The sequence below is a fragment of the Bradyrhizobium sp. AUGA SZCCT0169 genome, from assembly GCF_018130085.1.
Lineage (GTDB): Bacteria > Pseudomonadota > Alphaproteobacteria > Rhizobiales > Xanthobacteraceae > Bradyrhizobium.
In genome coordinates, this window is sequence record NZ_JAFCMC010000014.1 from 1 (window position 1) to 56,087 (window position 56,087).

Genomic DNA, 56,087 nt, shown 5'->3' on the forward strand with positions numbered 1-56,087 from the left:
GCCGTTCAGCTCTCGCCTACCCGACAGCTTGACACCTGCAACGGGTGCCAGGACCACACGGTTTTGCCGTACGCTTAATCCACGCCGTCGTCTCAGCGTAAACCAGCGTCCACCGCAACCCGCCCAACGTCCGTGACGACGGCCGACGCCCTTCTGAGTATGACGGGATGGCCAAACATATGCACCTGATTGCCCTTCCGGTAAACAGAAATATTTTTTATTTTGGGGCTTGACACTATTTCCGCAAATCAGAACTGATTTGCCCGTCGGGTTGATTTGTCACATGCGGGACGCAAGATTGCGCTTGCGTGGGGGCGACCGCAGTTGGCGTTTAGCGATACCTGCTTCGAGCAATCAAGGTGGGAGTTTCGCGACAAGGAAGCGTGATCCACGACGCTCGGCAAAGCTCGTTCAAGGGGCTGAAGGAGGGGTAAGCGTCGGTCTACCGAATGCGCTTCGACTGCTCCAGCAGGGTCGCATAGCATTCACAAGATAGACGCTCCAAAACATGGCGATCGAGAATCTGTATTTCTCCGCGAGAGTAATGAATTGCGCCGCTATCCTGGATCTTTTTCGCGACTTCGGTTACCGAAGTGCGCCGCACGCCCAGCATTTCCGCCAAGTATTGCTGTGTCAGATTGATGGTATTGCTTCCAGCCGTATCAGCCGTTTGCAGGAGCCACCGGCAAAAGCGGGCCTCGATGAGGTGAACGGCGTTGCAAGCTGCGTTAATTCGAGCCTGGGACAGCAGGATTTCGTTGTAGCCCACGCAGAGGTTTCGAAGGGGGATGCTATCTCCCGTCGCCTTCCGAAATCGGCTTGCCGGGATTCTTGTAACCTCGGCTTGAAGCTGCACAACCACCCTGACATGCGAAATGTGCACGCCAAGCCCAGCCATCGCGCCAACAACGCCTTCGCGTCCAACGGTGGCGGTTTCGATGGCCCTGCCGTCCTTCAACACAGCCAGCAGTGACAGCATACCCCGGTGTGGGAAGTAGACGTTTTCGGTCTCTTCGCCGGCCTCGGTCAGAACGGCACCCTGCGCCAATTGCTCAACGGCCATGTAAGGCGAAAGCAAGCTGAACTGGGCGTGAGGCAAAGACGCGAGGAGATTGTTGGCTTGTTCCGCCGAAGCGTTGCGTTCTGGCACTGCGGTCCCCGCCCGGTCGGTCGGGCCGCATCTCCGCGGGAAGGGGTGCGCTCCGAGAGCACGCACCAAAGCGGGAATAGCTTATATGGAACTTATAGGTGGGCCTGTCGCTCCGGTTTCCGTCACAACCGCGCCAAAGCCGGTGCAGACCAAGTCGGGCTTCCGATGGAAAAGCCCCTCACATAAGCCAAAATCTGCGGACCGATTACGTTCCCGGGAAAAACTAATATTTTCTGCTGGCATTTCTTTGTCCGGTATCGGACACTCAACCATCACAGCGCGGTTCGTGGCCTATATCTGTGATGAGAACGCCGGTTGCGCTCCCGCCCCATTCAAAACAGGGAGCAGCGCCATGCAGCAGCAGCGACGCCGTTTCGAGCAAACACTCTCCCTAGAAGAACGTCTCGCGCAAGAGGCGAAGCGCCTCCGCAAGGAAGCCGCACTGCTTCCGCCCGGCAAGGTGCGCGACGAAACCATTCGCAGGGCACGTCAGGCGGAGACAGGCGCTCACATGAGCGACTGGCTGCGGTCTCCAGGTCTCCGTGCGCCGACGTGAAAGACTACCGCGCCTTCACCATCGGTCAGGACGGGCACATATCCGGTGCCGAAGGCTTCAACGCCGCTGATGATGAAGAGGCTCTCCAGAAGGCGAGGCGGCTCGTCGACGGCCATGATGTAGAGGTCTGGCAGTTGGAGAGGAAAGTCGGACTGATCAAGGCGGCAGAATAACTAGCGGCTATTTTACTGGCGGTCGCTCTCGGCCTTGTTGGCCTCTCTGAGCTTGTCCCTGATGTACTCGGCAACGTCGCCAATCTCGGCCTCCATATCGGCATCCGAGATGCCTTGGGCTTTCGCATTCTCGATGCAGCGCGCAGCCAGTTCGCTGACGTTCTGCGCCGCTCCGGGGGTCCGGAATTGCTCTACCGCATGAACGCTGTGTTCTCAATCCAGAAATCTATGAACTCTCGTGCCTTGTTCACGGCCCACCCTGCAAAATACGATCCCTGCCGGGTCGCGTGCTAATGTCGGAGACCGGACAGATCAAGCCAAGCCGGAATCTTTGGAGGTTTCAAACGTCAATCTCGTGCAACATTAGTGAGATACGGCGGTTAGACTTGATGTCTCATCCGAACGAGCGCGTAGAACTCGCAATGCAAATTCTGGAATTGCGACGCAAGTTGCGACAGGCGGCTTCGGACGACGATACCATCAAGGAAATTCAGGCAGAGTTGAAGCTGGTCGAGCGGAAGCTGCAGGAGATAGACGAGTAGGAACGGGTAACGGCGGACAACGCCTTCTACCTTCGAGCTACGGCGGACAGGTCGCTCTTTGAGCCACGGCGGACGAGTTGGCCGCCGACGAAGACCCGCGTATTCGTTGATACTGCAGGCGCGTCGATCAGGGCGGGATGGGGGGCGCGGTTAGTGGTTACGGGATCACACCCTGAAGACCAGGCTACGGGAAGTTTAGTTATTGCGGCCCGGATGGACGGCGGATAGGCTGATTGACGAGGGTCGAGAGTGAGGGCGTTCGCCTATACGGCTACTTGCCGGGAAACCATTTGAGCGCTTCGGCTTCGACTGTTTCGATCCATCGGCCTTTGCAGTCGCCGTAAGCGTGGGAATCATCAGGATGCCGTGCCTGGCATCGGATCTTCTCGCGATCGTATTTACGCGCGACCTCAGGGTGCCCTCGTAGATACTCCCGGAATGCAAGGTGCCGCGTGATCTCCGGCGAACCCCGGGCATAACAATGAAGCTGCACGAGCCTGCGCCCTGTATCAGGATCGGATTTCGTATAGTAGCGCCGGCCGGGAAGGCCAAACTCTCCCCACCATTCATAACCAGCGTCTCGATGTGCGGCTTGCGCTCGTCCAGCTCCGCCAGGCTCGTCACAACCGGCATGAGGTCGAGGATGGGCTTAGCATGAATGTCGGGGATGGCGGTTGAGCCGATATGATGAACGTTCAGCAGGCATGCCCCCATCCTGGCTGCAAGCGCCTGACCTTCATCTTCAGCTTTGCTGGCCCACTTGGGATCGTGAGATTTCAACTCGACCTTGAACGGAGGAGGCATCGATACTCCTTTTCGAAAGCCCTTTTCCCGGCTTCAAAATGCAATCCGCCCAGGTGACCTCTGGAGGGCAGAATTTTCCGTCCCATGTCGGTGAGCAATATCATATCAGCGCCTAGCGTGTAGGGCGAATTGGAGCCGAAGGCGTAATCCGCTATTTCGGCTACGTCGCGAACGAGGGTTTGTGCAATCCGGCGCCACATGTCGAATTGTGTAGCTCGCGCACCTGTGTGGCGATTGAGCGATGATCCGGTGCGATTGGCTCAAATGGCGGATTACGCCTTCGGCTCCAATCCGCCCTACGGGCTACGGGCTTCGCGTTAAAAAAAGCGAGGCCGGTTGTCGGGAGCCGCGTTGGTCGTTCGTCCTACGGATGCAAATCTTGACGGCGTCATGCAATCAACCGGAGCTTCCCGATGATCCCCACCATCACGGCCTTTGAGAATTCGCCCGATCGCGGCGAGGGACAGGCACGTGACATGCGCGTTCGCTGGGCGCTCGAAGAAGTGGGCCAACCTTACGACGTTCGTCTGGTGTCGTTCCGCGCGATGAAGGAACCCGCGCATTGTGCGCTTCATCCGTTCGGGCAGATTCCGACTTATGAAGAAGGCGATCTTGCCCTGTTCGAGACGGGGGCGATCGTGTTCCATATCGCGCAGCGCCATGCTGGACTGCTGCCGGAGAATGCGAATGCCCGGGCGCGCGCGATCACATGGATGTTCGCCGCGCTGAACACGATGGAGCCGCCAATCGTTGATCTGGAAATTGCTTTTCTCCTGGAGCGCGACAAAGCCTGGTACGAGCAGCGCCTGCCGATGGTCGAGGCTCCCGTCCGCGATCGGCTGGGCCAGCTTTCCCGGCGCCTTGGCAATGCCGACTGGCTCGATGGCGCGTTCAGCGCCGGTGACCTGATGATGGTCACCGTGCTGCGCCGGTTGGATGGATCGGATATGCTGGACGAATATCCAAACCTCTCCGCCTATGTAGCCCGCGGCGAAGCGCGGCCGGCGTTCAGGCGCGCCTTCGATGCTCAATTGGCGGTTTTTACGGCATCGAAAGGTTGAGCCGTATCCCGTAGGATGGGTGGAGCGCAGCGATACCCATCGATTTTTGTCATTGAAGGAAGGTGATGGGTTTCGCTGCGCTCTACCCATCCTACAGGCTATCCGCTACGCCGGCACCCGCCCGCCGAAAAACGGCATCAAGGCCTGGCTCAGCGTGTGCGGTCGCTTCGACGTGAAAACCATCTCGGCGCCGGCGGTGTCGGATTCTTGCCCGGGTCCACCAAGCAGATCGGAGACGCGCCGCGCGATGGCGGGGGCGGGGTCGATCCAGTCGACCGGCCATGGCGCCAACTTCACCAGACGATCCAGCAACAGCGGATAGTGGGTGCAGGCCAGCACGACGGTGTCGGTGCGGGCGTTGCCGCGATCGACGAAGCAGGGCGCGAGTTCGGCCGAGATGTCCTTGTCGCTGACGTAAAAGCCGTTGAGCGCGCGTTCGGCCATCGAGGCCAGTTCACCCGAGCCGACCAGCGTCACCTCGCAGCCCTGCGCGAAATCGTCGATCAGTTTTCGCGTGTATTCGCGCTTCACCGTGCCCTTGGTGCCGAGCACCGACACGCGTTTTGTTCTGGAACTGGCGCAGGCCGGCTTGATCGCGGGCACGGTGCCGACGAACGGCACGGAATAGGCGCCGCGCAGATGCGACATAACCAGCGTGGAGGCGGTATTGCAGGCGATCACCACCAGATCGGGGGCGTGGGCCGCGATCAGTTCGCCGACCAGCGGCACCACGCGGGCGATGATCTGCTCTTCGGTATGGTGGCCATAGGGGAAGAACGCGTCGTCGGCGACATAGACGTAGTGGGCGTCGGGCCGCGCGCCCACGATCTCGCGCAGGACCGTGAGACCGCCAAGGCCGGAATCGAAGACGAGAATCGTTGGAGGACCTGCCACGCTGCGACTTTAGCCGATCCGCGGTTAGCGTTGGGTTGACGTGAGGGCCGCGGCAGCCCGTCCATCGGGCCATCGCCAGCTGAGGGCAATTTGGAGTGATTCAAATCGCTTTGGCAAGGGCGGAGAGCCCTCAGAGCGCGCCGTCTCAGCTGCCGCCAGAACCGCTGCAGACTGATCCTTTTTCCCCCCGAACGCCGTGGCGCGTCGTCAACCCGCCGGCATCGACTTCTCGATCAGCCGCACCCAGTACGATGCGCCGTGGCCGAGGATATTGTCGTTGAACGTGTAGCCGGGGTGGTGGCATTCATTGCCGTCGCCCATGCCGAGAAAGATGAAAGCGCCGGGGCGCGCTTCCAGCATGAATGCGAAATCTTCCGAACCCATCAGTGGCAACGCGCGCTCGTTGACGCGGTCGGCGCCGACGACATCGCGGGCCACTTCTGCGGCGATGCCGGCCTCTCGCGCGTGATTGACCGTCACCGGATACGAACGTGTGTATTTGACCTCGGCAGATCCGCCGTAAGCCCGCGCCACGCTGTCGGCAACCTCGCTGATGCGGCGCTCGACGAGATCGCGGATTGCAGGATCGAGCGTGCGCACCGTTCCACCGAGCCTGGCGGTCTCCGGGATGATGTTGAAGGCGGTGCCGGCCTGGAACATGGTGATCGAGATCACGGCCGATTTGAGCGGATCGACGTTGCGCGATACGATCGACTGCAACGCGTTGACGATCTGCGAGCCGACCAACACGCTGTCGACCGCGTTGTGCGGACCGGAGCCCGCATGGCCGCCCTTGCCGTGCACCGTAATCTCGATCTTATCCGCTGAAGCGAGCATTGCGCCCGGCGTGGTGTGGAAGTGCCCTTCGGGCAAGCCCGGCATGTTGTGCAGGCCATAGACCTCCTGAATGCCCCAGCGGGTCATCAATCCATCGTCGACCATCGCCTTGCCGCCGGCGCCGCCTTCTTCGGCCGGCTGGAAGATGACCACAGCCGTACCGTCGAAATTGCGCGTCTCGGCGAGATATTTGGCCGCGCCAAGCAGCATCGCGGTGTGCCCGTCATGGCCGCAGGCGTGCATCTTGCCGGGAATCTTGGAGGCGTAGGGTACACCCGAAGTCTCCTCGATCGGCAGCGCATCCATGTCGGCGCGCAGGCCGATGGTCTTGCCGGACGTGCTCTTGCGGCCGCGGATCACGCCGACGACGCCGGTGCGGCCGATGCCCGTCACCACCTCGTCGCAGCCGAATTCGCGCAAGCGGTCGGCTACGATGCCGGCGGTACGGTGGACTTCGTAGAGCAATTCCGGATTCTCGTGGAAGTCATGGCGCCAGGCGGCCATTTCATCTGACAAAGCGGCGATGCGGTTGACGATGGGCATGGGAGATCCGTTTCTTGCGTTGTTCGTTTGCGGCTGTAATTCTACGCTGCCCCAAACACGCGCCTGAAGATCGTGTCGACGTGCTTGAAGTGATAGCCGAGGTCGAAGCGTTCTTCGATTTCGGCGTCGCTCAGGTGCTTCTTCACGTCGGGGTCTTTCTTCAGCAGCGTCAGGAAATCCCCTTCGCCGCGCCATACCGGCATGGCGTTGCGCTGCACGTATTTGTAGGCGTCCTCGCGGCTGGCGCCCTTTTGCGTCAGCGCCATCAAAATCCGCTGCGAATGCACGAGGCCGCCGAGGCGGTCGAGATTCTTCTGCATGTTCTCGGGGTAGACCAGCAGTTTTTCGACCAGGCCGGCGAGGCGCATCAGCGCGAAGTCGAGCGTCACGGTGGCGTCCGGCCCGATCATGCGTTCGGCGGACGAGTGCGAGATGTCGCGCTCGTGCCAGAGCACGATGTTCTCCATCGCCGGCATCGCATAGGCGCGCACCATGCGCGACAGACCGGTGAGGTTTTCCGACAGCACCGGGTTGCGCTTGTGCGGCATCGCCGAAGAACCCTTCTGGCCCTCGGAGAAGAACTCTTCGGCTTCCAGTACTTCGGTGCGCTGCAGGTGTCGGATTTCAGTGGCGAGACGCTCGACCGAGGAGGCGATGACCCCAAGCGTTGCAAAATACATCGCGTGGCGGTCGCGCGGGATCACTTGCGTCGAGATCGGCTCCGGCGTCAGTCCCATCGCTTTCGCGACGTGTTCTTCGACGCGCGGATCGATCTGCGCAAACGTGCCGACTGCGCCCGAGATCGCGCAGGTCGAGACTTCCTTGCGGGCGGCGACCAGGCGCTCGCGGGCGCGGGAAAATTCCGCATAGGCGTAAGCGAGCTTGAGGCCGAACGTCACGGGCTCGGCATGGATGCCGTGGGAGCGGCCGATGGTCGGCGTCATCTTGTGTTCGAAAGCGCGCTTCTTCAGCGCTGCCAGCACCTTGTCGATGTCGGCGAGCAGCAGGTCGGCGGCGCGGGTGAGCTGGACGTTGAAGCAGGTGTCGAGCACGTCGGAGGAGGTCATGCCCTGATGAATGAAGCGCGCCTCGGGGCCGACGATCTCGGCCAGATGGGTCGTGAAGGCGAGGACGTCGTGCTTGGTCTCGCGTTCGATCTCGTCGATGCGAGCGATGTCGAAGGTGACGTTACGCGCCTTGTCCCAGACGGTTTTGGCGGCTTCCTTGGGGATGACGCCGAGTTCCGCCTGCGCGTCGGCCGCATGCGCCTCGATCTCGAACCAGATCTTGAAGCGGGTCTGCGGCTCCCAGATGGAGGCCATTTCCGGGCGGGTGTAGCGGGGGATCATCGACGACTCCGGCGAATTGTTTTTTACGCCGTGCTTTAGCAGGGCCGCCCAAATGAGACAAACAAAGCCAGACAAACGCCCGGGAAAAACGGCTGGGATAACCGCCGGGCAAGCTTGGGGCGAGTGCCCGGCGGATGCGGGCGGGCGGAAGGGCCCCAATCACAGAAAACTGAATGACAGATATTGAAATCTGTCAGCGAGACATGCTATATCCTTCTTCGACGCCACGGATAGGGGCGTCATCCGGGTTCGCTGGCACTGAGCCTGGGTACTTGAGAGGACTTGAGCCATGACAATCGAAATCATTAATCTGACGACACAAATCTCCCGCTGGCTGAACGCCCAGGTGGCCCGCCATCTGGAAGCCCAGGCCACCCGTTTGGGACCGTTGAAGAGCTGAACCTTGCAAGGCTCCAGGGGTTACCAAGGCTCCAGGGGTTACAAAGGGATCAAATGACCACCCATTCCATCATTCCGCAGGTGCGCGCATGAACGAAGTCGTGGTTTTGACCCCTGAGCGAATTCTCGAGGTGACCGAGGACGTATTGCGCCGCTACGGGCTGGCCAAGGCCACGGTGGTCGACGTTGCCCGTGCGCTGGATGTCAGCCACGGCAGCGTCTACCGCCATTTCCCCAGCAAGGCGTCGCTACGCCAGGCGGTTGCCAAACGCTGGCTCGACCGCGCCAACGCGCCGCTGCAGAAGATCGCGGAATCCTCCGGACCGGCGCCTGCCAGGCTCGAGAAGTGGCTGCGCACGATGTTCGAGATCAAATACAAGAAGGTTTCGGAAGATCCCGAGATGTTCCAGACCTATTTGACGCTGGCACGCGAGGCCTGCGAGGCGGTGCATGCGCACCGGGAGCGCCTGATCGGCCAGGTCACGGATATCATGTCCGAAGGCGTTAAGCAGGGCGTCTTCCAGATCGCCGACGTCAAGGTGACGGCGCGTGCGCTGTTCGACGCCACCACGCGCTACCATCATCCCGCGCATGCCGACGAATGGCGCGATCCGGAGACGCCGGCCCGCATCGACGCGCTGCTGGCTCTGCTGCTCAAGGGCCTGGAAGCGCCAAAGAAGCGCTGATCCCGCGCGCATCCTTACCTTGTTCCGCCTTCCGCATCATTGCGGGGCGCAAGCCTCCCGTAGTTTGATATCTTTCAAACCATGTGCCTGACGACGGCGCGGAGGAAGATGTGCGTCTTGCGATCTTTGCGGATATCCATGCCAACCGGCAGGCGTTCAGCGCCTGTCTTGCGGCGGCGCGCGCGCGGGGCGCCGAGCGGATCATCTGCCTCGGCGACATCGTCGGCTATGGCGCCGACCCCGAATGGGCGGTCGAGACCGTGATGGACCTCGTCCATGGCGGCGCTATCGCCGTGCGCGGCAATCACGACAACGCGATCGGCACGCCGTCCGAGACCATGAATGCCGCGGCTCAGGCCGCGATCGAGTGGACGCGCGGGCGGCTGAGCGCACCGCAGCGGCGGTTCCTCGCCGAATTGCCGCTGACGCAGCAGGAAGACGATCGCCTCTACGTGCATTCCGAAGCCAGTCATCCTGCGCGATGGCGCTACGTCGAGGGCACCTCGGAAGCCGCCCGAAGTATCGAGGCCACCGAGGCTCACGTTACCTTCTGCGGGCACATCCACCAGCCCGCGCTCTATTCGATGTCCTCGGCGGCGAAGATGACGAGCTTCGTCCCGACCTCTGATGTCCCGGTGCAACTGCTGGGGGGCCGGCGCTGGCTGGCCGTAATCGGCTCGGTCGGGCAGCCGCGCGACGGCAATCCGGCGGCGGCGTTTGCGATGCTCGATACCGCGACGCGCGAGATCACCTATTGCCGGGTGCCCTACGACGTCGAGACTGCGGCGGACCGGATCCGCGCCAACGGCTTGCCGCGCTGGCTGGCCGATCGCCTGCTTGAGGGGCGGTGAGCAATGGCGAAGCCTTCGATCGAGCCGGGCGCCGAACTCGACGGTATCACCATCGACCGGACGCTCGACGAAGAGGGCAACAACAAGCACATCGCCCGGCTGGTCGCGCTGCGGCACTGGGCCTCGCCATTAAAACTCGACGAGAGCCGGCTCACCGTGCATGTGCTGGAAGCGATCGATCCGGCATCCGCGATTCTGGAATTTACCGCAGTCAATCAGGTCGACCATATCGTCATCGGCGCGCGGCAGAATTCGATGATGCGGACGTTTCTGGGCAGCGTCTCGGCCAAGGTGGCGACCGAGGCGGCAGAGCAGGAAGAAAAAAGCGGCGGCAAGCCGAAGGCGATCGAGGCTTAAGGGTTCATCTGAAGCGCTGGACGTGATCGATCAGCGCGCGCAGTTTCGGGGCCGTGTTGCGGCGACTTGGGTAATACAAATAGAAGCCGGCGAAGCGCGGGCAATATTCTTCCAGGATAGACACGAGTTCGCCGCGCTCGATCGAGGGGCGAAAGCTCGCTTCCATGCCAAAGGTGATGCCATAGCCGGTGACGGCGAGCTTGATCATCAGCGCCATGTCGTTGGTCGTGATCTCGGGCGCGACGGCGACGCTGAACTCCTTGCCGTGCTCGGCGAATTCCCAGCGATAGGGTGCGACCCTGGGCGCGGGGCGCCAGCCGATGCAGCGATGACCTGCAAGCTCGCTTGGATGTGACGGCACTCCGAACCGGTCGCGGTAGGCCGGGGCGCAAACCGCAAGCTGGCGCTCGTCGCCCGCGACGGACACCGCGATCATGTCCTGCTCGATCACTTCGCCGAGTCTGACGCCGGCGTCATATCCCTCGGCGACGACATCGAATTCCTCGTCGGTCACGGTGATGTCGATCTGGATTTCCGGATTGGCCTCGGCAAACGTCGCCAGGAACGGGCCTGCGAGAAAGCGCTCCGCGATCGATGAGACGGCCAGCCGCAGCTGCCCGCGCGGCAGCCCGCGCAGGTTCCCGGTGGTCTCGATGGCCGCGCGCATCTCTGCAATCGCGGGCGCCGTCTCGGCAAAGAGGCGTTCGCCGGCCTCGGTCAGGCTGACGCTGCGCGTCGTGCGCTGCACCAGTGCAATGCCAAGCGTCTCTTCCAGCCGCCGGATGGTCTGGCTGACCGCCGAGCGCGTGACCCCCAGGTGGTCGGCCGCCGCGCGAAAACTCCGCTCCTCGGCCACGAGGGCGAAGACGGCCAGCGCATTGAGGTCCGGTTCCATTGATTAGATTTTCTTTCCATATTGGGAAGAAATGGTCGTCTTCCGTCGACAATGGGCCAGATCTATCTTCCTGGCAACCGCTCAAGGACGGCTCGCAAATCAGCCAGGAAAGAGACCAGATATGTCGCTGAACAAAGTCATCCTCGTTACGGGCGCTTCCAGCGGCATCGGCGCCGCCATCGCCCGGGAGGTCGGCGCCGCCGGCGCCAAGGTCATGCTCGGTGCGCGCCGCTTCGACCGGCTGGACGCGCTCGCGGAGGAAATCAGGGCCAGCGGCGGAGAGGCGATGCCGCGCCGCGTCGACGTCACCGACCGCGCCGATGTCGCGGCGTTTGCGGAAGGCGCGCGGCAGGCCTGGGGCCGCGTCGACGTCATCGTCAACAATGCCGGCGTCATGCCGCTTTCGTTGATGGCCTCGATGAAGGTCGATGAGTGGGACCGCATGGTCGACGTCAACATCAAGGGCGTGCTGCACGGCATTGCCGCGGTGCTGCCGGAGATGACCGCCCGGGGCTCCGGCCATGTCGTCAACGTCGCTTCGATCGGCGCGCTTTCGGTTGTCCCAACCGCTGCGGTCTATTGCGCGACCAAATATGCGGTGCGCGCGATCTCGGATGGATTGCGGCAGGAACACGACAACATTCGCATCACCTGCATCCATCCCGGTGTGGTCGAGAGCGAGCTTGCCGACACAATCACCGATCAGATAGCGGCGGAAGCGATGAAGACCTACCGCGCCATTGCGCTGCAACCCGATGCGATCGCTCGCGCCGTCCGCTTCGCCATCGAACAGCCCGACGACGTCGACGTGAACGAGATCGTCATCCGGCCGACAGCCTGCAAATAAGGAGGCAGAAATGGGTTTTCGTTTTCACCGTTCGTACAGAGCAATCGCTGTAGCGGTTATGCTCGGTGGGATTCCGGCGGCGGCCAACTCGCAGACAACAGAAGAGCGCCTGCAACGCGGGGACGCTGTCGTGCGAAGCCTCAACAACGGGCAGCCGCAGCCCACCCTGGAGCGCATGCGGCGGGAGTTTCCATTCCTGGCCGAAGCCACCCAGGGCTATGCGCTGGGCGATGTCTGGTCCCGACCGGGCCTCGACAACCGTACGCGCCAGCTTGCCGCCGTCGCCGCATTTGCGGCAATCGGAGAGGTGGTCTTCATGAAGGTCCATGCCGGCTATGCGCTCAATGTCGGCGTCTCCGAGGATGAGTTGAAGGAAGTCATCTACATGGTGACAGTTCCGGCTGGCTTCCCTCGGGCAATTTCGGCGTCGCAAGCGCTGTCCGAGCTGTTCGCCGCGCGTCGTGCAACGCCAGGCAGGCAACCCTGAGGAGGCCAGCCCATGAAGCATCCATTGATATTTGCGGCTGTCACGCTTCTCGCGGGCGCGGCTGCCTTGCCCGTAAAGAAAGGTCTCGCTCAGATGAACTCCGATCGGAAATCTGCCGCCCAGCCGGCACAAAACCATTCCTACGCCGGCATGTGGGTCACGGCCGACGGCACCATCCGCCACAACCTGCTCCCGAACGGCCGCTACGACGAAGCGCGCGGCAATCGCGAGAGCGCCTACCAGGGACGCTATGAGATCCGCGGCAATCACATCGACTATTGGGATGACACCGGTTTCACCGCCGATGGCGACTTCATCGACGGCGTGCTGTATCACGGCGGCATGATCTTGCGTCGGAAGGAATAGCCGCGCCCGACGCACAAGCAGCCTTGCGTCAGGCGGCGCGAACCTGATCGATCGGGCGCTTCGCGTCACGTGGCGGCTTGGTGTCGCGATCCTGCCAGACGTCGAAGAACTGGATGATTTCGCGGCAGGGTTCGCAACGGAACATGTTGCGCGACGACGCCGACTTCGACATCTCATTCAGACAGTTCGGGCAAAGCGGATTCATAGCGGTCTCGAAATTCTGATGCTGTAATATTCGGCGGCAGCGACAGTTCCCACGCACGGCGCAATAAAATGCGAACAGGCCGGCTTCAATTTGGGGAACGGTGTTTAGCGGCGATCCTGTAACCGCGTCCGGCTTTCCAATTCGTAAAGATCGGACCGGGAACCGCTATCGAGCCGGTTCATCGTCGGCCGGCGCCACTCGTATCGGCTGAAGAAGAATTCGAGATCAGGACGAACACACCGCGCGAGGCGCTTGCGCCTCATCGATCGCCTCGCGACCGCGCTTTCCATCAACTCACTTGCGGGCGCGAGCGCGAGCGTATGCTCTCTTCCTGGTTCCTGGTTCCGCCGCCAGCAGGCAAACGGTGACGGCTGCATTGAACGCAAGCCACAGCGCCACACCAGTCCAGACCCATGTCATCGTCATCGTGCCGCACTCCCAAAAATCCGGGAAGCGCGTTGTGCTCGATTTGCCGTTCTCCGTGAAGACCGGACTTCTACGGTAGGTCGCACGAAGTCTATGCATGCGGCGGCGCAACATGAATTGTTGCAGATGCGGTGCTTACCTGCGTGGCGGCATCATTCGCGGGCCTCGGATTGTCGACGTCAGTCTACGCGCCTGATTCACTCGAGTGTCTGCACAGGCGGCGGTGTCGTTGCCACAGGCGCTGGTGCCGTTGCCGCAGGCGCCGATGTCGTTGCCGCAGGTGGCGATGGCCTGCTTGGCGTCGCAGGACTTACATCGTTCCTGGTCGTCGCGACACGCGCGTCTTTTTCGACGCGAGCGGCGGCCGGTCTGGTTCCAGCGCTACCGACAGCTTCCGCTCTCGCGCCACGCACGCGCTCTTTCGAGGCCTGCCGGCGCTGTCGCGGCGGGCCTGACCTTTCAATTCCCCAGGACCGCGCGATCGCAGGTCCCGCCGAATAGCCGATGAAGGCGCCGGCGACCGCGCCGATCGGTCCCAGCACCACCGCGCCCGATACCGCACCCAGTGCGGCGTCACTGGCCCGGTGCTGCGCAAAGGCTACGGACGGCGCAAGCATCAGGATGATGGCAGCTGCGGTGAGGGCTTTGGTCATGGCGTGGTTCCGTCGAATATCAGGGTTCGACGGTGTTACGGCTTTATGGCCAGACCATGAAGCTTCGTGGCCAGACGATGAAGCTTAAAGGTCAAGACGATGACACCTCGGGTTCCATCAGCCGCGAGCGGAACCCTGACAGAAACTCGCTAGTCGCGCTGCGTAGTCCCGGCGCGCGCGCGTTCGAGAATATCCCGCACCGCCGCGGGATTTCGAATGCAACGAAACCCGTAGCGGCCGGTGTAGTCGGTATCGGGCGACCGGGTCGAAATACCTGATGCGAAATTCAGGTGGCCTGCGCCGCGGCCAATGTCGAGGATTTCGAACGTCGCGTCCATGTCCTCGAACGAAGTGCCCCTGACGGTCGGTTTGCCCCAGGCCGTGCGCAAAATCAGCGCGCGGCGATTGGTGATCACGCATAGCGTCTGCCAATCGTACAGCAGCATCACCAGGGGTGCTGCGATCATCATGGCGCCGAACAGCAGAAGAAACATCGCTGCCTGATCGATCCAGCCTCTGGAGATCGCAATCGCGGTGAGAGCCAGCCACGGAAATCCGATCCACCACAGAAACCGCCACATCAGCATGTTGGCGACAGCGTCGGGCTGTTCCTGCCAGAGCACGCGCTCGCCGTGCTGCAGCGCCTGGGCAAGCAGCCGCCGCAGCTTCGCGGAAAACAGCGTCGATCGAATTTCATCCAAGCTCATGCCCGTTGGTCGCTTGCGCTGCAAGAATGGTTCGGATCGCAGCGTTGGATGGCGCGGATGTTGGGGATGGCGTAATATGCCGCGTGGGGCTTCTGCTACCGGTGAAGGAGGATTTCCATGTATGCCGCCATTCGTCAGGGCAAGGCTAAGACCGGCATGGCCGAAGAACTGGCACGCAGGATCAAGGAAGGTGCGATTCCGATCATCAGCGATGTCGAAGGTTTCATGGCCTACTACGTGGTGTATGCGCCCGACGACACCGTGACCGCGATCAGCATCTTCAACAATTACGCAGGCGCCGAGGAGTCGAACCGGCGCGGGATCGCCTGGATCGAGCAGAACCTGACGCCGTTGCTCACGGGACCGGCGACGGCGGTTGCCGGCCCGGTGATTGTTCATACGCTGGCTTGAGGATTGGCCGCTTTCAAGGACGAGAACGCTCCAGGGCGTGTTCAAAAACCGCGCCTTCATCGGGCTTGCATCAACCCGGCCGCGTCCGGTCGCCGTTTCAGCGCGATCGGCTGGAATATTGCTTTGCCATTTGGCATGATCCGGCATTCGTTCAATCTCAAGTGGTCCAATGAAAATTCCGACTGAGGCTATCAAGAAAGAGCTTGCGCCGGGGGAACGTGTGCTGTGGAGCGGATTACCCGTGCGGGGCCTGCGCTTTGAAAGCGCGGACCTGTCAAAGTCGGGGTTCGGGCTGATCTTTTTCAGCTTTTCCGTCTTCTGGGTTCATGGAGCCTGGAGCCAATCGTCCGCCTCCAGTTCGGCGCAGAATACGCTCTTCCCCTTATTCGGTGTCCCGTTCGTGCTGGTCGGATTTTATTTGCTCGTCGGACATTTCTTCTGGAGCGCGCTTTGCCGGAAACATACCGAATACGCGGTCACGAACCAGCGCGTGATCGTGCGTTCGGGCATCTTCAGCACGACGACCAAATCGATTGAGTATCGCAAGATCCCGACGCTCACCTTGACGGAAAAATCCGACGCGAGCGGGACGATCCAGTTTGGTGAAACCAAAGCCGATCATTCCGGGGACGGGGTGAGCTACACGGCGACCAAAATGGAGGCCGTGCCCGATGTGCGAGTGGTGTACGACATCATCCGCAAGGCGTCGTCGACGCCGGCCTGACAAATTTACACGGCTTCGCCGCGCGCCATCGCCGCCGCATTGCGGATCGCTGATATGTTGGTCTTGTAGGCCTCCACGGTGCCGCCCTTGAACACCGCGGAGCCCGCCACCAGCGCGTTGGCGCCGGCGGCGGCGAGTTCGCCCGCGACGTCGGGGCCGACGCCGCCGTCTACCTCGATATCGATCGGACGGCCTGCGGTCATCGCCCTGATGTCGCGCACCTTGCCGAGCGCCGAGCGGATGAAGGCCTGGCCGCCGAAGCCGGGATTGACCGACATTACAAGCACGAGGTCGATCAGGTCGATGACGTATTCGATCGCGCTGACCGGCGTGCCCGGATTGAGCGAAACGCCGGCCTTCTTGCCGAGCGCGCGGATCGCCTGCAGCGAGCGATGCAGATGCGGACCGGCCTCGGCGTGGACGGTGATCTGATCGCAGCCGGCCTTGGCGAAGGCTTCGAGATAGGGATCGCACGGCGCGATCATCAAATGCGCATCGAAGATCTTCCTGGTATGCGGGCGCATCGCCTTGATGACGTCGGGGCCGTAGGAAATGTTCGGCACGAAGTGCCCGTCCATCACGTCGAGATGGATCCAGTCGGCGCCGGCGGTGTCCACCGCGCGGACTTCCTCGCCCAGCTTGGAGAAATCCGACGCGAGGATCGACGGGGCGATGACGAGCGGACGCGACGCAAATTGCTGGGACATGTGCGCTCCCGGTGCACAAGGGACGGATTGGCTCCGCGTATCATGCAGGACGGCCGGGAGCAATGCGGCTGCAAACGACTCCAGTCGGGCGGTAAAATCTGCCGCGGCGGGCAGCTATTGCCGGTCATGTTCCCGCCCTGGCGGGGCGGTGGAGCGCGAGAAGCCGCAATTTTATTGGGTTTCTTGCTGTGGCACGGCGCTTGCTGAGAAACCGGCATGGACGTAGGGCCGCTCTGAGCGGCGTTGTTGGGGTTCTGTCATGTTGCTTGCTCTTGGTGCCGCGTCATCGGCGATCGATGCCCTGCAGGCGCTGACGTCCTCGAAGTCATCGTCCGCAAAAGCCACCGGAACGAGCAAGGCTAGCCTGTTCGACTCTTTCGCGAATACCTCGGCCTCGACCGGCTCGAACAGCAGCGCCCGAGGTAACGGCGGTTCGCAGATCTCGCCGGCAACCATGAGCGCGCTGCTGGCTGCGCAAAGCCAGTCCTCGACAGGATCGACGTCAGAAGCGTCCACGAGCCGCTCGGATGCGCTCAAGAGCCTGTTCTCGCAGATCGACGGCAACGGCGACGGCAAGATCACCAAATCGGAATTCAACGATGCGCTTGGCGCGGGCGGCACCAATCTGGATAATGCCGGCAGCGTCTTCGGCAAGCTCGACAAGGACGGCGACGGCTCGGTCAGCCTCGGCGAACTGGCATCGGCGCTGAAGGGCGGCAAGGGCCGCCACCACCATCACGAAGCCAGCGGTTCCGGCGAGAACGGATCGAATTCCGATCCCCTGATGCAGGCGCTGCAGGGCGCCTCCAGCACGTCCGTCACCAACAGCGACGGTTCGGTGACGACATCGCTGACCTATGCGGACGGTTCCAAGGTCACGATGACGTCGGCCGCATCGGCGAGCGCTTCGAGCGCCGCAACATCGTCGTATAATATCATCGAGAAGATGATCCAGCGTCAGGCCCAGGCGATTTCAGCCTCGGCCACGGCATCGCTGTCGCTGAGCGCCTGATCTTTTTTGTTTGACGCGTTTTCTTCACGCGAACGGGCTCCACTTCGCTTGAAAACGCTCTAAGAGACCCGGCGACGCTTCGGTAGTCGCGACCTAGCCGAAGCGATCCCCCCACGCCGGTAGCGCGCCCAGAAAGGGCAGCGCGGTCGCCTGATGGACGCCGCGCGCAATCGCGCGGGCAACCACATTGGCCGCCACCATCCCGAGTTCGGTGAGGCCATGCCGCGGATCGACCGGCTTCTTGCCGGTCGCCGCCGCAAACACCACGTCGCCGTCGGTTGGCGCATGCACGGGATAGATCGCGCGTGCCATGCCGGTCTGCGCGATCATCGCGAGGCGCTTGGCCTGCGCCTTCGTCAGCACCGCATCGGTGACGACGACGACCAGCGTGGTGTTTTCGCCGGAGATCGGTTCCGGGGCACCCTTGAGCCGCGCCTTCAGCATGTCTTTCGTGAATGACGGCGGCAGTCCGCGTCCGCCATACTCGTCGCCGATTTCGAACGGCGCCGCCCAGAACCACGGCCCGTCGCCGACCGTCACGCTGCCGACGGCGTTGACCACCGCAAGCGCCGCCACCATGACGCCATCTTCGGTTTGCGCGGAGGCCGAACCAAGGCCGCCCTTGAAATTGGCGGTGGTGGCGCCAAGGCCGGCGCCGACGCTGCCGAGCGCGAAATCGGTGCCCGCCGCGCAGGCGGCGGCATAGCCGAGATCGCGATAGGGCGGGAAACGTCCCCAGGCCTTGTTGCCGCCGTTGAGAAGATCGAAGCAGATCGCACCGGGCACGATCGGAATAACCGCTTCACGGATCCGCAGGCCGCGCCCCTGTTCGGCGAGCCAGGCCTGTACGCCGCCCGCGGCATCCAGCCCAAGCGCCGAACCGCCGGAGAGCGTAATCGCGTCGACGGCCTCGACCGTGGCTTCAGGCTTGAGCAGGGCTTCATCGCGGGTGCCGGGGCCGCCGCCGCGGACATCGATCGACGCGGTCGCGGGGGTATCGAAAATGATCGCGGTCACGCCGGATGCGACGGAAGCGTCTTCGGCGTGGCCGACGCGGACGCCGGAGATGTCGGTGAGAAGGTTTTTCAAGATGCCGGTCCGTTCAAGTCCGCCCCGATTGCGGCCATCGATATCTTTTCATCCTCGCCGATATATCGGCCGTCAACAAGGCTTCAACTGCCAAGCGCCAATCTGAACATCCTGGCGAGTTCGGACTTGCGGTACGGCTTGGCGAGCAGCAGCACGCCGGAATCGAGGCGGCCGTGGTGAACGATGGCGTTCTCGGTATACCCTGAGGTGTACAGCGTCTTCAGCGACGGGCGCCGTTTCAGCGCTTCGTCGACCAGCTGGCGGCCATTCATCATGCCGGGCATGATGACGTCGGTGAAGAGCAAATGCAGGGTCGGGGCGGTATCGATGATCTGCAGGGCCTCGCTGGCATTGGCCGCCTCGAGCGTGGTGTAGCCGAGGCTTTCGATCTGCGTCATCACGTAACGGCGCACCAGCGAATCGTCTTCGACGACGAGAACGGTCTCGGTGCCGCCCTCGACATTGGCTGATATCGCGGCTTCGGCGGCGGTCTGGTTCAATCCCGTGGCGCGCGGCAGGTACATCTTGACAGACGTGCCGTGGCCTTCCTCGCTGTAGATCTTGATATGGCCACCCGACTGCTTGACGAAACCGAACACCATGCTGAGCCCGAGGCCAGTGCCCTTGCCGACCTCCTTGGTGGTGAAGAAGGGATCGAACACCCGCTCGATCAGCGCTGCGGGGATTCCGGTGCCGGTATCGCTCACCGCGACCATCACATAATGGCCGGGCACGACGTCGCTGTGCATACCGGCGTAGTTCTCGTCGAGATAGATGTTGCCGGTCTCGAGCGCGAGCTTGCCGCCATTGGGCATGGCGTCGCGCGCGTTGAGGGCAAGGTTGAGCACCGCCGTCGAGAGCTGGTTCGGATCGACCAGGGCCGTCCATGCATCCTCGGCCAGCAGCGGCGTGATCTCGACGTTCTCGCCGAGCGTCGGATGCAGCAGTTTGGCGGCCTCCAGCACCAGCCCATTGACGTCGACTTCGACGGGCTGCAGCGGCTGCTTGCGGGCAAAGGCAAGCAGATGCTTGGTCAGGTTGGCGCCGCGTTCGGCGGCTTCGTCGATCAATTTGGTAATGGCGACGAGTTCGGGCTTGTCGGCAACCGATTCCTCCAGGATTCCGATGGTCCCGGTGATCACGGTCAGGATGTTGTTGAAGTCGTGCGCGACGCCGCCGGTCAGCTGGCCGATCGCGTCCATCTTCTGGATGTGCCGCAACTGGGCTTCCGCCGCCTGCTTCTCGGTGAGGTCGCGGCCGATGAAGAAATGCCGTCTCACCGGCTCCGACCAGGTGCCGGTCCAGTTCAATGTGACGGACTGTCCGTCCTTGTGGACGTAACGGGTCTCGAAGTTTCGCATTTCATTTCCGCGGCGCGCGGCACGCATCTCTGCGCGCGTGCTCTCGAGATCGTCGGGATGAATGAATAGCAGGGCGCTCTGGCCGGCCATTTCCGAAGGGTCATAACCAAGGATGACTTTGGCGCTCGGACTGACCTGGATGAGATTCCCTTTGCTATCGGATACCAGGATGAGGTCATGCGAGGTCTCGAAGATGCGCTGCCGCTCTTCGATCTCCTGATTGAGCGCCTTCTCTGTTCGCTTGTTTTCGGTGATGTCGCGCGCGATCATGGAGGCGCCGACAATTTCGCCCGAGGCCGACCGGATCGGCGAGATGCTCAGCAGGACATCCACGTTGCGGCCGTCCTTGTGCAAGCGCACCGTTTCGTAGTCTTCCATCCTCTCGCCGCGGCCGACCTGTTCGAGGATGTTGCCAACCTCGGCGCGGCGATCCGGTGGAACAATGATGTCGATGCGCCTGCCGACGGCTTCGATTGAAGTGAAGCCGAACAAGCGTTCGGCAGCGCGATTCCAGGCGGTGATGATGCCGTCGAGCGATTTGGTGATGATGGCGTCGTTGGAGGATTCCACGACCGCGCTGAAAAGGCGTTCGCGCTCGGTGTGGAGGCTGCGCTCGGAAGCGGCCTGGCGACGCAGCTTTTCGAGCAGCCGCGCCAACTGGCCTTGCAGGGACATATTGTCGATCAACAGCACTGCGAGGACGAAACTGGCCGCACAAAGTCCGTAGAGCCGGCCGGCATAAAAGCCCAGATCGAACCTGGCCGCGTTGAGAATTCCGGACAGTGCGATGTCGTACATCCAGGCACACATCACGACCATCAGCCAGACGTCGAGCACGGAATGCGGTCGCCGGTGCCACAGGATCAGCAGCGCCGCGAAGCTGAGAAGCACTTCCGCCGACAGGGTACCGATCAGCGTGTAGGTGAAATGTCCGCCACGGATCATGACAGGCAGCAGGTCATGTCTGGCGGTGACGAACCAGGCAGCAAAGGATATCGCCGCCGCGACCGCGATGATGCTGCCCAGGATCGCCCGTACCTCGGATCCCGGGATTTTCGGGCCGCCATCCTTGTCCTTCAGGAACGCATAGCCGAGCACGAGAGCCGGAAATACGATGTGCCAGATCTGGTAAAGCCAGGCGGTTGTCTGCGGGCCGGCATTGAGCAGCCCGGTCGGAGCAAACACACCTGGAAAGCTCAGGCCGTGGACGATCGCAGCGGCCGCGGTGAACAAATATCCGCTTGCGAGCAGCAGCAGCGCCCGCGAGCGCAGAATCGTGAACTGCGAAAACAGCAGAATGGCGGTGATGAGATCGTTGATCGCAAGCGCGGATTGATAACTAGGAATGAAAGCCGGCACCGGGGTCAGTGGCACCCTGGCATAAACCGCAGCGATGACGAACAGAATCGACGAGACCGCGACGACGGCGAGTGCCCGCGCGCGATCACGGCTGCTCGCCGGCAGGGTCGATAGAAAGATGTTGCGTTCGTCAGCCGTCAGCATCGTTGTCCCTGGCAAACTGGCATCGAACGCGCCATCGGACCAGCACCAAATGCGCGAACATTAACCTATCCACTGAAGTGGCGTATCTAGCCGATAGGCGGATATCGATCGGGAGGACTAACAGACTAAAAACAGCAGGCGACGCGGAGCTGCTCAGGGGCCGAAATGGGCACGCCAGGTCTACAATGAGGTCGGGCCGGATGGAATCAACCCAAGGCTACATACTACCCATTCAATTCATGGCCGGAAAGACAGGTCCCGGGTAACCGGCCCTTTACCCAAACGCTGAATATTCTACCCGGCACTGCGTCTTCGTCGGGCACTTTTATCATAGGCTATCTGCGCGGCCGTTCGGGAATTTTTTTCATGCCCCGTGTTCTTGTGATCGACGACCAGTCCGACGTGCGCACGATGATCTCGATCGTGCTGCGGATCAACCAATTCGAAATCGTCGAGGCCGCCACCGCCGAAGCGGGATTGAAGGCATTCGAAGCTGAGGATTTCGACCTCGCGATCGTCGATATCTTCCTGCAAGGTTCGAACGGCTCCGATGTGATCGCGACGATGCGCGAGCGGGTGCCCGACCTGCCTGTCGTCGCGATATCCGGCATGACGGCGCTCGACTTCCTGTCGAAATCACCTGAACTGGCTGGCGTGGTCTGCCTGCAAAAGCCGTTTCGTCCGACCGACCTGATCCGCGCGATCGAAGCGGCCCGGGAAGCGATGCGGCCATCGGCGGGCGCCGTTGCCGGGGCGGCGACGCGGTAATCCGCCCGTCAGCCGTTACGGCCGGGCCGACTGTCCAACGCGCCGGCTGCCGGCTTCACCCGCCACGGTTTCCCGAGGTGGAGCCGGATCGGGCGCGGTCTGGCGCGTCAGCGGAACCAGGAGCCGGCAAACGAGACCTTCGGGGCGCCAATCGAATTCGGCCTTTCCGCCGAGCTGCGACTCGATGCTTGCGATAACGCTCCGTGTGCCAAATCCCCTTGATATCGGTTTTTCGACCACAGGCCCGCCGGTCTCCATCCAGACGAGGTCGAGAAGCCCCGACTCGAGTTCCCACTTCACCGATAGCCGGCCCGTCAACGCCGACAGCGCGCCATATTTGGCCGAATTGGTGACGAGCTCGTGCAGCGCCAAGGCCACTGTCTGTGCGGTCGCCGGTTGCAGCTGCACCTCGGCGCCGCGCAATGCGATCTGATCGCCCATCGAATATGGCGCCAGCTCTTCGTCGATCAGCTTGCCTATTTCGGCGCCTTGCCAGCTCGACAGTGAAAGCACGGTGTGAACCCGTGCGAGCGCGGTGATGCGCCCTTCGACCGAGCGGATGTAGCTCTTGACGTTTTCGCCGCGCGTCAGCCGAACGATCGACTGCGCCAGCGCCAGCGCGTTCTTGGCGCGGTGGTCGACTTCGCGGGCGAGCAGGGTCTGGCGCTCTTCGGCCTGCTTGCGTTCGGTGATGTCGACCGTCACGCCGCTGACGCGGATGACGCGGCCGTCCTTGTCGGTGCTCGCTGCGGCTGTTCCCGCGCACCAGCGCACTTCGCCATCGGGGCGGATGATGCGAAATTCCGCTTCGTAGGATTTCGCGCCTCGGGCGAAACTCGCCCACGCATCGTGCAGTTCCAGGACGTCGTCCGGATGGATCAGGGCCTGAATATTGGCCGGTGTCAGCTCAATGCTGCCGGGATCTACGCCGAGAATTTGATATTGGCCCTCGTCCCACATCCAGTCGCCATTGACCCAGTCCCAGTCCCACGACCCCATCTTTCCCGCGGCGATCGCCAGGCTCCGGCGCTGCTCGCTTTCCAACAGCCGCGCATGGGATTCTTCCAGTTCGGCGGTGCGGGCCCGAACCCGGTCCTCGAGCTCGACGTTGAGCCGCTCCAGCTGACGGGTCTTGCGATAGAGTTCGGCGAACACCTTGATTTTGGCGCGCAACACTTCAGGCACCACCGGCACCGGAACGTAGTCGACCGCGCCCATCTCGTAGCCGCGCAGCCGGTCCAGATCGCTGACCTGGATCGCGGAGATGAAGATCATCGCGGTCTTCTGGAAACGGGGATGCTCGCGGATCATCGCGGCAAGCTCGAAACCGTCCAGTTCCGGCATGCAAACGTCGACCAGGATGATGGCGACGTCGTTCTTCAGCAGGAACTCGAGCGCCTCGCGCCCCGAGGCCGCCGAGACCAGGTTCTCTCCAAGCTCCTTCAGAATGACCTCATAGGCGAGCAGCTTTGCCGGCTGATCGTCCACCAGAAGTATGTTTACTTTCTCTTGGTCCATCATCTGCGCGCCGATCAACGGTGGAGCCACATACGGATGGCAAGGAGCAACTGCTCGGTGTTGACTGGTTTTGCCAGATAGTCCGACGCTCCGGCCTCGAGGCATTTCTCGCGGTCGCCCTTCATCGCTTTTGCGGTCAGCGCGATGATGGGCAGGCGGCCAAACGACGGGTTTTGCCTGATCACCCCGATGGTCTGGTAGCCGTCCATCTGCGGCATCATGATATCCATCAGCACGATCGCTATCTTGGGATTGGATTCGACCAGCGCAATGGCCTCATGGCCGGTGGTCGCCGTCAGCACCTTCATGCCGCGCCGTTCCAGCACGCTCGACAGCGCGAAGATGTTCCGGGCGTCGTCGTCCACCAGAAGCGCGGTCTTGCCAACGAGATCCTCATCGGAACTATTGAGTTTCTCCAGCATCCTCTGCTTTTCGACCGGCAATTCCGTGATCACACGGTGCAAAAACAGCGACGTTTCGTCGAGCAGGCGTTCCGGCGATTCCACGCCCTTGACCACGATGCTGCGGGCCATGGTGTGGAGTTCCGCGTCTTCCTCGGCGGAAAGTTCCCGCCCGGTGAACACCACCACCGGCACATTCGACAGCGCCTCGTCGTTGCGGATCTGGTCGAGTACCTCGAAACCGCTCATGTCCGGTAGCCGCAGATCCAGCACGACGCAGTCGCAGGGGTTGTCGCGCAGGGTCGAGAGGGCGCCGGCGCCGGTATCGCTGGTGAGGATCTCGATATCTACGTGATCGAGCAGGGCCTTGATGCTCATCTGCTCGGCGGCGTTGTCTTCCACAATCAGAAGACGCTTGCGCCGCGGCTTGGCGTATTCCTTGATCTGGGACAGTGCGGCGCTGACGCCTTCGGTGGTGGTCGGCTTGTTGACGAAGGAAAACGCGCCGCGTGCCAGCGCGTGCTGGCGATCCTCGTCGAGCGTGATGATCTGCACCGGAATGTGCCGGGTCAGCGGATTATGCTTGAGCTGGCTCAGCACGGTCCAGCCCAGCATGTCCGGCAGGAACACGTCGAGCGACACCGCCGTGGGCTGGAACTGCTTGGCGAGCTCAAGCGCCTCGGCGCCGCGATTGGCGACCAGGACCTTGAAGCCCTTGTCGCGGGCGAGATCGATCAGCACCCGCGCGTAGTGCGGATCGTCCTCGACGATCAGAAGGATGGTGTCGCCGGCCTCGAGATTGAGCCGGTCATCCGGCAGCTGCTCGATCACCCGCTCCTGGGTCGCGGCAACCTGCAGCGCCGGCGCGGTCAGATAGGGCGACGGGGCAGGGGTGCGCGGCGCGACGGTGGGCCCGGAATATTTCAAGGGCAGATACAGGATGAAGGTGCTGCCCTTGCCGGGCGCGCTGCGCAGATGGATCTCGCCTCCGAGCAGGCTTGCAAGTTCGCGGCTGATGGCGAGGCCGAGGCCCGTGCCGCCATATTTCCGGCTGGTGCCGGCATCGGCCTGCTGGAACGCCTCGAAGATCAGCTTCTGCTTTTCCGGCGGGATGCCGATGCCGGTGTCGGTGACCTCGAAGGCCACGACCGCGGGGGCATGGTTCAGGATCGGGTGCTCCGCGCTCCATCCGCCGACGGCTGCGGACACGGTCAGCCGCACACCGCCTTCGGCGGTGAACTTGAACGCGTTCGACAGCAGATTCTTCAGCACCTGCTGCAGGCGTTTGGAGTCGGTCACCATGCTGCGGGCGAGGTTCTCGTCGACGCTGATGTTGAACGAGAGCTGTCGGTTGTCGGCTTCGTGCCTGAACGGCCGGCCGACGGTTTCCAAAAGGTTCGAGGTCAGGATTTCCTCGGCATCGACCGTCACCGTTCCGGATTCGATCTTGGACAGGTCGAGGATGTCGCTGATCAGGTTGAGCAGGTCGGTGCCGGCGCCGTGGATGGTGCGGGCGAACTCGACCTGCTTGGCCGACAGATTGCCGTCGGGGTTTTCGGTGAGCTGCTGGCCGAGGATCAGGATGCTGTTGAGCGGCGTGCGCAGCTCGTGCGACATGTTGGCGAGGAATTCGGACTTGTACTTCGAGGTCAGCGAAAGCTCGGTCGCCTTCTCCTCGAGCGCGCGCCGCGCCTGTTCGATTTCCTGGTTCTTTCTTTCCACCTCGACGTTGCGTTCGGCGAGCTGCTGGGCCTTCTGCTCGAGCTGTTCGTTGGTCTGCTGCAGTTCCTTCTGTTGGGTCTGCAATTCGCCGGCGAGCTGCTGCGACTGCTTCAACAGGCCTTCGGTCTGCATCGTGGCCTCGATCGAATTGAGCACGATGCCGATGGAGTCGGTGAGCTGTTCGAGGAAGGTCATCTGCGAGGTCGTGAACGAGCTGATCGATCCGAGTTCGATGACGGCCTTCACCTGGCTTTCGAACAGCACCGGAAGCACGACGAGATTTCGCGGGACCACGCGAAGAAGGGCGGAGTTGATCGGGGTGGCGTCGGCGGGAATGTCGGAAAGAATGCGCTGGCGCTTGTCCATCGCAGCTTGCCCGACCAGCCCTTGGCCGAACTGCACGACCTCCTTGTGCGGGCTGGCGCCGTCGCCGGCATAGGCCGAGAGCAGGCGCAGCTGCGGATTTTCCTCGTTCTCGACCTGGTAGATGACGCCCATATGGGCGTTCACCAGCGGCGTCAGTTCGGTAAGCAGCAGCCGGCCGACCGTGGTGAGATCGCGCTGGCCCTGCAGCATGTTGGTGAATTTGGCGAGGTTGGTCTTCAGCCAGTCCTGTTCCGAGTTCACGTCCGTGGTCAGGCGGAGAGTGCCGATCATGGTGTTGATGTTGTCTTTGAGTTCGGCGAGTTCGCCGCGTGCGTCGACCTGGATCGAGCGGGTAAGGTCGCCTTTTGTCACCGCGGTCGCGACCTCGGCGATGGCGCGCACCTGCGAGGTCAGATTGGCGGCCAGCAGGTTGACGTTGCCGGTAAGGTCCTTCCAGGTGCCGGCAGCGCCGGGCACGTTGGCCTGGCCGCCGAGCCTTCCTTCGACGCCGACTTCGCGCGCCACCGAGGTGACCTGATCGGCGAAGGTCGCCAGCGTCTCGGTCATGTTGTTGATGGTATCGGCGAGCGCGGCGACTTCGCCCTTCGATTTCACCGTCAGGTCCTGCTTCAAATCGCCGTTGGCGACCGCGGTCACCACCTTGACGATGCCGCGGACCTGTTCGGTCAAATTGGCCGCCATGAAGTTGACGGTGTCGGTGAGGTCCTTCCAGGTGCCGGCGACACCGGGCACCTGCGCCTGGCCGCCGAGCTTGCCCTCGGTGCCGACCTCGCGCGCGACGCGGGTGACTTCGCCGGCGAACGCGTTCAGCTGATCGACCATCGTGTTGATGGTGTTCTTGAGTTCGAGGATTTCGCCCTTCACGTCGACCGTGATCTTGCGCGACAAGTCGCCGCGCGCCACCGCCGTGGTGACCTCGGCGATGTTGCGGACTTGCGTCGTCAGGTTGGCTGCCAGCAGGTTGACGTTGTCGGTCAGGTCCTTGAACGTTCCGCCGACGCCGGGCACCACCGCCTGGCCGCCGAGGCGTCCCTCGGTGCCGACTTCGCGCGCGACGCGGGTCACTTCGGCCGCGAACGAGCGCAGCTGTTCGACCATCGTGTTCAAGGTGTCCTTGAGCAGCAGGATTTCGCCGCGCACGTCCACGGTGATCTTCTTGGACAGGTCGCCGCCGGCGATCGCGGTCGCGACCTCGGCGATGTTGCGGACCTGCGCCGTCAGGTTGGAGGCCATGAAGTTGACGTTGTCGGTGAGGTCCTTCCAGGTGCCGGCGACTTCGGGCACTTGCGCCTGGCCGCCGAGCTTGCCTTCGGTGCCGACTTCGCGCGCCACGCGCGTCACCTCGGAGGCGAAGGCGTTGAGCTGATCGACCATCGTGTTGACGGTGTTCTTCAGCTCGAGAATCTCGCCCTTGACGTCCACCGTGATCTTCTTGGACAGGTCGCCCTTCGCCACCGCCGTGGTCACTTCGGCGATGTTGCGGACCTGGCCGGTGAGGTTGCCGGCCATCGAGTTGACGTTGTCGGTAAGATCCTTCCAGGTGCCGGCGACGCCGGGCACGTTGGCCTGACCGCCGAGCCGGCCTTCGGTGCCGACCTCGCGCGCCACGCGGGTCACTTCGCCCGCGAAACGGTTGAGCTGGTCGACCATCGTGTTGAGCGTTTCCTTGAGCTGCAGGATCTCGCCGCGCACGTCCACGGTGATCTTGCGCGACAGGTCGCCGCCCGCGATCGCGGTCGCGACTTCGGCGATGTTGCGGACCTGCGCGGTCAGATTGCCGGCCATCGAGTTCACGCTGTCCGTCAAGTCCTTCCAGGTGCCGGCGACGCCGGGCACTTCGGCCTGGCCGCCGAGCTTGCCGTCGGTGCCGACCTCGCGCGCCACGCGGGTCACTTCGCCGGCAAAGGCGTTGAGCTGGTCGACCATCGTGTTCAGCGTTTCCTTCAGCTGAAGGATTTCGCCTGACACGTTCACGGTGATCTTCTTGGACAAATCGCCCTTGGCGACGGCGGTGGCGACTTCAGCGATGTTTCGCACCTGGCCGGTGAGGTTGCTGGCCATCGAGTTGACGCTGTCGGTCAAGTCCTTCCAGGTGCCGGCGACGCCGCGCACCAGGGCCTGGCCGCCGAGCTTGCCTTCGGTGCCGACCTCGCGCGCGACGCGGGTGACTTCGCCGGCAAACGCGTTGAGCTGGTCGACCATCGTGTTGACGGTGTCCTTCAGCTCCAGAATTTCGCCGCGCACGTCGACCGTGATCTTCTTCGACAAGTCGCCATTGGCGACCGCCGTCGTCACTTCGGCGATGTTGCGGACCTGAGCCGTCAGGTTGCTCGCCATCGAGTTGACGCTCTCGGTGAGATCCTTCCACGTGCCGGCGACGCCGAGCACGTTGGCCTGACCGCCGAGCCGCCCGTCGGTACCGACCTCGCGCGCGACGCGCGTGACTTCGCCGGCAAACGCGTTGAGCTGGTCGACCATCGTATTGAGGGTTTCCTTCAGCTGAAGGATTTCACCGGATACGTTGACGGTGATCTTCTTGGAAAGGTCGCCGCCCGCGATCGCGGTCGCGACGTCGGCAATGTTACGGACCTGCGCGGTCAGGTTGGAGGCCATGAAGTTGACGTTGTCGGTGAGGTCCTTCCAGGTACCGGCGACGCCGGGCACCTGGGCCTGACCGCCCAATTTGCCTTCGGTACCGACCTCGCGCGCGACGCGCGTCACTTCGGAGGCAAACGAGTTGAGCTGGTCCACCATCGTGTTGATGGTGTCTTTCAATTCCAGAATTTCGCCGCGGACGTCCACCGTGATTTTTCGCGAGAGGTCGCCGCGGGCCACCGCGGTGGTGACGTTGGCGATGTTGCGGACCTGCGCGGTGAGGTTGCCGCACATCGCGTTGACGGAGTCGGTGAGATCCTTCCAGGTGCCGGCGACGCCGGGCACGATCGCCTGACCGCCGAGCTTGCCGTCGGTGCCGACTTCACGGGCCACACGCGTCACTTCGGAAGCGAACGAGCGCAACTGGTCCACCATCGTATTGATGGCTTCCTTCAGTTGCAGGATCTCGCCGCGGACGTCGACCGTGATCTTTTTCGACAAGTCGCCATTGGCGACCGCGATGGTGACTTCGGCGATGTTGCGGACCTGGCCGGTGAGGTTGTTGGCCATGGAGTTGACGCTCTCGGTCAAATCCTTCCAGACGCCCGTGACTTCCGGCACCTGCGCCTGGCCGCCGAGCTTGCCCTCGGTACCCACCTCGCGCGCGACGCGCGTCACTTCCGAGGTGAACACGCTGAGCTGCTTGATCATCGTGTTGACGATGTTGGCGGACTGCAAAAATTCGCCGCCCAGCGGGCGGCCATCGACATCGAGTTGCACGGTCTGCAGCAGGTCTCCCTGCGCCACGGCGGCGACCGCCCGGGTCACCTCGCGGGTCGGCCAGAGCAGGTCGTCGATCAGGGTGTTGACCGACCCTTCCATGTCCGCCCACGAGCCGCTCGAAAGATCGAATTTGACGCGCTGGCGGGTTTTGCCCTCGCGGCCGACGACCTGTCCGACACGCTCCAGCTGCTGCGCCATTCGTTGATTGGCGGCGACGATCTCGTTGAAGGTGTCGGCGATCTTGCCCTCGATGCCGAGATGATCGCCGGTCATCCGCACCGAGAAATCGCCGGAGCGCATCGCCTGCAGCGCGTGCAGCAGGTCCTGCATCGGGTCGGGCGTGCCGTTGGCTTGCGCCTTGGCTTTGGAGACGCGGCGGACCGGAGGTGATGCTCCAGGGGAAAGATCACTCATGGTGTCTCCTCGAGGCGATTTCGCGCGAATCTGGCCGCTGGTATGCGATTGCGCCATAAGACGTGCCGCCCGATCGGAGATCAAGGTGGAACAGCAGGTGATGCAGCAAAATCAATGACATGGAACCCAGCCCGAACTGTTTAAAACCGCTCGGATGCTTTTGGTTCCACCGCCCCGGGAAAAAAGTTCCATATTGTGAAAGGCCGTTAACCATTGCGGGCTTCGGGCTTTCCTTGATGAACGCGCCGCAAACAAAAAACGCCCCGGCAAAGCCGGGGCGTTGGTTGCTGACAAAGCTTGGGAGGGGTCTTAAGAACCCTTCGGATTGATCTCGGTGTAGTTGCCCTTGGCATCCCACTTGTAGACGACATAGTCGATCGCCTTGATGTCGCCCTTGGCATCGAAGCCCATCTTGCCGAGCACGGTATCCCACTCACCGGCCTTGATGGTTTCCATCACCTTCTTCGGGTCGGTCGTACCGGCCTTTGCCACCGCCTTCGACCAGACCTGAATCGTGGCGTAGGTGTAGAGGGTGTAGCCTTCGGGATCGATGTTCTTGGCCTTGAACTTGGCGACGATCTCCTTGGCGGTCGCCTTGTTGCGCGGGTCGGGACCGAAGGTGAACAGCGTGCCTTCGGCGGCGGGACCCGCGATCGAGGCGAACTCCTTGTCGTTCAATGCGTCGCCCGCCATCAACACCGTCTTCAGGCCCTGGTCGCGCATCTGGCGCAGGATCAGGCCGGATTCTTGATGATAACCACCGACAAAGACCAGATCGATATTGTCGCGCTTCAGCCGCGACACGATCGCGTTAAAATCCTTGTCGCCCTTGTTGTAGGATTCGAACATCTTCTCGGTGACGCCGGCCTTGTTGAGCGCCTTCTTGGTTTCGTCGGCGAGGCCTTTGCCATAGGTGGTCTTGTCGTTGAGGATGGCGACGTTCTTGCCCTTGTAGTTCTTGACGATGTAATCGGCGGCGACCAGGCCCTGCTGATCGTCGCGGCCGCAGACGCGCGCTACGTTCCAGAGCTTGCGCTCGGTGAACAGCGGGTTGGTGGAGGCCGGCGTAATCTGCAGCACGTTGCCGTCGGCATAGGCTTCCGACGCCGGGATCGACGAGGACGAGCAGAAGTGACCGGCGACGAACGGGATCTTCGCGCTGGCGAACTTTTCCGCCACCGAGCGCGCCTGCTTGGGATCGCAGGCATCGTCGCCGACCTGCAGCGCCAGCTTCTTGCCTGCGACGCCACCGGCGGCGTTGATGTCGGCCACCGCCTGTTCGGCACCGTTTTTCATCTGCCGGCCGAATGCGGATTCGCCGCCCGTCATCGGGCCCGCCACTGCAATATTGATGTCCTGCGCCAGCGCGCTCGCCGATAGCGCGAATGATGCGCCCAATGCCAGGCCGATGAGTTTCAGTGATTTCATGAGTGTCCTCGCGGGGATAATCGCTACGGGACGCACCCGGCGAACCGGGTACGCAAACCAGGGCCATTGTCCGCTGATTTTGCGGCGAAGTCATCGGCAAAATTCGGGCAAGTCCACGGTCCGTTCGCAGCATCTTGCCGCAGACCTATGTCGTCCCGGCCTAGTGCGCAAATTGCGCAAGGGGGGGCCGGGACCCATAACCACAGGCTTTAGTTGGGGTGAAACGTCTAACTTCAGCGCAAATCGTGAGATCACGCGGTATGGGTCCCGGCCCCGTGCGCAATTGCGCACTAGGCCGGGACGACGCGGGAGGCTAGCCCCGCCGGCCGCCCTCCAGATAGGCGGCGCGGATTTCGGGGCGCTGCAGCAATTCGCTGCCGGTGCCGGAGAGCGTGATCAGGCCGTTGACCATGACATAGCCGCGATGGGCGAGTTTCAGCGCGTGATTGGCGTTTTGTTCGACGATCAGCACGGTCAGGCCGTCCTGCCGGTTCAGGGTCCGGATGGCGTCGAAAATCTGCCGCGCGATCAGGGGGGCGAGGCCGAGCGACGGCTCATCGAGCATTAGCAGGCGCGGCCGGCTCATCAGGGCTCGGCCGATCGCCAGCATCTGCTGCTCGCCGCCCGACAAGGTTCCGCCGCGCTGGGTCATGCGTTCCTTGAGCCGCGGGAACAGGTTGAAAATGCGCTCCAGGCCGCTGGCGCGGTCGGCCTCGCTGGAATTGGTCGCGTCGGCGCCCATTTGCAGGTTTTCCGCCACGCTCATGCGTGGGAAAATCCGGCGGCCTTCCGGGGACTGGGCGATGCGCAGCCGCGCGATCTCGTGCGTCGGCACGCCGGTGATGTCCTGGCCGTCATATTCGATCCGGCCGGCGCGGGCGCGGGGCCTGCCGAACACCGTCATCATCAGGGTCGATTTGCCGGCGCCGTTGGCGCCGATCAGGGCGACGATCTCGCCGGCGCCGACCTCGATATCGACGCCTTTCAGCGCCTCGATCTTGCCATAGGCCGCGCGCAAGCCGCGGATCGCGAGCAGGGGCGTTGTCGGGGACGATGCGGTCACGTTCCGCTCTCCATCACCGCGATGGCTTCCTCCTCGTCGGCGCCGAGATAGGCGGCGATCACCCTGGGGTCGTCGCGGACGTGTTGCGGCGTGCCCTCGGCGATCTTGACGCCGTAGTCCATCACGACGACGTGGTCGGAGATTTCCATCACCACCGACATGTCGTGCTCGATCAGGAGGATCGAGGTGCCCTGATTCGCGCGGATAGCGAGCAGCAGCTCGCTCAGGCTTGCGCTCTCCCGCGCGTTCAGCCCGGCGGCCGGCTCGTCGAGGCAGAGCAGCGCCGGTTCAGTGCACATCGCGCGCGCGATTTCGAGGCGGCGCTGGTCGCCGTAGGGCAGGTTGCCGGCGGCATCGTCGGCGCGGTCGAGCAGGCCAATGCGCTCCAGCCACGTTCGCGCCAGATCGATCGCCGCTTTCTCCGCGACGCGCCACGACGGCGCGCCGATCAGTCCGAGCAGGGTGAGGCCGGAGGCGCGCATGAGCGCATTGTGCTGTGCCACCATCAAATTCTCCAGCGCCGTCATGCCGGGAAAGAGCCGGATGTTCTGGAAGGTGCGCGCGACTTTCGCCTGCTTGGAAATCCGGAAATCGTTCAGCCGCTCGAGCTGGATGTTGCGGCCGTCATCATGCGCCAGCCGCATGCTGCCGCTGGTCGGCTTGTAGAAGCCGGTGATGCAGTTGAAGACGGTGGTCTTGCCGGCGCCGTTCGGTCCGATCAGCGCCGTGATCTTGCGCCGTTCGGCGCCGAAGGAGAGGTCGTTGACCGCGACGATGCCGCCGAAGCGCATCGACAAATGATCGACGGAAAGGATGTGGTCGGCGCTCATCCGTGCCCCTCCTTGACGAGGTCGGACGAGATCGCCTGGTTGCGTTCCAGGAACACGGTCGGCGCACGGTGACCGATCAGACCGCGCGGGCGCCAGATCATCAACAGCACCATCGCCATGCCGAACACCAGCATGCGATACTGGTCGAGCCCGCGGAACAGTTCGAAGCCGCCGATCATGGCAAGCGCCGCCAGCGCCACGCCCAGCTGCGAGCCCATGCCGCCCAGCACCACGATCGCCAGCACCAGCGCCGATTCATGGAAGGTGAAGGATTCCGGGCTGATGAAGCCTTGTCTGGTCGCGAAGAACGCGCCGGCGAGCCCGCCGAACATCGCACCGGTCGCAAACGCCGTCAGTTTTGTCGTTGTCGTGTTGATGCCGAGCGCGCGGCAGGCGACTTCGTCCTCGCGCAGGGCTTCCCAGGCGCGGCCGATCGGCAGGCGGCGCAGCCGGATCGTCACCCAGTTGGTGAGCAGCGCCAGCGCCAGGATCAAATAGAACAGAAACACGATGCGGTGGGTCGGCGAGAATTCGATGCGGAGCATGGCCGCGAGCCCGTCGTCGCCGGGCGAGAGCGGAATGCCGAACATGGTCGGCCGGGGAATGCCAGTGACGCCGTTCGGACCGCCGGTTACGCTTTGCCAGTTGAGCAGGACGAGGCGGATGATCTCGCCGAAGGCGAGGGTGACGATGGCGAGATAGTCGCCGCGCAGTCGCAGCACGGGAAAGCCGAGCAGCACACCCCAGAAGGCGGCGAGGATGCCGGCCAGCGGCAGACAGATCCAGAACGACAGCCCGAAATTGGTCGCCAGCAGCGCGTAGGAATAGGCGCCCACCGCATAGAACGCGACATAGCCGAGGTCGAGCAGGCCGGCGAGGCCGACCACGACGTTCAGCCCCCATCCCAACATCACATAGGTCAGCACCAGGATGCCGAGATCCAGAATGTAGCGCTCATTGTAGAAGATCACCGGCACCAGAAAGGTGAAGATCAAGAGCAGCGGCGCGACGAGGCGAGCCCCGAGCGAGAGCGCCGATGTCACCTGTGGCGGCACGACGCGCACGGTGCCGACCGGTCCCCACCATTGCCGCAGCAACTCGACGACGATGCTGCCGCCGAACACGGTTGCGACCATCATGGCGAGGTCGCCGAAGCGGGTCCAGTAGGTCAGTTGGCCGTCTGATCCTGCTTCGGTGCGCACGCCGATCATCAGCGAGAACAGCACCAATGCTACCAGCGCGCTGATCAGGGCCTTCTTGAAGATGAAGGCGACGCCCGGTGCGCGTGAGGTTTGCATGGCGGCGGCGGGGTTTGCGCTCACGCGGCGGCCCGTCAGACTTTTTCGACTTCAGGCCGGCCGAGCAGGCCGGTCGGAAGGAAGATCAGGACGACGATCAGGATCGAAAACGCCGCGACGTCCTTGTATTCGACCGAGAAGTAGGCCGACCATAGCGTCTCGATCAGCCCGATCAGGAGTCCGCCCAGCATCGCGCCGGGCAGCGAGCCGATGCCGCCGAGCACGGCGGCGGTGAACGCCTTGATGCCGGCGACGAAGCCCATGAAGAAATCGACCAGGCCGTAATAGAGCAGGTACATCATGCCGGCGACCGCGGCGAGCGCCGCGCCGATCACGAAGGTCATGGAGATGGTGCGGTCGACGTCGACGCCGAGCAGCGAGGCCATGGTCTGGTCCTGCTCGCAGGCGCGCATGTCGCGGCCGAGCCGCGTGCTCGATACCAGCCAGGTGAACAGCGCGAGCAAGACGACGGTCGTGATCACGACGATGATCTGGATGTTGGACAATTGCACCACGAAGCCGCCGGCGCCCTCATGCAGCGTGTAGCCGCCGGTGATGATCGGCGGCACCGGTTTGACACGCGCGCCCTGCGCGACTTGGGAATAATTGGTCAGCACGAATGACATACCGATGGCTGACAGCATCGGTGCGAGGCGGAACGAATGCCGCAGCGGCCGGTAGGCGATGCGCTCCACCGTCCAGCCATACAGCGCGGTGATCGCCATCGATACCAACAGCACGACCAGCAGGATCAGGGGGATCGCGGTCAGGCCGAACGAAACCAGGATCAGGAACGTGATCAGGGCAATGAAGCCGCCGATCATGAAAATATCGCCATGGGCGAAATTGATCATGCCGACAATGCCATAGACCATGGTGTAGCCGATGGCGATCAGGCCGTAGATCGAGCCGAGCACGAGGCCGTTGATCAGTTGCTGGGCGAAATAATCCATGCGCTGCCGTATCTAGAGGTCAACGCGCCGAGGCCACCGGCAGCCTTGATCGATGCGTCGTATCGTTTTCTTACAGTTTGGAACCGGGGGCGGCAACAGTGGCGGCTGCGGCTTAAAGGGCTTGTACAGAGCTAGTTTTGAACTGCCGGTTCCCAGGGAGTTCCTTGGGTCACAATGCCAACACGGCTTTGCCGCGCAATCATCCCGCTGGAACCGGTGTTCCCCCGCAACCAAACTCCCGACTTCTCGTTGACTGCGACGACGTTCAACAAGGGAGATTCCCATATGAACAACCCGACCCAAAAGCCGGGCCAGCAGAACCAGAACCCGGGTCAGAAGCCCGGCCAGCAGCAGCAGGGCGGTGGTCAAAAGCCCGGTCAGCAGCAGCAGGATCCGAGCCGCCGTCAGGGCGAGCGACCCGGCGAGATGCCGGATCAGGACCGCTAGTTCGAAAGTAAGGAAAGTAAGGAAGGCCCCGCCCAGGCGGGGCTTTTCTTTGGCCGGCCCTGTTGTCTACTCGTCACCCCCGGGCTTGACCCGGGCGTCCATCATTTTTTGAAGAGCGATGGATTGCCGGGTCAAGCCCGGCAATAACAGGTGTACTCCGGGCCGGCCGCCGGCCAATTAAGGTAAACAAAGGGTTTAAATTGCCGCTCGCCGTTTAAGGGAGTTACGTCGCCGTCAGCCCGCCGCCTCGAAGCGCGGCGGGACCAACGGGAAGCGACATGGCCAAACACTGGCGGCTCAGTTCACTCAGCGGCGTGCTGCTGGCGGCGTATTTCATTCCGGCCTGGACCCTGATCGCGTTCAAGATCATGGTTTCGCCGATCCACGGCCTCTACGACCGGCCCAACATTTCGCTGGCGCTGTTCGTCAGCGATCATCTGCAACTGGCGGGCGCGGCGACCGTGCGTTTCGCCTGGCTGTTGGCGCTCGGGCGGATGACGGTGGTGGCGTTCTTTGCGGTCTTCCTAGTGTTCGTGACCCGCGCTACGATCCGCAAGAGTGGCGGCTGCAACGAAGCGCTCGGCATGGCGCTGGCGATCGGCAGCGTCATCAGCTTTGCAAGCGTGTTGCTGGCGTCGCAGGCCGGCGAGACCGCCGCCCTTCGGATGCATGCGGCCGAACTGTTGATGATGCTCGGCACCGTGATCGTGATGCTGGTCGAGCCACCGGCGCAGAAGCCGGCGGATGCCAGCGCCGGCTCAGGCGAGCTATCCCTTCAGCAGACCTAGTTCGGCGACGATCGCTGCGGCTTCCTTGACGGCGTGGTTGGCCGCCGGCACGCCGCAATAGATCGCCTGCTGCAGGATGATCTCCTTGATATCGTCAGGCGTGAAGCCGCCTTCGGCGAGGGCCGCGCGCACATGCAGGCGGAATTCATCCCACTGCCCGAGCGCGACCATCGTGCCGATCACCAGCACGCGGCGGGTGCGATGGTCGAAATGCGGCCGGGTCCAGATATCGCCCCAGGCATAGCGGGTGATCAGGTCCTGGAAATCGCTGTTGAACGCATTGCGGCCCGCGATCGATTTGTCGACCCATTCATTGCCGAGCACTTTTCGGCGCTGGGTCATGCCGTTCTCGCGGCGCTTGTCGTCGTCCATTGCTGTCTCCTTCCGTCATTGCGAGCGCAGCGAAGCAATCCATCGTGCAACCAAGGAAGTATGGATTGCTTCGCTGCGCTCGCGATGGCGATTGTTAGCGTTGCGTAAGGAAGCCGACCACCGCGTCGGTGAAGGCGTGCGGCTGCTCGACATTGGAAATATGCGCGGCGTCCAAAATCGTCATGCTGGCGCCGGGAATCTGGCTGCGGATGAATTCACCCGCCGCAACCGGCGTCGACATGTCGTGGCGTCCGGCAATCACCAGGGTCGGGCTCTTGATCTTCGGCAGCATCTCGCGGTTATCCAGCGTCGACAGCGCCTCGCAGCAGGCAAGGTAGCCCTCGACCGGCGTCGACAGCATCATCGCCTTCATGTTGGCGGTGATCTGCGGCTCGCGTTCGCGAAAATCCGCCGTCAGCCAGCCGCCGATCACGGTGTCCGCGACCGCTGATATGCCGCCTTCCTTCACCGCCTTGATGCGGTTGTGCCAGTTGGTCGGGTCGGGATAGTGGCAGGCGGTATTGGCGAGGATGAGTTTGCCGAATCTCTCCGGCGCATTGGCGCCCAGCCATTGCCCGACCATGCCGCCCATCGACAGCCCGCACCAATGCGTCTTGGCAATATTCAGATCGTCGAGGATCGCCAGCACGTCGCGGCCGAACCGCTCCATCGAATAGGGCCCGGGCGGCACGCTGGATTTGCCGTGGCCGCGCCGGTCGTAACGGATAACGCGAAACACCTCCGTGAGCGCCTTCATCTGCGGCTCCCACATCTGCATGGTCGAGCCCAGCGAATTCGACAGCATCAGCGTCGGCCCGCCGTCGCGGCCTTCGACGGAAACATTGAGCAGGCAGCCGTCGGCGTCGATCATCGGCATGGTGTTTTCCCTCGTCATGCGCGGGCTCGACCCGCGCATCCATCAAAAAAGATTCTATTCAAGAAGATGGATTGCCGGGTCAAGCCCGGCAATGACATCTATTGAATGTCCAGTGAAGCGAGCAGGCGGTCGATCAGGGCTTGCGAGGCGCCCTGATAGGCCATCGGCTCGAACAGTTTTGCGATTGTGTCCGTGCTGAGCTGCGCGGTGATATTTGAGTCCGCGCCAATTACGTCGCGCAGATGCTTCTTTTCGGCGACGGCTTTCTTGCTGGCCGCCTCGATCAGATGATGTGCGGCGCTCTTGCCGATTTTCTCAGCCAGCGCGAACGTCACCGCTTCGGCCATGATCAGCCCATCGGTGGCGTCGAGATTGGCGCGCATCCGCGCCACATCGACTTCCAGCCCCTCGGCGATGTCGACGATGGCTGCAAGCGCTCCCGAGGTGACCAGCAGCAAGCTCGGCAGGGTCGGCCATTCCGCGTGCCAGGGGCCGGCGCTGCGTTCGTGGTCCTGGACCTGGGCGGCAAAAATCGTTGCCGCCAGGTTGGGCGCCATGGTGGCGGCGGCGAGCGCGGTCGCGGCCGCCACGGGGTTGCGCTTGTGCGGCATGGTGGAGGAGCCGCCGCGGCCTTCGCCCGACGGCTCAAAGGCTTCGCCGACGTCGGTCTGCATCATCAGGGAAACATCGCGGGCGATCTTGCCGCAAGTGCCGGCGAGGATGGCGAGCACGGATGCGGCCTCCGCGATGCGGTCGCGGTGGGTGTGCCAGGGCGCCTCGGGCAACGGCAGTTTCAGCTCCTGCGCCAGTTTTTCGGCGACCAGCATTCCCTGGTCGCCGAGCGCGGCGAGCGTGCCGGCGGCGCCGCCGAACTGCAGCGCCAGCGTCTCGCTGCGCAATCGCCGCAGCCGCTTCTCCGAGCGGTGCAGGGCCGCGGCATATTCGGCAAGCTTGAGGCCGAACGGCATCGGCAGTGCATGCTGCAGCCAGGTGCGGCCGACCACCGCGGTGTTGCGGTGCTGGCGTGCCAGTTTGGCAAAGCCCGCGATGGCGCGGGCGGTGTCCGTGAGCAGCGCATCGATACCGGCGCGCAGGCCGAGCATGGCGCCGGTATCGATCACGTCCTGGCTGGTCGCGCCCCAATGCACGTAGCGCGCAGCGTCGGCGTCCAGCTTCGCCACATCAGCCGTCAGCGCCTTGACCAGCGGGATCGCGAGATTGCCGGACCGCGTCGCGGCCTCGGCCAATGCGGCAAGGTCGAATGATTCGGCCCGGCAGGCGTTCGTGATCGGGCCCGCCGCTTGGTTCGGAATAACGCCGATCGCGGCTTCGGCGCGGGCCAGCGCGGCCTCGAAATCCAGCATGTTCTGCAGGCATGCGGTATCGTCGCACACCGCGCGCATCGCGGCGCTCGACAGCATCGGGGCAAGCAGTGGGGACAGGGATGTGCTCATCTGTGCGGACCTAACCATCCCAAGTTGGCGTTGCCAACCCGGTTGGTCACACCAACCTGGGTTGGCAATGGCAACCCGGTTGGCGGTATCCCGGTCACAACACCGGCCGCCAAAATTTGCGGCATTGCGGCGATCCCTGTTTGGCTTTGCGAATATGCATCGCTCGTCGTCCCAGGGCGGCCTTTCCTTCTGCGCGGCCGTGCATTACTTGGGAGAACAGTTTTGAAGCGTTACAGGAGACACCACCATGGCCATGACGATGAACGGCGAAGTCCAGCTTGCGGCGTCGCGCGAGGCCGTGTGGGCCAAATTGAACGATCCGGAAGTGCTGAAGGTCTGCATCCCCGGCTGCGAGGAGCTGGAAAAGACCGACGAGCATGGCTTCCGCGCCACCGCGAAAATGAAGGTCGGGCCGGTCTCCGCCCGCTTCAAGGGCAAGGTCACGCTGAGCGATCTCGACCCGCCCAACGGCTACAAGATCTCGGGCGAGGGCGAGGGTGGCGTGGCCGGTTTCGCCAAGGGCGGCGCCACGGTGGCGCTGGCCGAAAAGGATGGCGGCACCTTGCTGAGCTATAATGTCGAGGCCCAGATCGGCGGCAAGCTGGCCCAGCTCGGACAGCGCCTGATCAACGGCTCGGCCAAGAAACTGGCCGACGAATTCTTCGCCAATTTCGCCAAGGCGGTGCAAGGCTGAGGCTTGGCAGCCTCCTGGCCCCGTCCAAGATTCCCCGCCTCAAGTCCAGCCCGAATATCCCGTCAAGAGTCCCGCTAAGCCGCATCTGGCCATGCCGGAAGTGAGTGACTGCCAAGGTTGCTCATTGCCGGGATGGCCCATATTATGGCCTTGGAACGATTTTAAACGCCTGCGCAGCCGATATGCGGCAGTGCAGCTCAAGAGAGTGCTGATGGCCAAGATTTCCCTGATCGTGAACGGCAATCCCGTAAACGCCAATGTCGACCCCCGTACCCTCCTGGTCCAGTTTCTCCGCGAAAACCTGCGGCTGACGGGCACCCATGTCGGCTGCGATACCTCGCAGTGCGGCGCCTGCGTCGTCCATCTCGACGGCAAGGCGGTCAAATCCTGCACCACGCTGGCGGTCATGGCCGACGGCCATGAAGTGCGGACCATCGAGGGCCTGGCCGCCGACGGCGCGCCGTTGCACCCGATGCAGGAAGCCTTCCGCGAGCACCACGGGCTGCAATGCGGCTTCTGCACCCCCGGCATGATCATGACCGCGGTCGATTTGGTGCACCGCAAGGGCAACGACCTTTCGGACCACGTCATTCGCGAAGAGCTCGAAGGCAATCTGTGCCGCTGCACCGGCTATCAGAACATCGTGACCTCGATCGCCGCCGGCGCCAAGGCGATGGCCAAATCCGACCTTGCTTAGATCCGACCTGGCGTAAGTCCGCCTCGCATCACCGAATTCATCGCGACCGCGATCAGGAAGTCCTCATGTACGAATTCAAATATCATCGCCCCGCGACCGTGCGTCAGGCCGCCAATCTCCTGGTGAAGAACGAAGACGCCAAGGTGATCGCCGGCGGCCACACGCTGGTGCCGGTCATGAAGCAGCGGCTCGCGAGCCCGCCGCATCTGGTCGATCTCTCCCATATCGATGGCCTCGACGGCATCGAGATGAAGGGCCGTTCGCTGGTGATCGGCGCCACCGCCAGGCACGCCGCGGTCGCCACATCGGCCGTCGTGGGCGAAGCCATTCCGGCGCTGGCCGAACTCGCCGGTATGATCGGCGATCCTGCGGTGCGCCACAAAGGCACCATCGGCGGCTCGCTCGCCAACAACGATCCGACCGCGGATTATCCCGCAGCCGTACTGGCGCTCGGCGCCACCATCGTCACCAACAAGCGCCGGCTGAAGGCCGAAGAATTCTTCCAGGGCCTGTTCACGACGGCGCTCGAGAGCGACGAGATCATCACCAAGGTGATGTTCCCGGTGCCGAAGAAGGCGGCCTATATCAAATTCCGCAACCAGGCCTCGCGCTACGCGTTGGTCGGTGTGTTCGTCGCCAAGCGTCCGTCGGATGTCCGCGTCGCCGTCACCGGTGCCGGTTCGGACGGCGTATTCCGCGCCGAACCGTTCGAAGAGGCGTTGAAGAAGCGCTTCTCGCACAAGGTGCTCGATGGCGTTTCCGTTCCGGCCGAAGGGCTGAACAGCGACCTGCACGGCAGCGCCGAGTATCGCGCGCATCTGATCGGCGTACTGACGCGCCGCGCCGTCGAAGCCGCGACGGCGAAGTAAGTTTGCCGTTTCCCGGCTCAGCAAGATTGGCTTTGTCATGAGTGCATCGGCGCTACCGAAATCCGTCGATGCGATGCAGGATTTGCTGACCTCGCGCGGCTATCTCGCCGAGCGGTCGCTGGCGACGGTGACCTATCTGTCGCTGCGGATGGGCCGACCGCTGTTCCTCGAAGGCGAGGCCGGCGTCGGCAAGACCGAAATCGCAAAGGTGCTGTCGGCCGCCCTTGGCCGCAAGCTGATCCGTCTGCAGTGCTACGAAGGCCTCGACGTTGCCTCCGCGGTCTACGAGTGGAACAGCGCAGCGCAGATGATCGCGATCCGGCTCGCGGAAGCCGGCGGCGACACTGACCGCGACCAGCTTTCCAGCGATATTTTCGCCGAGCGCTTCCTGATCAAGCGGCCGCTGCTGCAGGCGCTGGAGCCCGATGTGGCCGGCGCGCCGGTGTTGTTGATCGACGAACTCGACCGCGCCGACGAGGCGTTCGAGGCGTACCTTCTGGAAATCCTCTCGGACTTCCAGGTGACGATTCCCGAATTCGGCACCGTGAAGGCGCCGCAAGCGCCGATCGTGATCATCACCTCGAACCGCACCCGCGAAATCCACGACGCGCTGAAGCGCCGCTGCCTCTATCATTGGGTGGATTATCCCAATGCCGAGCGCGAGCTGGCGATCGTCAAATCGCGCGTGCCGGATATCTCCGCAAAGCTCTCGCAGCAGGTGGTGCGCTTCGTGCAGGCGCTGCGCGATCAGGATTTCTACAAGTCGCCCGGCGTCGCCGAGACCATCGACTGGGCCACCGCGCTGACCGAACTCGACGCCCGCTCGCTGACGCCGCAAGTCGTCGGCGACACGCTGGGCGCGCTCCTGAAATACCAGGACGACATCGCGCGGATGCAGGGCGACACGCTGCAAAAGGTTTTGAAGGAAGCGACGAGCGACTAGCCGTCATTCCGGGGCACGCAAAGCGTGAACCCGCAATCCATTCGTCAGCACGCACGCTGCTCAATGGATTCCGGGCTCGCGCCAAGGGGCACGCCCCGGAATGACGATAGAGATTGGTTCCATGACAACCATCGATCACCTCAATCCGCCCACCGGCCAAATGGCCGACAACGTCGTCGGCTTTGCCCGCGCGCTGCGCGCGGCCGGGATTCCGGTCGGGCCGGGTGCGGTCATCGATGCGCTCAACGCGCTGCAGGTGATCGAGATCGGCAATCGCGCCGATGTCTACGCCACGCTGGAAGCGATCTTCGTCAAGCGTCACGAACATGCGCTGATTTTCAAGCAGGCCTTCGACCTGTTCTTCCGCGCCGCCGAAGAGTGGAAGTCGATGCTGGATTCGGTGCCGCTGCCGGACCATGCCAAGAAAAAGCCGCCGCCGGCCTCGCGGCGTGTGCAGGAGGCTTTGGCGCAACCCTCGATGCGCGAGGAGGCCCCGCCGGCCCAGGAGCAGGAGCTGCGGCTCTCCGTCTCCGACAAGGAGATCCTGCAGAAGAAAGATTTTGCGCAGATGAGCGCGGCCGAGATCGCCGAAGTGACGCGCGCGATTGCGGACATGCGGTTGCCGCAAGCCGAGCTGCGCACCCGCCGCTATCAGCCGGACGCGCGCGGGCTCAAGCTCGACATGCGCCGGACGCTGCGCGGCTCCTTGCGCACCGGCGGCGAGATCATCGACATCCGAAAGCTCGGGCGGATCGACAAGCCCGCGCCGATCGTGGCGCTGCTCGATATCTCCGGGTCGATGAGCGAATACACCCGCCTGTTCCTGCATTTCCTCCATGCCATCACAGATGCGCGCAAGCGCGTCTCGGTGTTCCTGTTCGGCACCCGCCTGACCAATGTGACGCGCTCGCTGCGAGCGCGCGATCCCGACGAGGCACTGGCGCGCTGCTCGTCCTCGGTGGAGGACTGGGCCGGCGGCACCCGTATTGCCACCTCGCTGCACTCGTTCAACAAATTATGGGGCCGGCGCGTGCTCGGGCAGGGCGCCATCGTGCTCTTGATCTCGGACGGGCTGGAGCGCGAGGCCGACGACAAACTGGCGTTCGAGATGGACCGGCTGCATAGATCTTGCCGCCGCCTGATCTGGCTCAATCCGCTATTGCGCTATGGCGGGTTCGAGGCCAAGGCGCAGGGTATCAAAATGATGCTGCCGCACGTTGACGAATTCCGCCCGGTGCATAATTTGAGTTCAATGGAAGGGCTGATCGAGGCGCTTTCGGCGCCGCCTCCGCCCCATCATCGCAGCGTGATCCGATCGGCAGCTTGAAACGAGGCCCGCTATGCTCAATCGCGACGAAGACATCCTGCAGGCCGCCGAGGCCTGGCAAAAGGCCGGTCATGGGGTTGCGCTGGCGACCGTGGTCGAAACCTGGGGCTCAGCGCCGCGCCCGGCCGGCTCCAGCCTGGTCATCAATGACGACGGCACGTTCCTGGGCTCGGTGTCCGGCGGCTGCGTCGAGGGCGCTGTCGTCACCGAGGCGCTCGACGTGATCGCCAGCGGCCAGCCCAAAATGCTGGAATTCGGCGTGGCCGACGAGACCGCCTGGAATGTCGGGCTAAGCTGCGGCGGCACCATCCGTGTCTTCGTCGAGAAGGTAGCGCAGTCGTGAAGCTCCAAACTCTTTCCGAAGTGAACATCGAGCGCGCCGCGCGGCGGCCGGTGATCGTGATCACCGATACCGCCAATGGCGACCAGCGCCTCGTAAAAGCAAAAGACATCGCGACCGATCCCCTGCGCGGCGAGCTTTCAAAGCAATTGCGCATGGGCAAGAGCGGCATGATCGAGGCCGCCGGCAAAAAGCTGTTCCTCAACGTCTACGCACCGACCGCACGGCTCGTGATCGTCGGTGCGGTCCATATCAGCCAGGCGCTGGCGCCTCTGGCGCGTTCGCTGGATTATGATGTCACGGTGGTCGATCCGCGTACCGCGTTCGCCAGCCCCGAGCGTTTTCCGGATGTGCCTTTGATCGCCGAATGGCCGGACGTGGCGCTGCCGCCGCTCAATGTCGATCGCTACACGGCATTCGTCGCGGTCACGCACGATCCCAAGATCGACGACCCGGCGCTGCTGCACGCCTTTGCGCGCGACTGCTTCTATATCGGCGCGCTCGGCTCGCGAAAGACCCATGCCAAGCGTGCCGAGCGGTTGAAGGCGCAGGGTGCGTCCGATGCCGACATCGCGCGCATCCATGCGCCGATCGGGCTGAACATCGGCGCGGTGTCGCCGTCGGAAATCGCGGTCTCGATCATGGCCGAGATTACCGCCGAACTGCGGCTGCCGAAGGAAAATGTGAAAGAGCAGGCGGCATGAAGTTCGGCCCCGCCAGTCCGGCCGACGCGATTGGCGGCGTCACCGTGCATACGCTGCGTCAGGGCGCCTTGGTGCTCAAGAAAGGCACGACCATTGGTCCCGGCGAAGTCGAGGCGCTGACCAAGGCCGGCGTCAAGGAAATCGTCGTGGTGCGGTTGGAAGACGGTGACGTCTCCGAAGACGTCGCGGCCGCCAGCATCGCGCAGGCGGTGGCGGGCGAGGGCGTCAATGTCGAGCGCGCCTTTACCGGCCGTTCCAATCTGTTCGCCGCCCAGGCCGGCGTGCTGGTGGTCGACCGCGCCGCGGTCGACCGCATCAACGGCGTCGATGAAGCCATTACCTTTGCAACCCTTGCCGCCTTCAAGCCGGTGGTCGAAGGCGAGATGATCGCGACCGTCAAGCTCATTCCATTCGGCGTCGAAGCGAAACTGCGCGACGCCGCCGTTGCCGTCGCAGGCAAGGGCGCGCTGCGGATTGCGCCCTATAGCATCAAGCGCGTCGGCGTGGTCTCGACCCTGCTGCCGGGGCTGGCGCCGAAGGTGATCGAGAAAACGCTGCGCGTCACCGCCGAGCGCCTGGCGCCGGCGGGCGCCAGCATCATCGCCGAGCGGCGCGTACCGCATGACGAGACCGTGCTCGCCGCCTCGATCAAGGAGTTGCTCGGTCTCGGCGCCGAACTCGTGATCGTTTTCGGCGCATCCGCGATCGCGGACCGCCGCGACGTGATCCCGGCCGCGATCACTGAAATCGGCGGCGCGATCGAGCATTTCGGCATGCCGGTCGATCCCGGCAATCTGCTGCTGATCGGCAGCGCCGGCGGCGTGCCGGTATTGGGCGCGCCGGGCTGCGCGCGCTCGCCGGTCGAGAACGGATTCGACTGGGTGCTCATGCGCCTGCTCGCAGGCCTGAAGGTGACGCGCGCCGAACTCACCGGCATGGGCGTCGGTGGCCTGTTGATGGAAATCGTCACAAGACCGCAGCCGCGCACCGTTGCCGACACCGAAGCCAGCCGCAACGTCGCGGCCATCGTGCTGGCGGCGGGACGTTCGACGCGGATGGGCGGACCCAACAAGCTACTCGCCGAACTCGACGGCAACAAGCTGGTGCGGACCGTGACCGAGCACGCGCTGGCCTCGAAGGCGATGGAGGTGATCGTCGTCACCGGCCATCAGGCCGATCTGGTCGAGCAGGCACTGGCCGGTTTGAGAGTGAAATTCGTGCGCAATCCGGATTTCGCCGGCGGTCTTGCAAGCTCGGTGAAAGCGGGTATCGCGGCGGTGCCCGCGAATGCCGACGGCGCGCTGGTGTGCCTCGGCGACATGCCGCTGATCGATGCCAAACTGATCGACCGGCTGATCGAGGCGTTCGAGCCGGATCGGGGGCATCTGATCGCCGTCCCGGTCAGCGATGGAAGGCGCGGCAATCCGGTGCTGTGGTCGCGGCGTTTCTTCCGCGAATTGATGACGCTGGATGGCGACGTCGGCGCCCGCCACCTCATCGCCAAGCACGCCGAGGCTGTGGCCGAAGTCCCGGTCGAGGGCGAAAGCGCGTTTCTCGATATCGACACCCCTCAGGCGCTGGAAGCGGCGCGCAGGTCCTAGCCGAACCCTATCCACGTCGTCCCGGCTTTGAGCCGGGACCCATACCGCGTTGTGCTATCGGCTGAAGCGAAGTGGCCGACACCTCCTACAATCGCAACCGCCGCGGCGTATGGGTCCCGGCTCAAGGCCGGGACGACAAACCGATAGATCGGTTGTTATCCCACCCCCCGAATTCAACCTTCCATTCACCAAGTCTCAACTCCCTCCCGGCTAGATTCCGCCCGCTGTCTTGGGGGATGGGGATCTTGATCGTTTCGACCGCTGCCGCGCAGCGCCGCGCGCTATTCATTCTTGCGCTCACTTTGGTGATCGGCGCGTCGCGTTTCGTCACTGAAAGCTGGGCGGCCGGCGCGTTGGCGGTCGGCAAATGCGGCGCCTATGGCCAGGCCTATGATTATCCTGCCGAAGAGACCGCGCGTGCCGCCGCGCTGAAGCAATGCAAGGGCGACTGCACCGCCGTGACCATGAAGCGCGCCTGCGCCGCGTTCGCCATCGACATGGCCAAGCCCTGCGGCGCCCATGGCTATGCCGTGAAACCGAAGATTTCGAGCTCGCTCAACGCCGCGACCAAGAAGTGCTACGAATTCGGCGGCAAGGAATGCGTGATCCGCGCCTGGGCCTGCGACGCCAAGGGGTAGTTTTTCACCATCGTCATTCCGGGGCGATGCGTTAGCATCGAACTACGATGTGCTATTGCACATCGGAGAATCTCGATATTGCTATCCCGTTATTATTAATCTCGAGATTCCGGGTTCGTGTCTTCGGCACGCCCCGGAATGACCTCGGAGTAATCAATGCAATTCGACACTAAAATCGCGGTCGTGATTCGGACCGATCTTGAACCGTGGCAGAAGCTCAACGTGGCCTCGTTCCTGGCTGGCGGCATTGCCGCTTCGTTTCCCGAATGCATCGGTGAGCCCTATGGCGACGGCTCTGGCACCAAATATCTGTCGCTGATCGGCCAGCCGATCCTGATCTATGGCGCCGATCGCGCCGCGCTGTCGCGCGCGCTCGAACGCGCGCTGGCGCGGGACGTGACGCCTGCGGTCTATACCGAGGACATGTTCAAGACCACGCATGACGCCGCCAACCGCGAGGTGGTGAAAGCGGTGATCCGCGCCGAACTCAATCTCGTGGGGCTCGCCATGCGCGCCGAGCGCAAGGTGATCGACAAGATCGTCGACGGGCTGAAGTTTCACAGCTAGGAAGCGTCGAACTTGGAGCGTTGCTGCCAGGCGGAATCGCCGGCGCCGCCCCATGCGTCCTTTGGAGAGGATCATCCTCACCTCAGGCCGCTAGGGTACGCCAAACGAGGCCGACCATCTGTGCCGGATTTCACGGTTCCGGCAAGATGGCTGCGGCCAATTCAGGCCGGCGGCAAACCGAGCGCCTGTCCGGCCTCGATCCAGACCGGCAATTCGCGCTGATACAAGGCGTTGCTTTCCTTGAAGCCGATCGCCGGTTCGAGCACGAAGGTAGACAGAATTTCCTTCACCTTCGGATCATTATTGGCCGCCACGCAGAGTTCGGACAACCGGTCGACGATCGGCTGCGGCGTCGCCTTCGGCACCGCCCAGCCCGAGAAGCCGCTCACGGTGAAGAATTTCGAGGTCGCGCCGAGTTCAGGCAGCGTCTTGACGTGCGGGATCGCATCGACCTTCTTGGAATGCACCGCGAACACGACGCCGGCGTTGCTTTGCAGCACGGATTGCGCGGCCGTGTAGCTGCCCATCGCGACGTCGAGGGTGCCGTCCGCGATGCCCGTCCACATCGGCGCTTCACCCCGGTAGTGGATCGGCTCGATGTTGAGACCATACTGCTTGTTGAGTTCATTGATGGTGATGTGCGGGGATGAGCCGGCGCTGTAGGTGCCGAAGTTCATCTTGCCGCTCTTGCGCGCGAAAGCGACGAAGTGGTCGAATGTCTTGATGCCGGATTTCGTGCTCGCGACCAGCAGCAGCCCGGCGCCCGGGATGATGCTGACGAGCGCCAGGTCCTTGTCCATGTCATAGCCGGGGTTCTTCATCATGACCCGGTTCATCACGAAGGTCGTCGAGATCGAGCACAGGATGGTGTGGCCATCCGGCTCCGCGCGCGCGACTTCCTGGGCGCCGATCGAACCGGAGGCGCCTGCCTTGTTTTCGATGACGACGGTCTTGCCCACTTGCCTCGAGATGTAATCGCCGAAGCCGCGCGCCAACAGGTCGGTCTGCCCGCCCGCCGGGTAGCTGCAGACCATCCGGATTTGCCGCGACGGCCACGCGCCCTGCGCCGACGCCCCGCGCAACAGGAACGGCGCCGCGGCGGCGGCGGTACCGGCAGCGATGAAGTGGCGGCGATTGAATTTCGTTGACATGATTCCTCCCTGAATTGGCGGAGAGGGTATCGCATCGTCGGGCTTCCGCCATGCGCGAAAGGCGGGACAGATTGGCGCAGCGGCGTAGTGGTGTGCTTCTTTGCATGATTAGCGCACGAGCCTGCGGGTGCAGCGTGCACCCGGTATCCCCTGCGCTCTCATCGAGGATGATCGATTGCCAAAAATTCGGACATGTCGTGCCGCGAGAAGGCGGACGCACATCCAGTTGTCGTCACCCGCGAAGGCGGGTGATCCAGTATTCCAGAGACGTCAGCGATAGAACCGAGGAGCCGCGGCGTACTGGATACCCCGCATGCGCGGGGTATGACGGCGGAGGGGGACTCACGGCGACGTGAAAATGACGGCTTCAATGCGGGATTGACAATGACTGACCAGTCAGTCATATATAATCATGAGCAAAATACGCCCCAACACCCCACGCCCGACCAAGCCCGCCAAAAAGCGGGTTGTGAGCCGGGCTGCCGACGCCAGGACGCCAAAGGTGGTCTCGGCGAAGGTTGAGCCCTCAAAGCCCGCTTCGAACCGGGCCGAACGCGCCGCCGAGCGCCGCGAGGCCATTATCGAGGCGGCGATGGATGAATTCATCGCGCGAGGCTTTGCGGCCACAAGGCTCGACGACGTCGCCAAGCGGGCAGGCGTCGCCAAGGGCACGATCTACCTGCACTTCAAGGACAAGGAAGCGCTGTTCGAGGAATTGATCAGGACGGCGATCGTTCCGGTGGTCAACCGTCTTGCTACGGCGGGGCCGCCGCCGGCCGGTGCCTCGATCCGCGACATGGTGGAGAATTTCGCCCGGGCGTTCATCCATGACGTGGTGACGACGCGGCGCGGCGACATCGTGCGCCTGATCGTTGCCGAAGGGCCGCGATTCCCCGAAATCGCCGATTTCTACTACCGCGAAGTGGTCTCGAAGGGGATCGCCGGCATGCGCGCGCTGATCGAACTCGGCGTCATCAGGGGCGAAATCCAGCAGAAGGATTTGGCGCGCTTTCCGCAGATCCTGGTAGCGCCCGCCATCGTCGCGATCATCTGGCAAAGCCTGTTCAGCAAACACGCGCCACTCGATGCGAACGAGATGTTTCGCGTTCATCTCGATCTGATTTTTGGCGAGCGGAGGACGACATGACCTCGTCGCGGATAACGAGCCTTTTCGCCGCGCTCGTGCTGGCCGCCGTGCTGGCCGGCTGCAAGGAGCGCAAGGATCCCGGCTTTCAGGGTTGGGTCGAAGCCGACATGATCTTCGTCAGCCCCGACGAATCCGGGCGCGTGACCAAGCTCAGCGTGCGGGAGGGCGACGAGGTGAAACCCGGCATGCAGATTTATTCGGTCGATGACGATCTGCAGAAGGCCGATCTCAACCAGAACAATGCGACGCTGGCCAATGCCCAGCAGACCTATGACCGCGCGGCATCGTTAAGCAAGACCGGTTCGGGCACCCAGGCCAATCTCGACTCCGCGGTCTCGGCGCTGCGCGTGGCGGAAGCGCGCGTCAACACTTCGCAGACACGGCTGGCCCGGCGCAACGGTTTCGCGCCGGTCGCCGGCACCGTTCAGCAGATATATTTCCGCGAAGGCGAGATGGTGCCGGCGCAGCGGCCGGTGCTGTCGATCATGCCGCCCGGCAACATGAAGCTGCGTTTCTTCGTGCCGGAGACGCAATTGCCGAAGCTTGCGATCGGCGACGAGGTCAAGGTGACCTGCGACAATTGCGCGTCGGATCTTACCGCAAAGATCTATTTCATCGCGACGACGGCGGAATATACCCCGCCGGTCATCTACAGCCTCGATGAGCGCAACAAGCTCGTCTATTTGATCCAGGCGCGACCGAACAAGCCGGCCAGTCTGCGCGTCGGCCAGCCGATCAGCGTGTTCGTCAATGCGCCGATACCGGTGGCGGACAAGCGATGAATTCAGCCCCATCGACCGCGCCGGATATTGCCATCAATGTCGAGGGTCTGTCGAAATCGTTCGGCGGCCGAGCGGTCGTGCAAAACCTCTCGATGCAGGTCAAGCGCGGCTCGATCTATGGCTTCCTCGGCCCCAACGGCTCCGGCAAGACCACGACCATCCGCATGCTCTGCGGCCTGCTGACGCCGGATTCCGGTGAGGGCACCTGCCTCGGCTATGACATCCGCCGCGAGGCGGACAAGATCAAGCGCCAGGTCGGCTACATGACGCAGCGCTTCAGCCTGTATCAGGATCTCTCGGTACGCGAAAACCTGGAGTTCGTGGCGCGGCTCTATGGCCTGCCCAACGCGCGGCAAGCGGCGCGCGACATGATCCAGCGCATTGGCCTGAGCGGCCGCGAGGAGCAACTCGCGGGCGAATTGTCCGGCGGCTGGAAGCAGCGGCTGGCGCTCGGCGCCTGCACGCTGCCCAATCCGCAATTGCTGCTGCTGGACGAGCCGACCGCCGGTGTCGATCCCAAGGCGCGGCGCGATTTCTGGAACGAGATCCATGCGCTCGCAGCCGAAGGCCTGACGGTGCTGGTCTCCACCCACTACATGGACGAGGCCGAGCGCTGTCACGAGATCGCCTATATCGCCTACGGCAATCTGTTGGCGCATGGCACGGTCGACGAGGTGATCGCGCAATCGGCGCTGTCGACCTGGACGGTCACGGGCGACGATCTCAATGGTCTTGCCGCTGAACTGTCAGGCAAGCCCGGCGTCGACATGGTGGCGCCGTTCGGCACCAGCCTGCACGTTTCCGGCCGCGACAAGGCCGCACTCGAATCCAGCGTCGCGCCCTACAGGGACAACAGGGGGTGGAACTGGCAGCATGGAGATCCGTCGCTGGAAGACGTGTTCATCGACCTGATGAGCCGCTCAAAGGACAATTTCCAATGAGTACGACCGACACAAACAGCGCACGCCGCAATGTCCGGGAGCCGTCATTCGGTTTCTGGTGGCGCAGCTATGCGATGCTGGTGAAGGAATTCATCCAGCTCCGCCGCGACCGCGTTTCGTTCGCGATGATCGTGATGCTGCCGGTGATGCAGCTCGTGCTGTTCGGCTTTGCGATCAACACCACGCCGCGCCATCTGCCGACCGCGGTGTTGCTGCAGGAAGACAGCGACCTGGCGCGCTCGATTCTCAAGGCGATGGAGAATACCGCCTATTTCCGCTTTACCCATGAGGTCCACAGCGTCGCCGAGTTCGACGATCTCCTGCAATCGGGCAAGGTGCTGTTCGGCGTCGAAATCCCGCGCGGGTTTGAGCGCGCGGTGCGGCGCGGCGATCACCCGGCGCTGCTGGTCGCCGCCGATGCGACCGATCCGGTGGCAGCAGGCTCGGCGCTGGGCACGCTCAACGCCATCGTGCAGACCGCCCTGGCGCACGATCTGCACGCCGGCGATCCGCCATCGACTCCGTTCGAGATCCGCGCCCATGCGCGCTACAATCCGGCGGCGTCCTCGCGGCTCAACATCGTGCCCGGCCTGGTCGGCACCATCCTGACCATGACCATGCTGATCTTCACGGCGCTTTCGGTGACCCGTGAGATCGAGCGCGGCACGATGGAGAGCCTGCTGTCGATGCCGATCAAGCCGGTCGAGGTGATGTTCGGAAAGATCATCCCTTACGTGATCGTCGGCTTCGTTCAGGCAACGCTGATCATCGGCATCGGCGTGTTGTTGTTCGGCGTACCCATTCTCGGCAGCCTGGCCACGCTTGCGCTGCTGACGACGCTGTTCATCACCACCAATCTTGCGATCGGCTACACCTTCTCGACCATCGTGCAGAACCAATTGCAGGCGATGCAGCTGTCGATGATGTTCTTCCTGCCCAGCATTCTCTTGTCCGGCTTCATGTTTCCGTTCGCCGGCATGCCGAGATGGGCGCAATATATCGGCGAGTGCCTGCCGTTGACGCATTTCGTTCGCATCGTCCGCGCCATCATGCTGAAGGGCGCGACCATCCAGAATTTGCAGTACGACACCATTGCCCTCATTGCACTGATGCTTTTGGCGATGACGATCGCCGTGACCCGCTTCCGTCGCACGCTCGATTGATGCAATATAATTGATGTCATTCCGGGATGGTGCGCCAGCACCAGACCCGGAATCTCGAGATTCCGGGTTCGATGCTGCGCATCGCCCCGGAATGACAGGGTGGGGAAATGTTTGGTTTCTGGGGCAACACAAGCGAGAAGCCGGTGGTGTCGGCTGATTTTCAGCGCGCGCTGACGCAGCAGATCCTGCGCACCGAGTTGATCCGGATCAAGGCGCTGATCGGGACCACCGTCCTGATCGGGGTACTGATCCTCATTGTCCATGCCCTCGATCCCGATGCGATACAGAAGCTCTGGCATGGCCGCTTCGATCCGAGCGAGCTCTTCATCGTCCTGGTCCCGTTCGTTCTGTTTGAACTCTGGGTCCACTTTGTCATCACCCGGCACCTTGGCACGGACCATGACCTGCCGGTGTACCGGCGCTATATCGGTGCGCTGGTCGAAACCTCGATGCCGACGCTTGCTTTGGCGATGCATATCGACAGCATGGGTCCGGTGGACGCGCTCGGCTTCGCGGTGCCGCTGACCTATTTCATCTTCGTCATTCTCTCGACGCTGCGGCTGGATTTCTGGCTTTCGACCTTCACCGGATTCGTCGCGGCAGCCCAGTTGCTCGCCATGGCGATGCTCTACCATCGCGCCGGCAGCGCCGATCCGCCGCCGGACCTGTATTATCACTCGGTGCGCAGCGTCATCATCCTGATTTGCGGGATGCTGGCGGGCGCAGTCGGCGTTCAATTGCGCCGGCAGTTCGAAGCCAGCATTCTCGCCGCGACCGCGCGCGACCGCATCACCAACCTGTTCGGTCAGCACGTCTCGCCGCAGGTGGTCGAGCGGTTGATGGCCGAGGGTGCGGCGACCGGCAGCGAAGTCCGGCGTGTCGCGGTCATGTTCGTCGATTTTCGCAGTTTTACCGCGGGCGCCAGCACCCGCACCCCGCAGGAAGTGGTGGACCGCCTCGATGGTGCGTTTGCCGTGCTGGTCGACATCCTCGACCGCCACGGCGGGATCGTGAACAAGTTTCTCGGCGACGGCTTCCTGGCCCTGTTCGGCGCCCCGTTCGACGCGGGTAACGCCGCGCACCGCGCGGTGGCCGCCGCGCGCGAAATGCTTGAGGCGAACGAACGCGCCAACCAGGCGTCCAGCTGGCCGCTGCGCATCGGCATCGGCATTCACGTCGGCGAGGTCGTCGCCGGCAATATCGGCTCGCCGCGGCGCAAGGAATACACCGTGATCGGCGACACTGTGAATTTTGCAAGCCGGCTCGAGGCGCTGAACAAGGATTTCAATTCGCAGTTCCTGATCTCGGCGGCGGTTCACGACGCGCTCGGAGAGGAATGTCGCGATGCCGTCGCGCTCGGCGAGGTGCCGGTCAGAGGCTATGAGCGGCCAGTGACGGTCTGGAAAGTGGCATAGGAGAATATCAATGCAACGGCGTTACATCACCGTCGACGTGTTTACTGATCGCGCCTTCGGTGGCAATCCGCTTGCCGTGGTGCTCGACGCCGGCGGGCTTTCGACGGCGCAGATGCAGGCGATCGCCACCGAGTTCAATTATTCCGAGACCACCTTCGTGCTGCCGCCGGCCGACGGCGCCAATGACGCGCAGGTTCGTATCTTCACCGTGAACCGCGAGCTTCCGTTTGCCGGCCATCCCAATGTCGGAACCGCCTACGTGCTGGCGACGCAGGCCGCAAAACCGCCGGCGCGACTGCTGTTCGAGGAAGGGGCAGGCCTCGTCCCGGTCGAAATTGCGACCGAGCAGGGTAGGGTCGTCAGCACCGAATTCACGGCACCGCAGCCGCTGAAGCGGATGTCGCATCTTGGCGCCGAACAGGCGGCTTCCTGTCTGTCGCTGTCGGCGAGCGACGTGAAGGTTGATCGGCATCCGCCGCAGATCATCTCGGTCGGGCTGGCGTTCCTCGCCGTCGAACTCACCTCACGCGAGGCGCTGCGCCGCGCGAGGCCGAATGCGGAGGGATTCGCGAAGACCTTCCCGTGCGATGGCAGCGATGCGGTCTATTTCTATACGCGCGACGTGCCGCCTGGCGAAAAACCCTGCGAGTTGCAGGCGCGGATGTTTCATCCCGGCGCCAGCGGGCTTTCCGAGGATCCCGCCACCGGCAGCGCCACCGCCGCTTGCGCGGCGCTGCTCGCGGACATCGATCTGTTGAAAGATGGCGAATTGAAACTAACGATCGGCCAGGGCGTCGACATGGGGCGGCCGAGCCTGTTGCTGACGCGCGTGCGCAAGCAAAACGGCGCGGTTGCCTCCATCCATGTCGGCGGCGCCAGCGTGCAGATGATGGAAGGTACGTTCCGGCTGGCGGGCGAGGGGTGAGAGATTGGGCATCGCTTCGTCATTGCGAGCGGAGCGAAGCAATCCATAGTGCGGCATATGCGGATGGATGGATTGCTTCGTCGCTTCGCTCCTCGCAATGACGGCTAAGGTCATACTTGTTTGGCCGCCAGATTCTCCACCTTCACGCCGTCGCGATCTTCGATGATCTCGGCGATCCATTGCCGGTGGCACTGCTGATGGTCGCGCTCGTAGCAGAGAATGCAGACCGGACCGGACTTCTTCACCAGCGCCGACAATTCGTCGAGTTCTTCCTTGGCCTGCGTGGTCTTCAGATGCGCGGAATAGATTTTGTGCAATAGATCGAACTTGCCGCTGCGCGCCGCCTCGCGGCCGGTCTTCGGCGTACCCAGCCCCTTCAGATGCAGATAGGAAATGCCACGCTCGTCAAGGCCGGCCGCGAGCTGGTTCTTGGAAAAGCCGGGCCGCCGCGACGCGGCCACCGCGCGCACGTCGACCAGCAGCTTGACTC

General features: G+C 63.1%; 53 protein-coding genes and 3 pseudogenes (1 of these 56 running past the window's edge). 32 read left to right on the forward strand and 24 right to left on the reverse strand.

Annotated elements, in window-relative coordinates:
• Window positions 1-442: 442 nt before the first annotated feature.
• Window positions 443-1,150: a Crp/Fnr family transcriptional regulator gene (locus JQ609_RS17545; RefSeq protein ID WP_212204557.1), complete on the reverse strand. Its 708-nt coding sequence runs from the start codon at window positions 1,148-1,150 to the stop codon at window positions 443-445.
• 352 nt (window positions 1,151-1,502) lie between these two features.
• On the opposite strand from JQ609_RS17545, the gene JQ609_RS17550 reads away from it, so the two are divergent.
• Both JQ609_RS17550 and JQ609_RS17555 read left to right on the forward strand, forming a co-directional pair.
• The gene (locus tag JQ609_RS17550; RefSeq protein WP_212204559.1) at window positions 1,503-1,706 is read left to right on the forward strand and encodes a hypothetical protein; all 204 of its coding nucleotides are present in this window, start codon (window positions 1,503-1,505) and stop codon (window positions 1,704-1,706) included.
• The gene (locus JQ609_RS17555; protein WP_212274339.1) at window positions 1,703-1,879 is read left to right on the forward strand and encodes a hypothetical protein; all 177 of its coding nucleotides are present in this window, start codon (window positions 1,703-1,705) and stop codon (window positions 1,877-1,879) included. Before JQ609_RS17550 ends, JQ609_RS17555 begins: the two co-directional genes overlap by 4 nt.
• 813 nt (window positions 1,880-2,692) lie before the next feature.
• Here JQ609_RS17555 and JQ609_RS35900 read toward each other — a convergent pair.
• A pseudogene (locus JQ609_RS35900) lies at window positions 2,693-3,225 on the reverse strand (GrpB family protein).
• A gap of 413 nt (window positions 3,226-3,638) precedes the next feature.
• On the opposite strand from JQ609_RS35900, the gene JQ609_RS17565 reads away from it, so the two are divergent.
• Window positions 3,639-4,286, forward strand: coding sequence for a glutathione S-transferase family protein (locus JQ609_RS17565; protein ID WP_212274340.1), 648 nt, complete (start codon window positions 3,639-3,641; stop codon window positions 4,284-4,286).
• Window positions 4,287-4,391: 105 nt separating this feature from the next.
• Here the strand turns inward: JQ609_RS17565 and murI are convergent, their stop codons facing one another.
• The 3 genes from murI to purB form a co-directional block, all read right to left on the reverse strand.
• Entirely contained in the window at window positions 4,392-5,180 is a 789-nt protein-coding gene (murI, locus tag JQ609_RS17570) for a glutamate racemase (protein ID WP_212274341.1), read from the reverse strand.
• A 207-nt stretch (window positions 5,181-5,387) separates the two neighbouring features.
• Entirely contained in the window at window positions 5,388-6,560 is a 1,173-nt protein-coding gene (locus JQ609_RS17575) for a M20 aminoacylase family protein (RefSeq protein ID WP_212204565.1), read from the reverse strand.
• A 41-nt stretch (window positions 6,561-6,601) separates the two neighbouring features.
• Window positions 6,602-7,909 (reverse strand): adenylosuccinate lyase, encoded by a 1,308-nt coding sequence (purB, locus tag JQ609_RS17580; RefSeq protein ID WP_212274342.1) that lies wholly within the window; start codon window positions 7,907-7,909, stop codon window positions 6,602-6,604.
• Window positions 7,910-8,397: 488 nt separating this feature from the next.
• Between purB and JQ609_RS17585 the strand changes: the two genes are divergently transcribed.
• From JQ609_RS17585 to JQ609_RS17595, 3 genes and pseudogenes are all read left to right on the forward strand, one after another.
• Complete coding sequence (locus JQ609_RS17585) at window positions 8,398-8,994, forward strand: TetR family transcriptional regulator (protein ID WP_212274343.1); 597 nt, start codon at window positions 8,398-8,400, stop codon at window positions 8,992-8,994.
• Window positions 8,995-9,104: 110 nt separating this feature from the next.
• Window positions 9,105-9,845: a metallophosphoesterase gene (locus JQ609_RS17590; RefSeq protein WP_212274344.1), complete on the forward strand. Its 741-nt coding sequence runs from the start codon at window positions 9,105-9,107 to the stop codon at window positions 9,843-9,845.
• A gap of 33 nt (window positions 9,846-9,878) precedes the next feature.
• Window positions 9,879-10,202: pseudogene (locus tag JQ609_RS17595) on the forward strand (universal stress protein); the annotation flags it as partial.
• Window positions 10,203-10,206: 4 nt separating this feature from the next.
• On the opposite strand, the gene JQ609_RS17600 reads toward JQ609_RS17595, so the two are convergent.
• Window positions 10,207-11,097: a LysR family transcriptional regulator gene (locus tag JQ609_RS17600; RefSeq protein WP_212274345.1), complete on the reverse strand. Its 891-nt coding sequence runs from the start codon at window positions 11,095-11,097 to the stop codon at window positions 10,207-10,209.
• A gap of 121 nt (window positions 11,098-11,218) precedes the next feature.
• On the opposite strand from JQ609_RS17600, the gene JQ609_RS17605 reads away from it, so the two are divergent.
• Genes JQ609_RS17605 through JQ609_RS17615 form a run of 3 tightly spaced genes read left to right on the forward strand, consistent with a single transcriptional unit; the run spans window position 11,219 to window position 12,797 of the window.
• Window positions 11,219-11,944 carry an SDR family oxidoreductase gene (locus JQ609_RS17605; protein ID WP_212274346.1) on the forward strand — a complete coding sequence of 242 codons (726 nt, stop codon included), beginning with the start codon at window positions 11,219-11,221 and terminating at the stop codon, window positions 11,942-11,944.
• A gap of 10 nt (window positions 11,945-11,954) precedes the next feature.
• Entirely contained in the window at window positions 11,955-12,431 is a 477-nt protein-coding gene (locus JQ609_RS17610; RefSeq protein ID WP_212274347.1) for a carboxymuconolactone decarboxylase family protein, read from the forward strand.
• A 12-nt stretch (window positions 12,432-12,443) separates the two neighbouring features.
• Window positions 12,444-12,797, forward strand: a complete 354-nt coding sequence (locus tag JQ609_RS17615; RefSeq protein WP_212204577.1) for an Atu4866 domain-containing protein — start codon at window positions 12,444-12,446, stop codon at window positions 12,795-12,797.
• 28 nt (window positions 12,798-12,825) lie between these two features.
• Here the strand turns inward: JQ609_RS17615 and JQ609_RS17620 are convergent, their stop codons facing one another.
• From JQ609_RS17620 to JQ609_RS17630, 3 genes are all read right to left on the reverse strand, one after another.
• A complete protein-coding gene (locus JQ609_RS17620; protein ID WP_212205046.1) occupies window positions 12,826-13,002 on the reverse strand; it encodes a hypothetical protein in 177 nt (58 codons plus the stop codon).
• A 623-nt stretch (window positions 13,003-13,625) separates the two neighbouring features.
• Window positions 13,626-14,081 (reverse strand): hypothetical protein, encoded by a 456-nt coding sequence (locus JQ609_RS17625; RefSeq protein WP_212204578.1) that lies wholly within the window; start codon window positions 14,079-14,081, stop codon window positions 13,626-13,628.
• A gap of 149 nt (window positions 14,082-14,230) precedes the next feature.
• Window positions 14,231-14,788, reverse strand: a complete 558-nt coding sequence (locus JQ609_RS17630) for a hypothetical protein (RefSeq protein WP_249128124.1) — start codon at window positions 14,786-14,788, stop codon at window positions 14,231-14,233.
• Window positions 14,789-14,905: 117 nt separating this feature from the next.
• On the opposite strand from JQ609_RS17630, the gene JQ609_RS17635 reads away from it, so the two are divergent.
• Genes JQ609_RS17635 through JQ609_RS17645 form a run of 3 tightly spaced genes read left to right on the forward strand, consistent with a single transcriptional unit; the run spans window position 14,906 to window position 15,923 of the window.
• Complete coding sequence (locus JQ609_RS17635; RefSeq protein ID WP_192734137.1) at window positions 14,906-15,199, forward strand: antibiotic biosynthesis monooxygenase; 294 nt, start codon at window positions 14,906-14,908, stop codon at window positions 15,197-15,199.
• Window positions 15,200-15,202: 3 nt separating this feature from the next.
• Window positions 15,203-15,385 carry a hypothetical protein gene (locus JQ609_RS17640; RefSeq protein ID WP_212204580.1) on the forward strand — a complete coding sequence of 61 codons (183 nt, stop codon included), beginning with the start codon at window positions 15,203-15,205 and terminating at the stop codon, window positions 15,383-15,385.
• A complete protein-coding gene (locus tag JQ609_RS17645; RefSeq protein ID WP_212204582.1) occupies window positions 15,369-15,923 on the forward strand; it encodes a PH domain-containing protein in 555 nt (184 codons plus the stop codon). The genes JQ609_RS17640 and JQ609_RS17645 overlap by 17 nt, the downstream gene beginning before the upstream one ends.
• Window positions 15,924-15,928: 5 nt before the next feature.
• Here the strand turns inward: JQ609_RS17645 and rpe are convergent, their stop codons facing one another.
• Window positions 15,929-16,630: a ribulose-phosphate 3-epimerase gene (gene rpe / locus JQ609_RS17650; RefSeq protein WP_212274348.1), complete on the reverse strand. Its 702-nt coding sequence runs from the start codon at window positions 16,628-16,630 to the stop codon at window positions 15,929-15,931.
• Window positions 16,631-16,889: 259 nt separating this feature from the next.
• On the opposite strand from rpe, the gene JQ609_RS17655 reads away from it, so the two are divergent.
• Window positions 16,890-17,642, forward strand: a complete 753-nt coding sequence (locus tag JQ609_RS17655; protein ID WP_212274349.1) for an EF-hand domain-containing protein — start codon at window positions 16,890-16,892, stop codon at window positions 17,640-17,642.
• A 93-nt stretch (window positions 17,643-17,735) separates the two neighbouring features.
• On the opposite strand, the gene JQ609_RS17660 is transcribed toward JQ609_RS17655, so the two are convergent.
• Together JQ609_RS17660 and JQ609_RS17665 are read right to left on the reverse strand one after the other, a co-directional pair.
• Window positions 17,736-18,731 (reverse strand): P1 family peptidase, encoded by a 996-nt coding sequence (locus tag JQ609_RS17660; protein WP_212204589.1) that lies wholly within the window; start codon window positions 18,729-18,731, stop codon window positions 17,736-17,738.
• 83 nt (window positions 18,732-18,814) lie between these two features.
• Window positions 18,815-21,595: a PAS domain S-box protein gene (locus tag JQ609_RS17665; RefSeq protein WP_212274350.1), complete on the reverse strand. Its 2,781-nt coding sequence runs from the start codon at window positions 21,593-21,595 to the stop codon at window positions 18,815-18,817.
• Between the two features lie 366 nt (window positions 21,596-21,961).
• On the opposite strand from JQ609_RS17665, the gene JQ609_RS17670 reads away from it, so the two are divergent.
• Window positions 21,962-22,363, forward strand: a complete 402-nt coding sequence (locus tag JQ609_RS17670) for a response regulator (RefSeq protein ID WP_212274351.1) — start codon at window positions 21,962-21,964, stop codon at window positions 22,361-22,363.
• Between the two features lie 15 nt (window positions 22,364-22,378).
• Here JQ609_RS17670 and JQ609_RS17675 read toward each other — a convergent pair whose 3' ends face one another.
• The 7 genes and pseudogenes from JQ609_RS17675 to JQ609_RS17705 form a co-directional block, all read right to left on the reverse strand.
• Complete coding sequence (locus JQ609_RS17675) at window positions 22,379-23,881, reverse strand: HWE histidine kinase domain-containing protein (RefSeq protein ID WP_212274432.1); 1,503 nt, start codon at window positions 23,879-23,881, stop codon at window positions 22,379-22,381.
• 14 nt (window positions 23,882-23,895) lie between these two features.
• Window positions 23,896-30,090 (reverse strand): annotated as a pseudogene (locus JQ609_RS17680) (HAMP domain-containing protein); the annotation flags it as partial.
• Between the two features lie 402 nt (window positions 30,091-30,492).
• Window positions 30,493-31,611 carry a branched-chain amino acid ABC transporter substrate-binding protein gene (locus JQ609_RS17685; protein WP_212204597.1) on the reverse strand — a complete coding sequence of 373 codons (1,119 nt, stop codon included), beginning with the start codon at window positions 31,609-31,611 and terminating at the stop codon, window positions 30,493-30,495.
• A 313-nt stretch (window positions 31,612-31,924) separates the two neighbouring features.
• The gene (locus tag JQ609_RS17690; RefSeq protein ID WP_212204599.1) at window positions 31,925-32,674 is read right to left on the reverse strand and encodes an ABC transporter ATP-binding protein; all 750 of its coding nucleotides are present in this window, start codon (window positions 32,672-32,674) and stop codon (window positions 31,925-31,927) included.
• The gene (locus JQ609_RS17695; RefSeq protein ID WP_212274353.1) at window positions 32,671-33,504 is read right to left on the reverse strand and encodes an ABC transporter ATP-binding protein; all 834 of its coding nucleotides are present in this window, start codon (window positions 33,502-33,504) and stop codon (window positions 32,671-32,673) included. Before JQ609_RS17695 ends, JQ609_RS17690 begins: the two co-directional genes overlap by 4 nt.
• Window positions 33,501-34,802 carry a high-affinity branched-chain amino acid ABC transporter permease LivM gene (gene livM / locus JQ609_RS17700; protein WP_212274433.1) on the reverse strand — a complete coding sequence of 434 codons (1,302 nt, stop codon included), beginning with the start codon at window positions 34,800-34,802 and terminating at the stop codon, window positions 33,501-33,503. Before livM ends, JQ609_RS17695 begins: the two co-directional genes overlap by 4 nt.
• 35 nt (window positions 34,803-34,837) lie before the next feature.
• Window positions 34,838-35,755 (reverse strand): ABC transporter permease subunit, encoded by a 918-nt coding sequence (locus JQ609_RS17705; protein WP_057853065.1) that lies wholly within the window; start codon window positions 35,753-35,755, stop codon window positions 34,838-34,840.
• Window positions 35,756-36,040: 285 nt separating this feature from the next.
• Here JQ609_RS17705 and JQ609_RS17710 point away from each other — a divergent pair, with 285 nt between their 5' ends.
• On the forward strand, window positions 36,041-36,202 hold the full coding sequence (locus JQ609_RS17710) for a hypothetical protein (protein ID WP_212204606.1): 162 nt from the start codon (window positions 36,041-36,043) through the stop codon (window positions 36,200-36,202).
• A 278-nt stretch (window positions 36,203-36,480) separates the two neighbouring features.
• Window positions 36,481-36,990 carry a hypothetical protein gene (locus JQ609_RS17715; protein WP_212274354.1) on the forward strand — a complete coding sequence of 170 codons (510 nt, stop codon included), beginning with the start codon at window positions 36,481-36,483 and terminating at the stop codon, window positions 36,988-36,990.
• Here the strand turns inward: JQ609_RS17715 and JQ609_RS17720 are convergent.
• From JQ609_RS17720 to JQ609_RS17730, 3 genes are all read right to left on the reverse strand, one after another.
• The gene (locus tag JQ609_RS17720) at window positions 36,970-37,362 is read right to left on the reverse strand and encodes a carboxymuconolactone decarboxylase family protein (protein WP_212274355.1); all 393 of its coding nucleotides are present in this window, start codon (window positions 37,360-37,362) and stop codon (window positions 36,970-36,972) included. The two genes, JQ609_RS17715 and JQ609_RS17720, sit on opposite strands and share 21 nt — an antisense overlap.
• Window positions 37,363-37,456: 94 nt before the next feature.
• On the reverse strand, window positions 37,457-38,239 hold the full coding sequence (gene pcaD, locus JQ609_RS17725; RefSeq protein WP_212274434.1) for a 3-oxoadipate enol-lactonase: 783 nt from the start codon (window positions 38,237-38,239) through the stop codon (window positions 37,457-37,459).
• A 98-nt stretch (window positions 38,240-38,337) separates the two neighbouring features.
• Window positions 38,338-39,693 carry a 3-carboxy-cis,cis-muconate cycloisomerase gene (locus JQ609_RS17730; protein ID WP_212274356.1) on the reverse strand — a complete coding sequence of 452 codons (1,356 nt, stop codon included), beginning with the start codon at window positions 39,691-39,693 and terminating at the stop codon, window positions 38,338-38,340.
• 247 nt (window positions 39,694-39,940) lie between these two features.
• On the opposite strand from JQ609_RS17730, the gene JQ609_RS17735 reads away from it, so the two are divergent.
• From JQ609_RS17735 to JQ609_RS17780, 10 genes are all read left to right on the forward strand, one after another.
• Complete coding sequence (locus tag JQ609_RS17735) at window positions 39,941-40,387, forward strand: carbon monoxide dehydrogenase subunit G (protein ID WP_212204615.1); 447 nt, start codon at window positions 39,941-39,943, stop codon at window positions 40,385-40,387.
• Between the two features lie 211 nt (window positions 40,388-40,598).
• Window positions 40,599-41,084 (forward strand): (2Fe-2S)-binding protein, encoded by a 486-nt coding sequence (locus JQ609_RS17740; protein ID WP_192734115.1) that lies wholly within the window; start codon window positions 40,599-40,601, stop codon window positions 41,082-41,084.
• A 65-nt stretch (window positions 41,085-41,149) separates the two neighbouring features.
• Window positions 41,150-41,953 (forward strand): xanthine dehydrogenase family protein subunit M, encoded by an 804-nt coding sequence (locus JQ609_RS17745; protein WP_212274357.1) that lies wholly within the window; start codon window positions 41,150-41,152, stop codon window positions 41,951-41,953.
• A gap of 37 nt (window positions 41,954-41,990) precedes the next feature.
• A complete protein-coding gene (locus tag JQ609_RS17750; protein ID WP_212274358.1) occupies window positions 41,991-42,896 on the forward strand; it encodes a MoxR family ATPase in 906 nt (301 codons plus the stop codon).
• Between the two features lie 121 nt (window positions 42,897-43,017).
• The gene (locus tag JQ609_RS17755; RefSeq protein WP_212274359.1) at window positions 43,018-44,223 is read left to right on the forward strand and encodes a VWA domain-containing protein; all 1,206 of its coding nucleotides are present in this window, start codon (window positions 43,018-43,020) and stop codon (window positions 44,221-44,223) included.
• 13 nt (window positions 44,224-44,236) lie between these two features.
• Entirely contained in the window at window positions 44,237-44,566 is a 330-nt protein-coding gene (locus tag JQ609_RS17760; protein ID WP_212036957.1) for an XdhC family protein, read from the forward strand.
• A complete protein-coding gene (locus JQ609_RS17765; protein ID WP_212274360.1) occupies window positions 44,563-45,267 on the forward strand; it encodes an XdhC family protein in 705 nt (234 codons plus the stop codon). Before JQ609_RS17760 ends, JQ609_RS17765 begins: the two co-directional genes overlap by 4 nt.
• On the forward strand, window positions 45,264-46,868 hold the full coding sequence (locus JQ609_RS17770) for an NTP transferase domain-containing protein (RefSeq protein WP_212274361.1): 1,605 nt from the start codon (window positions 45,264-45,266) through the stop codon (window positions 46,866-46,868). Before JQ609_RS17765 ends, JQ609_RS17770 begins: the two co-directional genes overlap by 4 nt.
• A gap of 248 nt (window positions 46,869-47,116) precedes the next feature.
• On the forward strand, window positions 47,117-47,506 hold the full coding sequence (locus tag JQ609_RS17775) for a DUF4189 domain-containing protein (protein WP_409363368.1): 390 nt from the start codon (window positions 47,117-47,119) through the stop codon (window positions 47,504-47,506).
• Window positions 47,507-47,662: 156 nt separating this feature from the next.
• On the forward strand, window positions 47,663-48,073 hold the full coding sequence (locus JQ609_RS17780) for a DUF2000 family protein (protein ID WP_212204635.1): 411 nt from the start codon (window positions 47,663-47,665) through the stop codon (window positions 48,071-48,073).
• A gap of 161 nt (window positions 48,074-48,234) precedes the next feature.
• Here the strand turns inward: JQ609_RS17780 and JQ609_RS17785 are convergent, their stop codons facing one another.
• Window positions 48,235-49,224: a tripartite tricarboxylate transporter substrate binding protein gene (locus JQ609_RS17785; RefSeq protein WP_212274362.1), complete on the reverse strand. Its 990-nt coding sequence runs from the start codon at window positions 49,222-49,224 to the stop codon at window positions 48,235-48,237.
• Window positions 49,225-49,636: 412 nt separating this feature from the next.
• On the opposite strand from JQ609_RS17785, the gene JQ609_RS17790 reads away from it, so the two are divergent.
• The 6 genes from JQ609_RS17790 (at window position 49,637) to JQ609_RS17815 (ending at window position 55,597) form a co-directional block, all read left to right on the forward strand.
• A complete protein-coding gene (locus JQ609_RS17790) occupies window positions 49,637-50,371 on the forward strand; it encodes a TetR/AcrR family transcriptional regulator (protein ID WP_212204640.1) in 735 nt (244 codons plus the stop codon).
• Complete coding sequence (locus JQ609_RS17795) at window positions 50,368-51,153, forward strand: HlyD family secretion protein (RefSeq protein WP_212274363.1); 786 nt, start codon at window positions 50,368-50,370, stop codon at window positions 51,151-51,153. The genes JQ609_RS17790 and JQ609_RS17795 overlap by 4 nt, the downstream gene beginning before the upstream one ends.
• Window positions 51,150-52,094 carry an ABC transporter ATP-binding protein gene (locus tag JQ609_RS17800; protein ID WP_212274364.1) on the forward strand — a complete coding sequence of 315 codons (945 nt, stop codon included), beginning with the start codon at window positions 51,150-51,152 and terminating at the stop codon, window positions 52,092-52,094. The genes JQ609_RS17795 and JQ609_RS17800 overlap by 4 nt, the downstream gene beginning before the upstream one ends.
• Window positions 52,091-53,257, forward strand: a complete 1,167-nt coding sequence (locus tag JQ609_RS17805; protein WP_212274365.1) for an ABC transporter permease — start codon at window positions 52,091-52,093, stop codon at window positions 53,255-53,257. Before JQ609_RS17800 ends, JQ609_RS17805 begins: the two co-directional genes overlap by 4 nt.
• Before the next feature lie 107 nt (window positions 53,258-53,364).
• Window positions 53,365-54,672 (forward strand): adenylate/guanylate cyclase domain-containing protein, encoded by a 1,308-nt coding sequence (locus JQ609_RS17810; RefSeq protein WP_212204663.1) that lies wholly within the window; start codon window positions 53,365-53,367, stop codon window positions 54,670-54,672.
• Window positions 54,673-54,682: 10 nt separating this feature from the next.
• The gene (locus JQ609_RS17815) at window positions 54,683-55,597 is read left to right on the forward strand and encodes a PhzF family phenazine biosynthesis protein (RefSeq protein ID WP_212274366.1); all 915 of its coding nucleotides are present in this window, start codon (window positions 54,683-54,685) and stop codon (window positions 55,595-55,597) included.
• Between the two features lie 110 nt (window positions 55,598-55,707).
• On the opposite strand, the gene JQ609_RS17820 is transcribed toward JQ609_RS17815, so the two are convergent.
• A protein-coding gene (locus JQ609_RS17820) for a DUF488 family protein (protein WP_212204669.1) crosses the window boundary here: on the reverse strand, window positions 55,708-56,087 show its 3' portion. 82 nt of this gene lie beyond the right edge of the window; 380 of the gene's 462 nt are visible here — the last part of the coding sequence; its start codon lies off the right edge, out of view; it ends in the stop codon at window positions 55,708-55,710.

Bases quoted from the DNA above. Each gene is read 5' to 3' on its own strand.
- JQ609_RS17550 (WP_212204559.1), top strand. From the start codon at position 1,503: ATGCAGCAGCAGCGACGCCGTTTCGAGCAAACACTCTCCCTAGAAGAA.
- JQ609_RS17565 (WP_212274340.1), top strand. From the start codon at position 3,639: ATGATCCCCACCATCACGGCCTTTGAGAATTCGCCCGATCGCGGCGAG.
- JQ609_RS17575 (WP_212204565.1), bottom strand. From the start codon at position 6,560: ATGCCCATCGTCAACCGCATCGCCGCTTTGTCAGATGAAATGGCCGCC.
- purB (WP_212274342.1), bottom strand. From the start codon at position 7,909: ATGATCCCCCGCTACACCCGCCCGGAAATGGCCTCCATCTGGGAGCCG.
- JQ609_RS17585 (WP_212274343.1), top strand. From the start codon at position 8,398: ATGAACGAAGTCGTGGTTTTGACCCCTGAGCGAATTCTCGAGGTGACC.
- JQ609_RS17600 (WP_212274345.1), bottom strand. From the start codon at position 11,097: ATGGAACCGGACCTCAATGCGCTGGCCGTCTTCGCCCTCGTGGCCGAG.
- JQ609_RS17605 (WP_212274346.1), top strand. From the start codon at position 11,219: ATGTCGCTGAACAAAGTCATCCTCGTTACGGGCGCTTCCAGCGGCATC.
- JQ609_RS17610 (WP_212274347.1), top strand. From the start codon at position 11,955: ATGGGTTTTCGTTTTCACCGTTCGTACAGAGCAATCGCTGTAGCGGTT.
- JQ609_RS17615 (WP_212204577.1), top strand. From the start codon at position 12,444: ATGAAGCATCCATTGATATTTGCGGCTGTCACGCTTCTCGCGGGCGCG.
- JQ609_RS17620 (WP_212205046.1), bottom strand. From the start codon at position 13,002: ATGAATCCGCTTTGCCCGAACTGTCTGAATGAGATGTCGAAGTCGGCG.
- JQ609_RS17625 (WP_212204578.1), bottom strand. From the start codon at position 14,081: ATGACCAAAGCCCTCACCGCAGCTGCCATCATCCTGATGCTTGCGCCG.
- JQ609_RS17630 (WP_249128124.1), bottom strand. From the start codon at position 14,788: ATGAGCTTGGATGAAATTCGATCGACGCTGTTTTCCGCGAAGCTGCGG.
- JQ609_RS17635 (WP_192734137.1), top strand. From the start codon at position 14,906: ATGTATGCCGCCATTCGTCAGGGCAAGGCTAAGACCGGCATGGCCGAA.
- JQ609_RS17645 (WP_212204582.1), top strand. From the start codon at position 15,369: ATGAAAATTCCGACTGAGGCTATCAAGAAAGAGCTTGCGCCGGGGGAA.
- rpe (WP_212274348.1), bottom strand. From the start codon at position 16,630: ATGTCCCAGCAATTTGCGTCGCGTCCGCTCGTCATCGCCCCGTCGATC.
- JQ609_RS17655 (WP_212274349.1), top strand. From the start codon at position 16,890: ATGTTGCTTGCTCTTGGTGCCGCGTCATCGGCGATCGATGCCCTGCAG.
- JQ609_RS17665 (WP_212274350.1), bottom strand. From the start codon at position 21,595: ATGCTGACGGCTGACGAACGCAACATCTTTCTATCGACCCTGCCGGCG.
- JQ609_RS17670 (WP_212274351.1), top strand. From the start codon at position 21,962: ATGCCCCGTGTTCTTGTGATCGACGACCAGTCCGACGTGCGCACGATG.
- JQ609_RS17675 (WP_212274432.1), bottom strand. From the start codon at position 23,881: ATGGACCAAGAGAAAGTAAACATACTTCTGGTGGACGATCAGCCGGCA.
- JQ609_RS17685 (WP_212204597.1), bottom strand. From the start codon at position 31,611: ATGAAATCACTGAAACTCATCGGCCTGGCATTGGGCGCATCATTCGCG.
- JQ609_RS17695 (WP_212274353.1), bottom strand. From the start codon at position 33,504: ATGAGCGCCGACCACATCCTTTCCGTCGATCATTTGTCGATGCGCTTC.
- livM (WP_212274433.1), bottom strand. From the start codon at position 34,802: ATGCAAACCTCACGCGCACCGGGCGTCGCCTTCATCTTCAAGAAGGCC.
- JQ609_RS17705 (WP_057853065.1), bottom strand. From the start codon at position 35,755: ATGGATTATTTCGCCCAGCAACTGATCAACGGCCTCGTGCTCGGCTCG.
- JQ609_RS17710 (WP_212204606.1), top strand. From the start codon at position 36,041: ATGAACAACCCGACCCAAAAGCCGGGCCAGCAGAACCAGAACCCGGGT.
- JQ609_RS17715 (WP_212274354.1), top strand. From the start codon at position 36,481: ATGGCCAAACACTGGCGGCTCAGTTCACTCAGCGGCGTGCTGCTGGCG.
- JQ609_RS17720 (WP_212274355.1), bottom strand. From the start codon at position 37,362: ATGGACGACGACAAGCGCCGCGAGAACGGCATGACCCAGCGCCGAAAA.
- pcaD (WP_212274434.1), bottom strand. From the start codon at position 38,239: ATGCCGATGATCGACGCCGACGGCTGCCTGCTCAATGTTTCCGTCGAA.
- JQ609_RS17730 (WP_212274356.1), bottom strand. From the start codon at position 39,693: ATGAGCACATCCCTGTCCCCACTGCTTGCCCCGATGCTGTCGAGCGCC.
- JQ609_RS17735 (WP_212204615.1), top strand. From the start codon at position 39,941: ATGGCCATGACGATGAACGGCGAAGTCCAGCTTGCGGCGTCGCGCGAG.
- JQ609_RS17740 (WP_192734115.1), top strand. From the start codon at position 40,599: ATGGCCAAGATTTCCCTGATCGTGAACGGCAATCCCGTAAACGCCAAT.
- JQ609_RS17745 (WP_212274357.1), top strand. From the start codon at position 41,150: ATGTACGAATTCAAATATCATCGCCCCGCGACCGTGCGTCAGGCCGCC.
- JQ609_RS17750 (WP_212274358.1), top strand. From the start codon at position 41,991: ATGAGTGCATCGGCGCTACCGAAATCCGTCGATGCGATGCAGGATTTG.
- JQ609_RS17755 (WP_212274359.1), top strand. From the start codon at position 43,018: ATGACAACCATCGATCACCTCAATCCGCCCACCGGCCAAATGGCCGAC.
- JQ609_RS17760 (WP_212036957.1), top strand. From the start codon at position 44,237: ATGCTCAATCGCGACGAAGACATCCTGCAGGCCGCCGAGGCCTGGCAA.
- JQ609_RS17770 (WP_212274361.1), top strand. From the start codon at position 45,264: ATGAAGTTCGGCCCCGCCAGTCCGGCCGACGCGATTGGCGGCGTCACC.
- JQ609_RS17780 (WP_212204635.1), top strand. From the start codon at position 47,663: ATGCAATTCGACACTAAAATCGCGGTCGTGATTCGGACCGATCTTGAA.
- JQ609_RS17785 (WP_212274362.1), bottom strand. From the start codon at position 49,224: ATGTCAACGAAATTCAATCGCCGCCACTTCATCGCTGCCGGTACCGCC.
- JQ609_RS17790 (WP_212204640.1), top strand. From the start codon at position 49,637: ATGAGCAAAATACGCCCCAACACCCCACGCCCGACCAAGCCCGCCAAA.
- JQ609_RS17795 (WP_212274363.1), top strand. From the start codon at position 50,368: ATGACCTCGTCGCGGATAACGAGCCTTTTCGCCGCGCTCGTGCTGGCC.
- JQ609_RS17800 (WP_212274364.1), top strand. From the start codon at position 51,150: ATGAATTCAGCCCCATCGACCGCGCCGGATATTGCCATCAATGTCGAG.
- JQ609_RS17805 (WP_212274365.1), top strand. From the start codon at position 52,091: ATGAGTACGACCGACACAAACAGCGCACGCCGCAATGTCCGGGAGCCG.
- JQ609_RS17810 (WP_212204663.1), top strand. From the start codon at position 53,365: ATGTTTGGTTTCTGGGGCAACACAAGCGAGAAGCCGGTGGTGTCGGCT.
- JQ609_RS17815 (WP_212274366.1), top strand. From the start codon at position 54,683: ATGCAACGGCGTTACATCACCGTCGACGTGTTTACTGATCGCGCCTTC.